This window comes from Micromonospora sp. PTRAS2 (assembly GCF_054052245.1).
On the sequence record NZ_JBSWBU010000016.1, the window covers coordinates 1 to 55,403 of the forward strand.

The 55,403-nt window shown below is 74.0% G+C and carries 54 protein-coding genes and 1 pseudogene; 16 read left to right on the top strand and 39 right to left on the bottom strand.

From position 1 onward, the window contains the following. The coding region (locus ACVMYR_RS29635; protein WP_431897815.1) for a condensation domain-containing protein at positions 1-820 on the top strand (820 nt) is incomplete at its 5' end. On the opposite strand, the gene ACVMYR_RS29640 is transcribed toward ACVMYR_RS29635, so the two are convergent. Then, on the bottom strand, positions 801-1,343 hold the full coding sequence (locus ACVMYR_RS29640; RefSeq protein WP_457123378.1) for a DUF6194 family protein: 543 nt from the start codon (positions 1,341-1,343) through the stop codon (positions 801-803). The genes ACVMYR_RS29635 and ACVMYR_RS29640 overlap by 20 nt on opposite strands. 89 nt (positions 1,344-1,432) lie before the next feature. On the opposite strand from ACVMYR_RS29640, the gene ACVMYR_RS29645 reads away from it, so the two are divergent. Continuing rightward, on the top strand, positions 1,433-2,212 hold the full coding sequence (locus ACVMYR_RS29645) for a MerR family transcriptional regulator (RefSeq protein WP_457123379.1): 780 nt from the start codon (positions 1,433-1,435) through the stop codon (positions 2,210-2,212). A gap of 72 nt (positions 2,213-2,284) precedes the next feature. On the opposite strand, the gene ACVMYR_RS29650 is transcribed toward ACVMYR_RS29645, so the two are convergent. The 7 genes from ACVMYR_RS29650 to ACVMYR_RS29680 all read right to left on the bottom strand — a co-directional run bounded on the left by ACVMYR_RS29650 (position 2,285) and on the right by ACVMYR_RS29680 (position 8,226). Continuing rightward, a complete protein-coding gene (locus tag ACVMYR_RS29650; protein ID WP_256092144.1) occupies positions 2,285-2,959 on the bottom strand; it encodes a RibD family protein in 675 nt (224 codons plus the stop codon). A gap of 68 nt (positions 2,960-3,027) precedes the next feature. Further along, positions 3,028-3,681 carry a GTP cyclohydrolase II gene (locus tag ACVMYR_RS29655; RefSeq protein ID WP_396792681.1) on the bottom strand — a complete coding sequence of 218 codons (654 nt, stop codon included), beginning with the start codon at positions 3,679-3,681 and terminating at the stop codon, positions 3,028-3,030. A gap of 20 nt (positions 3,682-3,701) precedes the next feature. Further along, positions 3,702-4,778 carry a lysylphosphatidylglycerol synthase transmembrane domain-containing protein gene (locus ACVMYR_RS29660; RefSeq protein ID WP_091284580.1) on the bottom strand — a complete coding sequence of 359 codons (1,077 nt, stop codon included), beginning with the start codon at positions 4,776-4,778 and terminating at the stop codon, positions 3,702-3,704. 37 nt (positions 4,779-4,815) lie between these two features. Then, the gene (locus ACVMYR_RS29665) at positions 4,816-5,643 is read right to left on the bottom strand and encodes a class I SAM-dependent methyltransferase (RefSeq protein WP_457123402.1); all 828 of its coding nucleotides are present in this window, start codon (positions 5,641-5,643) and stop codon (positions 4,816-4,818) included. Positions 5,644-5,750: 107 nt separating this feature from the next. Then, complete coding sequence (locus ACVMYR_RS29670; RefSeq protein WP_457123403.1) at positions 5,751-6,776, bottom strand: glycosyltransferase family 4 protein; 1,026 nt, start codon at positions 6,774-6,776, stop codon at positions 5,751-5,753. 68 nt (positions 6,777-6,844) lie between these two features. Continuing rightward, positions 6,845-7,243: a 6-pyruvoyl trahydropterin synthase family protein gene (locus ACVMYR_RS29675; RefSeq protein ID WP_043963320.1), complete on the bottom strand. Its 399-nt coding sequence runs from the start codon at positions 7,241-7,243 to the stop codon at positions 6,845-6,847. Next, complete coding sequence (locus tag ACVMYR_RS29680) at positions 7,231-8,226, bottom strand: zinc-binding alcohol dehydrogenase (RefSeq protein ID WP_396792679.1); 996 nt, start codon at positions 8,224-8,226, stop codon at positions 7,231-7,233. Before ACVMYR_RS29680 ends, ACVMYR_RS29675 begins: the two co-directional genes overlap by 13 nt. Before the next feature lie 131 nt (positions 8,227-8,357). Between ACVMYR_RS29680 and ACVMYR_RS29685 the strand changes: the two are divergent. Together ACVMYR_RS29685 and ACVMYR_RS29690 are read left to right on the top strand one after the other, a co-directional pair. Then, positions 8,358-9,041 (top strand): annotated as a pseudogene (locus ACVMYR_RS29685) (CDP-alcohol phosphatidyltransferase family protein); the annotation flags it as partial. Between the two features lie 86 nt (positions 9,042-9,127). After that, a complete protein-coding gene (locus tag ACVMYR_RS29690) occupies positions 9,128-10,993 on the top strand; it encodes a sulfatase-like hydrolase/transferase (RefSeq protein WP_457123380.1) in 1,866 nt (621 codons plus the stop codon). A 47-nt stretch (positions 10,994-11,040) separates the two neighbouring features. Here the strand turns inward: ACVMYR_RS29690 and ACVMYR_RS29695 are convergent, their stop codons facing one another. After that, positions 11,041-11,346 carry a hypothetical protein gene (locus ACVMYR_RS29695; protein ID WP_396792675.1) on the bottom strand — a complete coding sequence of 102 codons (306 nt, stop codon included), beginning with the start codon at positions 11,344-11,346 and terminating at the stop codon, positions 11,041-11,043. Between the two features lie 356 nt (positions 11,347-11,702). On the opposite strand from ACVMYR_RS29695, the gene ACVMYR_RS29700 reads away from it, so the two are divergent. The 4 genes from ACVMYR_RS29700 to ACVMYR_RS29715 all read left to right on the top strand — a co-directional run bounded on the left by ACVMYR_RS29700 (position 11,703) and on the right by ACVMYR_RS29715 (position 14,873). Then, a complete protein-coding gene (locus ACVMYR_RS29700; protein WP_431897824.1) occupies positions 11,703-12,434 on the top strand; it encodes a class I SAM-dependent methyltransferase in 732 nt (243 codons plus the stop codon). A gap of 134 nt (positions 12,435-12,568) precedes the next feature. After that, positions 12,569-13,291 (top strand): FadR/GntR family transcriptional regulator, encoded by a 723-nt coding sequence (locus ACVMYR_RS29705; RefSeq protein ID WP_077937697.1) that lies wholly within the window; start codon positions 12,569-12,571, stop codon positions 13,289-13,291. Then, the gene (locus tag ACVMYR_RS29710; RefSeq protein WP_043963316.1) at positions 13,288-14,154 is read left to right on the top strand and encodes a sterol desaturase family protein; all 867 of its coding nucleotides are present in this window, start codon (positions 13,288-13,290) and stop codon (positions 14,152-14,154) included. Before ACVMYR_RS29705 ends, ACVMYR_RS29710 begins: the two co-directional genes overlap by 4 nt. After that, positions 14,151-14,873 (top strand): lysoplasmalogenase family protein, encoded by a 723-nt coding sequence (locus ACVMYR_RS29715; RefSeq protein ID WP_457123381.1) that lies wholly within the window; start codon positions 14,151-14,153, stop codon positions 14,871-14,873. The genes ACVMYR_RS29710 and ACVMYR_RS29715 overlap by 4 nt, the downstream gene beginning before the upstream one ends. A gap of 53 nt (positions 14,874-14,926) precedes the next feature. Here the strand turns inward: ACVMYR_RS29715 and ACVMYR_RS29720 are convergent, their stop codons facing one another. The 7 genes from ACVMYR_RS29720 to ACVMYR_RS29750 form a co-directional block, all read right to left on the bottom strand. Continuing rightward, the gene (locus ACVMYR_RS29720) at positions 14,927-15,193 is read right to left on the bottom strand and encodes a GlsB/YeaQ/YmgE family stress response membrane protein (protein WP_077937694.1); all 267 of its coding nucleotides are present in this window, start codon (positions 15,191-15,193) and stop codon (positions 14,927-14,929) included. A 150-nt stretch (positions 15,194-15,343) separates the two neighbouring features. Then, on the bottom strand, positions 15,344-16,924 hold the full coding sequence (locus ACVMYR_RS29725) for a hypothetical protein (protein WP_457123382.1): 1,581 nt from the start codon (positions 16,922-16,924) through the stop codon (positions 15,344-15,346). Next, positions 16,924-17,256: a YciI family protein gene (locus tag ACVMYR_RS29730; protein WP_077937706.1), complete on the bottom strand. Its 333-nt coding sequence runs from the start codon at positions 17,254-17,256 to the stop codon at positions 16,924-16,926. The genes ACVMYR_RS29725 and ACVMYR_RS29730 overlap by 1 nt, the downstream gene beginning before the upstream one ends. Further along, on the bottom strand, positions 17,253-18,575 hold the full coding sequence (locus ACVMYR_RS29735) for a helix-turn-helix domain-containing protein (RefSeq protein WP_077937692.1): 1,323 nt from the start codon (positions 18,573-18,575) through the stop codon (positions 17,253-17,255). The genes ACVMYR_RS29730 and ACVMYR_RS29735 overlap by 4 nt, the downstream gene beginning before the upstream one ends. A 48-nt stretch (positions 18,576-18,623) precedes the next feature. Next, entirely contained in the window at positions 18,624-19,442 is an 819-nt protein-coding gene (locus ACVMYR_RS29740) for an SDR family NAD(P)-dependent oxidoreductase (RefSeq protein WP_457123383.1), read from the bottom strand. After that, positions 19,439-20,419, bottom strand: coding sequence for an alpha-ketoacid dehydrogenase subunit beta (locus ACVMYR_RS29745; protein ID WP_457123384.1), 981 nt, complete (start codon positions 20,417-20,419; stop codon positions 19,439-19,441). The genes ACVMYR_RS29740 and ACVMYR_RS29745 overlap by 4 nt, the downstream gene beginning before the upstream one ends. Continuing rightward, the gene (locus ACVMYR_RS29750; protein ID WP_091284597.1) at positions 20,412-21,347 is read right to left on the bottom strand and encodes a thiamine pyrophosphate-dependent dehydrogenase E1 component subunit alpha; all 936 of its coding nucleotides are present in this window, start codon (positions 21,345-21,347) and stop codon (positions 20,412-20,414) included. The genes ACVMYR_RS29745 and ACVMYR_RS29750 overlap by 8 nt, the downstream gene beginning before the upstream one ends. Positions 21,348-21,477: 130 nt before the next feature. Here ACVMYR_RS29750 and ACVMYR_RS29755 point away from each other — a divergent pair, with 130 nt between their 5' ends. Continuing rightward, on the top strand, positions 21,478-22,608 hold the full coding sequence (locus ACVMYR_RS29755) for a mandelate racemase/muconate lactonizing enzyme family protein (RefSeq protein ID WP_052503792.1): 1,131 nt from the start codon (positions 21,478-21,480) through the stop codon (positions 22,606-22,608). Positions 22,609-22,753: 145 nt separating this feature from the next. On the opposite strand, the gene ACVMYR_RS29760 is transcribed toward ACVMYR_RS29755, so the two are convergent. From ACVMYR_RS29760 to ACVMYR_RS29785, 6 genes are all read right to left on the bottom strand, one after another. Continuing rightward, on the bottom strand, positions 22,754-23,077 hold the full coding sequence (locus ACVMYR_RS29760) for an L-rhamnose mutarotase (protein WP_096761644.1): 324 nt from the start codon (positions 23,075-23,077) through the stop codon (positions 22,754-22,756). Positions 23,078-23,172: 95 nt separating this feature from the next. Next, a complete protein-coding gene (locus ACVMYR_RS29765) occupies positions 23,173-24,006 on the bottom strand; it encodes a carbohydrate ABC transporter permease (RefSeq protein WP_077937686.1) in 834 nt (277 codons plus the stop codon). Further along, the gene (locus tag ACVMYR_RS29770; protein ID WP_091284601.1) at positions 24,003-24,965 is read right to left on the bottom strand and encodes a carbohydrate ABC transporter permease; all 963 of its coding nucleotides are present in this window, start codon (positions 24,963-24,965) and stop codon (positions 24,003-24,005) included. Before ACVMYR_RS29770 ends, ACVMYR_RS29765 begins: the two co-directional genes overlap by 4 nt. A 61-nt stretch (positions 24,966-25,026) precedes the next feature. Further along, positions 25,027-26,328: an ABC transporter substrate-binding protein gene (locus ACVMYR_RS29775; protein WP_363633571.1), complete on the bottom strand. Its 1,302-nt coding sequence runs from the start codon at positions 26,326-26,328 to the stop codon at positions 25,027-25,029. A 13-nt stretch (positions 26,329-26,341) separates the two neighbouring features. Then, positions 26,342-27,343 (bottom strand): Gfo/Idh/MocA family protein, encoded by a 1,002-nt coding sequence (locus ACVMYR_RS29780; protein ID WP_396792657.1) that lies wholly within the window; start codon positions 27,341-27,343, stop codon positions 26,342-26,344. Continuing rightward, positions 27,340-28,593 carry a M20 metallopeptidase family protein gene (locus ACVMYR_RS29785; protein ID WP_457123385.1) on the bottom strand — a complete coding sequence of 418 codons (1,254 nt, stop codon included), beginning with the start codon at positions 28,591-28,593 and terminating at the stop codon, positions 27,340-27,342. The genes ACVMYR_RS29780 and ACVMYR_RS29785 overlap by 4 nt, the downstream gene beginning before the upstream one ends. A gap of 101 nt (positions 28,594-28,694) precedes the next feature. Between ACVMYR_RS29785 and ACVMYR_RS29790 the strand changes: the two genes are divergently transcribed. Further along, positions 28,695-29,522, top strand: a complete 828-nt coding sequence (locus ACVMYR_RS29790) for an amidohydrolase family protein (RefSeq protein WP_431897836.1) — start codon at positions 28,695-28,697, stop codon at positions 29,520-29,522. 75 nt (positions 29,523-29,597) lie between these two features. Here ACVMYR_RS29790 and ACVMYR_RS29795 read toward each other — a convergent pair whose 3' ends face one another. Next, on the bottom strand, positions 29,598-31,226 hold the full coding sequence (locus ACVMYR_RS29795; RefSeq protein WP_077937680.1) for an alkaline phosphatase D family protein: 1,629 nt from the start codon (positions 31,224-31,226) through the stop codon (positions 29,598-29,600). A gap of 145 nt (positions 31,227-31,371) precedes the next feature. Between ACVMYR_RS29795 and ACVMYR_RS29800 the strand changes: the two genes are divergently transcribed. Next, positions 31,372-32,301 (top strand): diacylglycerol/lipid kinase family protein, encoded by a 930-nt coding sequence (locus ACVMYR_RS29800; protein ID WP_353898281.1) that lies wholly within the window; start codon positions 31,372-31,374, stop codon positions 32,299-32,301. A 120-nt stretch (positions 32,302-32,421) separates the two neighbouring features. Here the strand turns inward: ACVMYR_RS29800 and ACVMYR_RS29805 are convergent, their stop codons facing one another. The 3 genes from ACVMYR_RS29805 to ACVMYR_RS29815 all read right to left on the bottom strand — a co-directional run bounded on the left by ACVMYR_RS29805 (position 32,422) and on the right by ACVMYR_RS29815 (position 35,113). Beyond that, complete coding sequence (locus ACVMYR_RS29805) at positions 32,422-33,003, bottom strand: NADPH-dependent FMN reductase (RefSeq protein ID WP_198956559.1); 582 nt, start codon at positions 33,001-33,003, stop codon at positions 32,422-32,424. 152 nt (positions 33,004-33,155) lie between these two features. Continuing rightward, entirely contained in the window at positions 33,156-34,814 is a 1,659-nt protein-coding gene (locus ACVMYR_RS29810; protein ID WP_431896945.1) for an amidase, read from the bottom strand. Then, on the bottom strand, positions 34,814-35,113 hold the full coding sequence (locus ACVMYR_RS29815; protein WP_043963300.1) for a hypothetical protein: 300 nt from the start codon (positions 35,111-35,113) through the stop codon (positions 34,814-34,816). The genes ACVMYR_RS29810 and ACVMYR_RS29815 overlap by 1 nt, the downstream gene beginning before the upstream one ends. Before the next feature lie 321 nt (positions 35,114-35,434). Between ACVMYR_RS29815 and ACVMYR_RS29820 the strand changes: the two genes are divergently transcribed. Continuing rightward, positions 35,435-36,451, top strand: a complete 1,017-nt coding sequence (locus ACVMYR_RS29820) for a DUF1996 domain-containing protein (protein WP_077937676.1) — start codon at positions 35,435-35,437, stop codon at positions 36,449-36,451. A gap of 76 nt (positions 36,452-36,527) precedes the next feature. Here ACVMYR_RS29820 and ACVMYR_RS29825 read toward each other — a convergent pair whose 3' ends face one another. Continuing rightward, the gene (locus ACVMYR_RS29825) at positions 36,528-37,472 is read right to left on the bottom strand and encodes an ion transporter (protein WP_457123386.1); all 945 of its coding nucleotides are present in this window, start codon (positions 37,470-37,472) and stop codon (positions 36,528-36,530) included. Between the two features lie 473 nt (positions 37,473-37,945). Between ACVMYR_RS29825 and ACVMYR_RS29830 the strand changes: the two genes are divergently transcribed. Next, positions 37,946-39,505, top strand: a complete 1,560-nt coding sequence (locus ACVMYR_RS29830; protein ID WP_077937672.1) for a pectate lyase family protein — start codon at positions 37,946-37,948, stop codon at positions 39,503-39,505. On the opposite strand, the gene ACVMYR_RS29835 is transcribed toward ACVMYR_RS29830, so the two are convergent. Next, on the bottom strand, positions 39,502-40,428 hold the full coding sequence (locus ACVMYR_RS29835; protein ID WP_457123387.1) for a DMT family transporter: 927 nt from the start codon (positions 40,426-40,428) through the stop codon (positions 39,502-39,504). The genes ACVMYR_RS29830 and ACVMYR_RS29835 overlap by 4 nt on opposite strands. A 58-nt stretch (positions 40,429-40,486) precedes the next feature. On the opposite strand from ACVMYR_RS29835, the gene ACVMYR_RS29840 reads away from it, so the two are divergent. Further along, complete coding sequence (locus ACVMYR_RS29840; protein ID WP_077937671.1) at positions 40,487-41,893, top strand: aminotransferase-like domain-containing protein; 1,407 nt, start codon at positions 40,487-40,489, stop codon at positions 41,891-41,893. A gap of 1,369 nt (positions 41,894-43,262) precedes the next feature. Then, on the top strand, positions 43,263-43,922 hold the full coding sequence (locus ACVMYR_RS29845) for a response regulator transcription factor (protein ID WP_228987010.1): 660 nt from the start codon (positions 43,263-43,265) through the stop codon (positions 43,920-43,922). A 94-nt stretch (positions 43,923-44,016) separates the two neighbouring features. On the opposite strand, the gene ACVMYR_RS29850 is transcribed toward ACVMYR_RS29845, so the two are convergent. Continuing rightward, positions 44,017-45,225 carry an MFS transporter gene (locus ACVMYR_RS29850; RefSeq protein ID WP_077937669.1) on the bottom strand — a complete coding sequence of 403 codons (1,209 nt, stop codon included), beginning with the start codon at positions 45,223-45,225 and terminating at the stop codon, positions 44,017-44,019. 64 nt (positions 45,226-45,289) lie between these two features. On the opposite strand from ACVMYR_RS29850, the gene ACVMYR_RS29855 reads away from it, so the two are divergent. Beyond that, entirely contained in the window at positions 45,290-45,727 is a 438-nt protein-coding gene (locus ACVMYR_RS29855; RefSeq protein ID WP_077937668.1) for a MerR family transcriptional regulator, read from the top strand. Here the strand turns inward: ACVMYR_RS29855 and ACVMYR_RS29860 are convergent. The 10 genes from ACVMYR_RS29860 to ACVMYR_RS29905 are packed head-to-tail and all read right to left on the bottom strand — an operon-like array spanning position 45,661 to position 55,333. Beyond that, on the bottom strand, positions 45,661-46,596 hold the full coding sequence (locus tag ACVMYR_RS29860) for a hypothetical protein (protein WP_457123388.1): 936 nt from the start codon (positions 46,594-46,596) through the stop codon (positions 45,661-45,663). The two genes, ACVMYR_RS29855 and ACVMYR_RS29860, sit on opposite strands and share 67 nt — an antisense overlap. Before the next feature lie 17 nt (positions 46,597-46,613). After that, positions 46,614-47,900 (bottom strand): pyridoxal phosphate-dependent aminotransferase, encoded by a 1,287-nt coding sequence (locus ACVMYR_RS29865; RefSeq protein ID WP_457123389.1) that lies wholly within the window; start codon positions 47,898-47,900, stop codon positions 46,614-46,616. Further along, the gene (locus ACVMYR_RS29870) at positions 47,897-49,525 is read right to left on the bottom strand and encodes an AMP-binding protein (RefSeq protein ID WP_077937665.1); all 1,629 of its coding nucleotides are present in this window, start codon (positions 49,523-49,525) and stop codon (positions 47,897-47,899) included. The genes ACVMYR_RS29865 and ACVMYR_RS29870 overlap by 4 nt, the downstream gene beginning before the upstream one ends. Continuing rightward, complete coding sequence (locus ACVMYR_RS29875) at positions 49,522-50,643, bottom strand: Glu/Leu/Phe/Val dehydrogenase dimerization domain-containing protein (protein ID WP_077937664.1); 1,122 nt, start codon at positions 50,641-50,643, stop codon at positions 49,522-49,524. The genes ACVMYR_RS29870 and ACVMYR_RS29875 overlap by 4 nt, the downstream gene beginning before the upstream one ends. 39 nt (positions 50,644-50,682) lie before the next feature. Then, positions 50,683-51,246 (bottom strand): type 1 glutamine amidotransferase, encoded by a 564-nt coding sequence (locus tag ACVMYR_RS29880; RefSeq protein ID WP_077937663.1) that lies wholly within the window; start codon positions 51,244-51,246, stop codon positions 50,683-50,685. Positions 51,247-51,258: 12 nt separating this feature from the next. Beyond that, on the bottom strand, positions 51,259-52,056 hold the full coding sequence (locus ACVMYR_RS29885) for an amino acid kinase family protein (RefSeq protein ID WP_343450710.1): 798 nt from the start codon (positions 52,054-52,056) through the stop codon (positions 51,259-51,261). Then, on the bottom strand, positions 52,053-53,108 hold the full coding sequence (gene argC, locus ACVMYR_RS29890) for an N-acetyl-gamma-glutamyl-phosphate reductase (protein WP_343450709.1): 1,056 nt from the start codon (positions 53,106-53,108) through the stop codon (positions 52,053-52,055). Before argC ends, ACVMYR_RS29885 begins: the two co-directional genes overlap by 4 nt. After that, the gene (locus ACVMYR_RS29895; protein ID WP_077937660.1) at positions 53,105-53,956 is read right to left on the bottom strand and encodes an ATP-grasp domain-containing protein; all 852 of its coding nucleotides are present in this window, start codon (positions 53,954-53,956) and stop codon (positions 53,105-53,107) included. Before ACVMYR_RS29895 ends, argC begins: the two co-directional genes overlap by 4 nt. A 1-nt stretch (position 53,957) precedes the next feature. Beyond that, the gene (locus ACVMYR_RS29900) at positions 53,958-54,143 is read right to left on the bottom strand and encodes a lysine biosynthesis protein LysW (protein WP_077937674.1); all 186 of its coding nucleotides are present in this window, start codon (positions 54,141-54,143) and stop codon (positions 53,958-53,960) included. A 47-nt stretch (positions 54,144-54,190) separates the two neighbouring features. After that, complete coding sequence (locus ACVMYR_RS29905) at positions 54,191-55,333, bottom strand: isopropylmalate synthase (RefSeq protein WP_077937659.1); 1,143 nt, start codon at positions 55,331-55,333, stop codon at positions 54,191-54,193. Between the last annotated feature and the right edge of the window lie 70 nt (positions 55,334-55,403).

Consider the following 55,403-nt stretch of genomic DNA (forward strand, 5'->3'; position numbering starts at 1 on the left):
CCTCGCCGGCAAGGCCCCCGAATGGGACCGTCCCGCGCCCACCCTCCGCCAGACCTACGACGAGTACGCCCGGCTCCACGACGCCGCCGACCTGCCCGCCCAACGCGCATACTGGCGCGGCCAACTCCACGGCCTCCCCCGGCAGGGCGACGGCGAGCTGAAGGTGCCGCTGGAGCAGGCCCTCGCCTGGGGCCCGAAGGCCGGGCACATCCTCACCGTCAGCCCGCAGGTTCTGCAGCGCTGGGACCAAGCGGCCCGGGAGCACCGGTTCAGCCGCTCCAGCTACTTCGTCGCCGCCTTCGCCACCGCCCTGCGCGCCGTCCACCAGCAGGACGACATCGGCCTGCTCATGATCGTGGCCAAGCGCGGCAGCCGCGTCCTCGACTCCGCGTTCACCACCCGGATCAACTCCAACTGCGTGCGGGTACGGTTCGCGCCCGGGCAGGACCTGATCCGGCACGTCCAGCAGACCGTCGACGAGCTGATGGCCGCCCAGGACGTGCCGTTCTCGGAGAGCGCCGCGGACCCGGCCGTCGGGCTGCCCAGCGAGGTCGTCGCCGGCCTGCCCGGCTTCGCCTACCAGGACAACGTGGTGCTCCCGCTGGACCTGCCCGGCTGCCGCACCGAGGAGGTCGTCGAACCGTACGCCCGGGAGGTGATGAGCGGCCTCACCGTCGAGGCGATCCCCCGCCACGCCGACGCCCTGCTGCGCATCACGATCCGCACCGACCTGCTGCCGTTCGCCCTCGCCGAGGAGCTGGGCGCCCACATGCTGCGCTTCCTCGAAGCGGGCCCCCAGGTCACCGGCCCGGTGCGCTGAGGGCCCCGCCCCCGTCCGAACCCGGGCGGTCGCCGGCCCGCCGGTGCCGGTCGACCGCCCGGGCGTGCGCGTGGGCGATCAGCCGGTCCACCTCCGGGAGCAGATCGACGCCGGGACACAGGACGCACGCCCAGCCGTGCAGGCCGTACGCGGGGTGGGGCATGATCTCGCCCTGCCGGGTGAAGTCGATGCCGGCCCGGTGGTCGGGAAAGCGCGCGGGCGGGTAGCCGAACCGGCGCTGGAACTCGGCACGGCCCAGCTCGACGTTGAGACGGTGGACGTCGGGCCGGTCGAGGCGCGAGTCCTCGTCGAACCCGGGCGTGTCGTGCGCGACGATCGTGGCGAACGGCCGGCGGCGGTCCGGGCCGACGAAGAAGAACCGCTCGCCCCAACTGGCCGGCGGCGCGCCCGACGCCGCGTCGGCCCGCACCTGCGTGACTGCGGGCAGCGCGAGGATCCGCTGGGCGAGGTCGGCCTCGGTCGGGAGGCCGGCGACGGGGACGCTCGGAGGAGGCTGGGTCATGACCTCTACCGTATCGTTGAACTCCTTTGTGAAGCTGGGGCCGAGAATCAGGCGGCTGAGCCGGTGGTAAGCATCAAACGGGAGGTCAGGTGCGCAGGAGTTCCTACCGGCCGACCGACCTTGCGCGCGAGCACGGCATCTCGACGCAGACGGTCCGCAACTACGAGCGCGACGGGGTGCTGCCCCCGGCCCGGCGCACGCCCAGCGGCTATCGCGCCTACACGGCCGAGCACGTCCGGGCGCTGCGCGCCTACCTGGCGCTGATCCCGGCGCACGGGTACGCCGCCAGCGGCGAGATCATGCGCGCCGTCAACGCCGGTGACCTGGACACCGCCCTGCGGGCGATCGACCGCAGCCACGCCCAGCTGCTGCGCGACCGGGAGACGCTCGACGCCGTCGAGGTTGCCGTGGGCCTGCTCACGCGGCCACCGGCGGCGAGCCGACCCGACCGGCCCCCGACGGCCCGCCCCGACCTGTCACCGGCGGGCGGCCCCCACCAGCCACCGACGGGCCGACCCGAGCGGCCGCTGGCGATCGGTGGTCTCGCCCGCCGGGTCGGCGTGACCCCGGCGGCCCTGCGCAAGTGGGAACGGGCCGGCATCCTCGCGCCGAGCCGGGGTCAGGCCACCGGCTACCGCCTCTACTCGGCCGACGACGTGCGCGACGCCGAGTTGGCCCACCTGCTGCGGCGCGGCGGCTACCGGCTGGACCACATCGCCACGGTCGTGCGGCAGGTCCGCGACGCGGCCGGCACCGAGCCGCTGGCCGAGTCCCTGGAGAACTGGCGGCGGCGGCTCACCGACCGGGGCCGCGCCATGCTCACCGCCGCCGCGCGACTCGCGGAGCACCTGTCCCCGCCGGGCGACTGACCCGCGCGGCGGGCCAACCCCCGCAGCCTGCGCGGGCGACCGCAGCAGGCAGCCGCGCGGCGACCGGGCCGGTCACGCGCCGGGGCAGCGCCCGGACAGGGCGTAGCGCAGCAGGACGACGTCGCCGATCTGGCGGACCTCCGCCAGGCCCGCGCGGCGGCCAGGGTGCCACGGGAACCGGCCCTCGCCGGGGAAGCGCGGCGCGCGGCGGTCGCCGACGAAGAACGGGGCGACCACCAGGTGCAGCTCGTCGGCGAGGCCGGCGCCGAGGAACAGGGCGTGCACGGCCGCGCCGCCCTCCACCATGAGCCGGCGCACCCCCCGGGCGGCCAGGTCGGCCAGCACCCGGCAGGGGTCGACCGGGTCGCCGCCGTCGGCGACGGTGGCCAGGCCGCCGAGCCGGTGCCGGGTCTGCGCCAGCACGGACGTGGCACAGTAGACGACCCGTTCCGCGTCCCCGACGGTGAAGAACCGGGCCGCCGGGTCGAGGTCGCCGCTCGCGGTGACGGTCACCTTCGTCGGCGACGGCGGCAGGCCGCGCGCGGCCCGCTCGGTGCGCCGCCGCGGCGAGCGGATCACCAGGCGAGGATCGTCGGCCCGGACGGTGGCCGCGCCGACGAGGATCGCGTCGCACCCGGCCCGCACGGCGTCGACCCGGTCCAGGTCCGCCTCGTTGGACAGCAGCAGCCGCTGGTCGCTGGCGTCGTCGATGTAGCCGTCGATCGACATGGCGCAGCTGAGCAGCACGTACGGCCGGGGCGTGGCGGGCGCGCCGGCGGCCGGCGCGGCGTCCTGCGGGGTCGGCGCGGCGGCGGTCACCGGACGAACGGGAGGTCGATGGTGTGGGCGGCGCGGTCCACCTTGGCCGCGAGGTAGCCGGCGTTGGCGTCGGACAGGTGCAGCCCAGTGGGCACCCGCTCGGCCACCTCGATGCCGAGTCGGCGCAGCTGGTCGGCCTTGTCCGGGTTGTTGCTGAGCAGGGCCACCCGCTCGGCGCCGAGGGCCGCCAGCATCTGCGCGGCGACCGTGTAGTCCCGTTCGTCCGCGCCCCGCCCCAGGGCCAGGTTCGCCTCGTAGGTGTCGAGCCCGGCGTCCTGCAGGGCGTACGCGTCGAGCTTGGCGTAGAGGCCGATGCCGCGCCCCTCCTGGCGCAGGTAGAGCAGGAGCCCACCGGCGGCGGCGATCCGCTCGACCGCCTCGCGCAACTGCGGCCCGCAGTCGCACCGCTGGCTGCCAAACACGTCCCCGGTCAGGCACTCGCTGTGCGGGCGGACCAGCGGCGGCGACCCGCCGGCGGCGGCCCGGTCCACCGCGACCGACCAGTCACCGAGCCCGAACGCGAGGTGCTCCCGGCCGTCCACGAGGCCGTGGAACGAGAACACCCGGGCGGAGGTGGCGTAGCCGTCGGGGAAGCGCAGCGGGACCGTCACCTGGGTCCGGATGGTCGCGACGGGCAGTGCTTCGGACATCGGTCTCCTTCGTCGGACGGTCAACCGTGCACGCCGGTGCGCGCCGGACGCGACACCCACCGGGCGGCGCGGGCGGTGGCGACGGGGGCCGGGGACACGACGCCGGTCGCCGCGGGCGACGGAAGTCGGCGGGCCAGCAGCACCACGCCCCCGGGCAGGCTCGCCACCAGCGCCAACGCCCCGTACACGGTGGCGGCGGCGACGCCCTGGGCGGCGGTCAGGCCGGCGGCGGCGAACGCCCACGCGGCCACCCCCTCGCGCGGCCCGAACCCGCCCACGTTCAGCGGCAGGATCATCGCGAGCAGCGCGAGCAGCGTCAGCGGCAGCAGCCGGGACAGCGGCGCGTCGACGCCCGCCGTGCGGGCCGCGACGACGAACGTGGCCAGGTGGCCCGCCAGCACCACGGCGGAGGCGACCAGCACGCCGACCCAGGTCCGCCGGCCCAGCACGCCGGAGCGGACGTCGGCCACGGCGGTGCGCAGCGCCCGAGCCCACCGCGACGCCCCCGACCGGGGCGCGACGCGACCCAGCAGCACCGCGCCCAGGCCGGCGGCGACGACCAGCCCCGCCGCCGCCGGCAGGTGCTGCCGCACCGGCGACGGGAACGCGGCCAGCACGCCCACCGCGAGGACCACCGTGACCGCCTGGCCGGCCGTGCGCTCCCAGACCACGGCCCGCACGCCCCGGCCGACGTCCCCGCAGTCGCGGCCGTGACGCACCGCGCGGTCGACGTCGCCGAGCACCCCGCCGGGCAGGGTGGAGTTGAGGAACACGGCCCGGTAGCAGTGCGCCACCGCCTCGCGCAGCGGCAGCCGGACGCCCAGCCCGGCGGCGACCAGGCTCCACCGCCACGCGGCGCAGACGGTGGTGACCAGGCCGATGCCGAGCGCCGCCGCGACGGCCGCGCCGTCGATCAGGCGCAGCCCGGCGACGAACGGGCCGCTGCCCAGCCGCCACAGCAGGGCCGCCAGCACCGCGACCCCGGCGAGGGTGCGCGCCCACCCCCAGAACGACCGGGGCAGCCGGCCGACGCGTGTGGCGGGCGACGCCGCCGGTTCCGTGCTCGCTGGCAAACCCGGACCTCCCTGCACGATCATCTTCCCTCCGGGTTCACGTGTGGCACGCCCGGATGGTTCACCCGCAGCCGGCGAGCAGGTCGGCGTGGTCGACCAGGACGTCGAGCGTACCGGCGTGGGCGGCGGCCCGCCGGGTTCGGCCGTACGCCGTGGTCCGCCCGGTCAGCTCGGGCCGCTGCTCGCGGGCGGCGCCCAGCCAGCCGGTGAACCACTCGGCGGTCAGCTCGGCGCGGTCCGGGCCGAGCCGCCACGGGCTGGGCCGGGTCAGCACGTCGACGCCCCGGCGGGCGAACGCGGCCACGCAGGCGGCGACGGCGTCGGGGCCGAGCAGCGCGCCCCGGCCGGGGGCGACGCGCCGCTGGTGGTCGTCGAACGCGGCGGCGACCTCGGCGTCCAGCGGGTCGGCGGGGGTCAGCCGCACCCGGCCGACCACGGTGAGGGTGAACAGCGTCGGCCTGCCGGCGCAGGCCGCCACGATCCGCTCGACCTCCTCGGCGGTGAGCATGTCCAGCAGCGCCGACGCGGTGACCAGGGACGCGTCGGCGAGGTCGGCGGCGGACAGGCGGGTGATGTCACCCTGCCGGGTCTCCACGGTGACCTCGCCGCCGCCGGAGGCGGCGAGGCCCTCCAGGGCGGCCCGGGCCCGCTCCAGCAGGCCGGGGTCGCGGTCGTGGAGCACCCAGTGCTGCGGGCCGGGCAGCCGGGGGGCCAGCCAGCGCCCCATCGATCCGGTGCCGGCGCCCAGGTCGTGGATCACGACCGGCCGGTCGCCGGCGAGGCGTCGGCGCACCGGTGCCAGCAGGTCCACCGCGCGGGCCGCCGCGTCGGCGGGCTCCCGCAGTCGCAGCCAGCCGGCGAAGGCGGCGGTGTCGTCGCCGTCGCTCATGTGGCCCGCCGCGCCGTCGTGGCCGTCGCGCGTGCGGACCGTCGGATTCCCGGTGCCGTGGCCGTCGCGCGGGTGGGCCGTCGGGCCCCCGCCGCCGTGGGCGTCGCTCATGTCGCCGCTCCCTTCAGGACCGCCGCGAGGATGGTGGAGGTGGTCGACCAGCCGGTCAGGGCCGGCCGGCGGGCGCGGGCGGCGCGGCGCAGCCGCTCCCGCAGGCCGGCGTCGCCCAGCCAGGCGCGCAGCGTGCCGGCCAGCGCCGCCGGGTCGTCGGGCGGCACCAGCAGGCCGGGACGTACGCCGTCGGGGGTGTGGCCCAGCGCCTCGGGCACGCCGCCGACGTCCGTGGCCAGCACCGGGATGCCCCGCGCGAGGGCCTCGGTGACGACCATCCCGTACGTCTCGCCGCGTGAGGCCAGCACCAGCAGGTCGGCGGCGGCGTACGCGGCGGCCAGGGCGGGGCCGGTGCGCGGGCCGAGCAGTTCCACCCGCCCGGTCAGGCCGGACCCGTCGGCCTGCCGGCGCAGCCGCCGCACGTGGGCGGGGTCGCGGGTCAGCGTGCCGACGCAGGCGCACCGCCACGGCAGGTCCGCCACCGCCGCCAGGGCCGCCAGCAGCACGTCGTGCCCCTTGTGCGGGGCGACGGCCGCGACGCAGAGCAGCGCCGTGCCGGCGGCCGTGCCGGCGACCGGTGGCGCGGGGTCGACCCCCGGCACGGCGACGTGGACCCGGTCGGCGGGCAGCCCGTACCGGTCGAGCAGCCGGCGGCGGGTCCACTCGCTGGTGGCGACGACGGCCGTGGCGGCGGCCAGGGCGCGGGCCTCGGCGGCGTCGTCGCGCGGCATGTGGACCAGCACGACGAGCCGCAGCCGGCCGGCCTGCGCCCGCAGCTCCTGCGGGGTGACCGAGGCGACGAGGCCGTCGAGCAGCACCACCGCGCCGTCGGGCAGGGCGGCGAGCCGGGCGGCGAGGTCGGCCCGCGCGGCCGGGCCGGGCGTCGGCCAGTCACCGGGCACCGGATGCTCGTGGACCCGCCAGCCAGCGTCGACCAGCCCGGCGCAGACCCGCCGGTCGTAGTGGTTGCCGCCGCTGGGAGTGGCCGGGTCGTCGATGTCGCCGGGGAGCACCACGTGCACCTCGGGACGGGCGCCGGCGGGAGCCGCCCCGCCGGCCGGGACGCCCCCGCCGGCCGGGGCCGGGGCTGTCACAGGGGCCGCTCGTAGCTGGCCCAGGCGACGTGCGACTCGTGCAGGGTGACGGTGATCCCGGCCAGTCCCCGCGCGCCCGCGCCGAGATCGCCGGCGTGCACCCGGTCGGCGAGCCGGTCGGCGACCGTGCGGGCCAGCACCTCCGTGGTCGTGTTCACCCCGGCGAACGCGGGCTCGTCGTCGAGGTTGCGGTAGGTCAGCTCGCCGAGGACGGCGCGCAGTTGCTCGGTGGCCAGGCCGATGTCGACGACGATGCCGTCGGCGTCCAGGTCGGGGCGGCGGAACGTGGCGTCGACGACGAACGTGGCACCGTGCAGGCGCTGCGCCGGGCCGAAGACGTCACCGCGGAAGCTGTGGGCGATCATCATGTGATCGCGGACGGTCACGCTGAACACGGGTCACTCTCCTGATAGGTGATGAGGTGGCACAGGGCGGGCAGGCTGCCGTCGGTGAGGCCGGCGAGCACGTCGGGCAGTTCCGCGAACGGCGAGCTGCCGGTGATCAGCGCGTCGAACGCGGGGTCGGCGAGCAGTTCCAGGGCGAGGGCGAGCCGGTCGGCGTACGTGCGGCTGCCCCGGCGGGCCGGGGCGACCATGCCCACCTGGCTGCTGCGCACGGTCAACCGGCCGGAGTGGAACGCCCCGCCCAGCGACAGCCGCACCGCGCGGTCGCCATACCAGCTCAGCTCCACCGCCGTACCCTCCGGGGCGAGCAGTTCCAGCGACCGCTGCAGCCCCTCCGAGGTGGCGCTGGCGTGCACGACCAGGTCGCGTCCGCCGGTGGCCCGCTCGGGGGTGGCGAAGTCGACGCCGAGCGCGGCGGCGACGGCGGCCCGGGCGGGGTCGGCGTCGACCAGTTCGACCCGTACCCCGGGGAAGCGGGCGAGCAGCGCGGCGACCCCGCAGCCGACCATGCCCGCGCCGACGACGCTCACCCGGTCGCCGATCAGCGGCGGGGCGTCCCACAGGGCGTTGACGGCGGTCTCCACGGTGCCGGCGAGCACCGCGCGGGCCGCCGGCACCCCGTCGGGCACCGGCACCACGGCCGAGGCGGGCACGACGTACGCGCTCTGGTGCGGGTGCAGGCAGAACACGGTCCGCCCGCGCAGCTCGGCCGGGCCCTGCTCGACGACGCCGACGCTGAGGTAGCCGTACTTCACGGGGGCCGGGAAGTCGCCCTCCTGGAACGGGGCGCGCATCGCGGTGTGCTGGTCGACGGGGACCCGGCCGGCGAAGACGAGGGTCTCGGTGCCGCGGCTGACCCCCGAGTAGCGGGCGCGCACCAGCACCTCGTCGGGGCCGGGGGCGGGCAGCACCGCGGGGCGGATCTCCCCCACCCCGGGCTCACGCAGCCAGAACGCGTACGCCTCGCCGGTCACCGGAGGGTCCTCGTCGTCACGTCGTCCTCCTCGCGTTGCCCGCCGCACCGAACCGTTCGGCCGGATTCTCCGTGTTGTTCGTCGACAGCCCGTCGAACAGCAGTCTCTCGATCATCAAACACGGAGGCACGGTGCGCAGGGTTCAACACGGTCCGCTGGCAGGACTGGTCAGCCTGTTCGTCCTGCTGGCGGGGATCGGCGCGACCGTCGGCCTCGGCCCGGCGGGCTGGCTCGCCGGCACGGCGTACGGGATGGTCCTGTGCGGGCTGCTCGCCCGGGCGCTGCGCGGGGCGGGCGGCTCCGGCCTGGGGCCGGCGGACGTGGTGACGTTGGGCCGGGCGGTGCTGATCGGCGGGGTGACGGCGCTGGTGGCCGACGGGTTCACCCGGGCCGCGCCGGTGCCGTTGCTGGTCGGCCTCGCCGCCGTGGCGCTGCTGCTGGACGCCGTCGACGGGCAGGTGGCGCGGCGCACCGGCACCGAGAGCGACCTCGGGGCCCGGTTCGACATGGAGGTCGACGCGTACCTCATCCTGCTGCTGGGCGTGCACCTCGCGCCCACGGCCGGGGGCTGGGTGCTCGCCCTGGGCGCGATGCGGTACGCCTTCGTGGCGGCCGGCTGGACGTCGCCGTGGCTGCGCGGGACGCTGCCGCCGCGGCAGTGGCGTAAGGTCGTCGCCGCGCTCCAGGGCATCGTCCTGGTCGTCGCCGCGGCCGGGGTCCTGCCGCCGGTCGGGGCGACGGTGCTGCTGGCCGGGGCGTTCGCGCTGCTCGTCGAGTCCTTCGGGCGCGACGTCGGCTGGCTGTGGCGGCACCGCCCGGTCGCCGCGACCGACGGCGCGGTCCTGCGCCGGGACGAGCCGGTCCGGGTACCGGCCCACCTGCCGGCCTGACCGCCCACCGGATGCACGGGAGAGAAGACGACGTGACGAACCACCCGGGCGACCCGACCGACGCGGCCGGCGACGACCCGATCCGCGCCACCGGCGACGGCCCGACCCGCGCCACCGGCGACGATCCGACGGGCGAGGGCCCCACCGACGCCACCGGCGGCGGCACGGGCGGCGACGAGGGTCGGCGCGCGGCGGACGAAGCGGGCCGGCCGGCCGAGGTGCCGGGGCGGGGTCGACGGGTCCGCCGGGCGGTCGGCGGCCCCCTGGCCGCGCTGCTCGTGGCCGCCGCCCTCACCGCTCCGGACCAGTTGCGGGAGCTGAGCCCGGCCGCGTTCCTGCGGCTGCCGGTCGAGGCGCTGATCGTCGCCGCCGCTCTGCTCGCCCTGCCGCCGCGCCCCCGCCGGGTGGTCGCCGCGCTGACCGGGGCCGCGCTGGGGCTGGTCACCGTGGTCAGGCTCACCGACCTGGGCTTCCAGGTCGCCTGGGACCGCCCCTTCGACCTGGTGTCGGACTGGGTGCTGTTCGACGACGCGTACGCGTTCCTCGCCGGCTCGGTCGGCCGGGCCGGTGCGGTCGGCACCGCCGTGGGCGTCGTGCTGCTCGCCGTGGGCCTGCTGGTGGCGCTGGCGCTGGCCGCGCTGCGCCTGGCCGCGCTGCTCGCCCGGCACGACACCGGGGCGAGGAGGGCCGTCGCGGCGCTGACCGTCGGCTGGGTCGCCTGCGCCGCCTTCGGGGTGCGGATCGTCCCCGGGGTGCCGGTGGCCGACAGCGGCGCGACCGCCCTGGTCCGCTACCACGCGGTCCAGGTGCGCGGCGGGCTGTCCGACGGCGACGTGTTCGCCGCCGAGGTCGCCGCCGACCCGTTCCGGGACACGCCGGGTGACCAGCTGCTGACGGCGCTGCGCGGCAAGGACGTCGTCGTCGCGTTCGTCGAGAGCTACGGCCGCGACGCGGTGGAGGAGCCGGAGTTCGCGCAGGTCGGCGCGGTGCTCGACGAGGGCACCCGGCGGCTGCGGGCGGCCGGGATCGGATCCCGCAGCGCATACCTCACGTCCCCGACGGCGGGCGGCGGAAGCTGGCTGGCCCACGCCACGCTGCTGTCCGGGCTGTGGATCGACAGCCAGCAGCGGCACCGCAGCCTGCTCGCCACCGACCGGCTCACCCTCGGCGGGGCGTTCCAGCGGGCGGGCTGGCGGACCGTCGGGGTGATGCCCGGCGCGCTGGCCGACTGGCCGGAGGGGAGGTTCTACGGCTACGACCAGTTCTACCCGGCCCGGGAGCTGGGCTACCAGGGGCCGAAGCTGGGCTACTTCCTCATGCCGGACCAGTACGCCCTGTCGGAGCTGCAGCGCCGCGAGCGGTCGACCCCCGGCCACCCGCCGGTGATGGCCGAGATCCCGCTGACGTCCAGCCACTCACCGTGGACGTCGTTCCCGCGGGTCATCGACTGGGACGACGTCGGCGACGGCTCGGTCTACCACCGCAACTCGGCGGTGGCCGACGTCGGCGGCAAGCCGGTGCGCCGCACCGCCGCTCAGATCCGCGCGGACTACCGGCGCACCGTCGAGTACACGCTCAAGTCGCTGATCTCCTACGTGGAGACCTACGGCGACGACGACCTGGTGCTGGTCTTCCTCGGCGACCACCAGCCGTCCCCGGTCGTCACCGGCGAGGACGCCAGCCGGGACGTGCCGGTCACCATCGTGGCCCGCGACCCGAAGGTGCTCGACCGGATCGACGGCTGGCAGTGGCAGGACGGGCTGCGGCCCGGTCCGGGCGCGCCGGTGTGGCGGATGGACACCTTCCGGGACCGCTTCCTCACGACGTTCGGGTCCCGGCCCGACCCCGGAGCGCCGCCGGTCGCCGCGCCGCGCTGACCGCAGTGCCGTCCGGGCGGGTCAGGCCGCGGTGACGCCAGGCCGCGTCAGGCGGCCTCCCGCCCGGAGCGGGGGTGTTCGGGCCGGGCCGGCGCGGCGGGTCGGGGGCGGGGCGCGGGGGCCTGCGCTCCCGTCGCGGCGTCGCCCCGGGCCAGCCGCATGGCGCGCTCGGCGTTCCGCAGCGGGTCGCACGGGGCCTGCCGGCCGCCGCAGAGCAGGTTCTGGCAGCGGCCCGTGGCGTCGGGCTGGTGGGCCTCGGCGACGTCGTACGCCAGCCGCCACAGCAGCGTGTCCGTCACGTCGCTCGGCGGAGCCGTGTCGTGACTGGACCGGTGGTGCGTTGTGCCGGACACGCGGAAACCCCTCTCGTCGTCGCTACCCGAACAGGTTGACCGGCATTCCGGCCCGCTAAACCCGCCCCGGGCAGGCGGTTGGTCACACCCCGCCGATTGTCGTTCCCCGCCGCAAATGCGGTTGCCGGCGCCGCCCGGCCTCTGCTGTGCTCGTCGTGAGCCGTCCGATCGAAGGGAGCAGCGCCATGACCGACTCGTCGAGGTCCGCCGCCAGCCCGAGGTTCGTCCCCCTTCAGGATGCGAGGCTTCATGAGTACGTCGACCCCGGGGCGCACGCCCCAGGCGAGCACCACTAGTCCCCACCGTTTCGCCGCCGCGCCCGCGCCCCGGCAACGTCACGACGGGGAGGCCGGCTGATGTCGATCTTCGACGATCCCGGCCTGTTCGGCCGGCTCTGGGCGGCCGGCTACGACACCGGCACCAACCCCGACCCGGCCCCGGCCGTGGACTTCCTGGCCGACCTGGCCGACGGCGGCCCCGTGCTGGAGTTGGCGATCGGGACGGGCCGGGTGGCCCTGCCCCTGGCGGCGCGCGGCCTCACCGTCGAGGGCGTCGAGGCGTCGCCGGAGATGGTGGCGCGGATGCGCGCCAAGCCGGGTGGCGACGGCATCCCGGTGGCGATCGGCGACATGGCCGACGTGCCGGTGACGGGGCCCTACCGCCTGGCCTACCTGGTGTTCAACACGCTGTTCAACCTCGTCGACGAGTCCCGACAGCAGGACTGCTTCCGCAACGTGGCCCGGGTGCTGGCGCCCGGCGGCGCGTTCGTCGTCGAGGCGTTCGTCCCCGACCCGGCCGGCTTCGACCGCGACGAGCAGCTTCAGGTGCGCGAGGTGACCGAGGACTCGGTGACCCTGCGGGTGCACCGCTACGACCGGCCCGCGCAGCGGTTCGTCCGGCAGACCATCGTCATCGACGGCCGGGGCGCGCGGCTGGAGCCGTTCGCGATGCGGTACTGCTGGCCGGAGCAGATCGACGAGCTGGCGGAGCGGGCCGGGTTGCGCCTCGCCGCCCGGTACGCCGACTTCGACCGGCGGCCGTTCGACGCCGACAGCCGCTCGCACGTCTCGGTGTACCGCCTGCGGTGACGGGCCCGACGCGCCGGCCGGCACCCGCCCGGCCGGCGCGTCGGGGCCACCCGGCCGGCGCGGGTCCCGCCCACGGCGAACCGAGTGGTCCAACCAGTTGACGGGTTGATGTGGGCGGGGCCACACTGCACCGCATGACCTTCGTCCCTGTCCCCCGGGGTTCCGTCTCCGACCACGTCTTCGCCCAGCTCCGCGACGCCGTCGTCAGCGGCGCGTACCGGCCCGGCGACACCCTGCCCGGCGAGCGGGAGCTGGCCGCCGCGTTCGCGGTGAACCGGCACGCCGTGCGCGAGGCGCTGCGCCGCCTGCAACAGCTCGGCCTGGTCCGGGTCAGCCAGGGCGGCGCGACCCGGGTCCTCGACTGGCGGGTGCACGCGGGGCTCGACCTCGCCCTGTCCCTGGTCCGCTCCGGCGACGTCCTGCCGGTCGACACTCTGGTGCGGGACATGCTGGAGATGCGTGCCTGCATCGGCGTCGACGCCGCCCGGCTCTGCGCCGAACGGGCCGACGCGGCAACGCGGCAGACCGTCACCCGCGCCGTCGAGGAGTACGCCGCGCTCGCGCCCGACCTGCCCCGGATGGCCGAGGCCAACATCACCCTGTGGCGGCACGTCGTGCGCGGCTGCGGCAACACCGCGTACCTGCTGGGCTTCAACAGCCTCGTGGCCGGCGCGCTCGCCGTCGGCGAGGTGCCGCCGCAGCGGCGCGCCGCCGAGCTGCTCGACGTCGCCGGGCACCGGCGGCTCGCCGCCGCGATCGCCGACGGCCGGGGCGACGACGCCGCGCGGCAGGCCCGGTCCCTGCTCACCGCCGCCCTCGCCGCCCCCGCCGCGCCGGGACAGGAGTGCCGCGCATGATCCCCGCCGTGCTCTACGCCGTGCCCGCGTTCCTGCTGCTCATCGTCGTGGAGGCGCTGTCCTACCGGTTCGCCCCCGACGACGACGAACGCGGCTACGAACTGCGCGACACCGCCACGAGCCTCACCATGGGGGCGGGCAGCCAGGTGATCGGCTTCCCGTGGAAGCTGCTCACCATCGGCCTGTACGCCGGGCTGTGGACCGTCGCGCCGGTGCAGCTCTCCCCCACCAGCGTCTGGACCTGGGTGCTGCTGTTCCTCGCCGACGACCTGGCCTACTACTGGTTCCACCGCACCCACCACGAGGTGCGGCTGTTCTGGGCCAGCCACGTGGTGCACCACTCCAGCAGGTTCTACAACCTGTCGACCGCGCTACGGCAGAGCTGGACGCCGATGACGTCGCTGCCGTTCTGGCTGCCGCTGGCCCTGCTCGGCATCCCGCCGTGGATGATCTTCCTTCAGCAGTCGGTCAGCCTGCTGTACCAGTTCTTCCTGCACACCGAGCGGATCCGGGTGCTGCCCCGGCCGATCGAGTGGGTGTTCAACACCCCGTCGCACCACCGCGTCCACCACGGCGTGAACGCCGAGTACCTGGACCGCAACTACGGCGGCATCCTGATCGTCTGGGACCGCCTGTTCGGCACCTTCGAGCCGGAACGCGCCCCCGCCCGGTACGGGCTGACCACGAACATCGGCACCTACAACCCGCTGCGGGTGGCCACCCACGAGTACGCGGCGATCTGGGCCGACGTCCGCGCGGCGGCGTCCTGGCGGCACCGGCTGGGCCACCTGTTCCGCCGGCCCGGCTGGCGGCCGCTGCCAGGTCCGGCGGGAGCGGTCCGGGCCGCCGGGGGCACCCGGTGAGGCGGCTCGCGCCGTTCGGGCTGGTCGCCGCCGTCGAGCTGGTCGGCGTGGCGCTCGACAACCCGGTGCTCCAGTGGCTGGCCAAGCCGCTGCTGGCCCCGCTGCTGCTGCTCTGGCTGCTGTGGCCCGGCCCCGGCGGTCCCGGTGCCGGGCGGGCCCCCGCCGGGGCGGCGCCCACGGGCGGGCGGCGGCGCTTCGACGCGTTCGCGCTCGGGCTGGTCTTCGCCACGGCCGGCGACGTGGCGCTGCTGCTGCCCGGCGAACCCGCGTTCCTGGTCGGCATGGGCTTCTTCCTCGGCACCCAGGTCAGCCTCGTCGTGGCGTTCACCCGGCACCGACGGCCGCCCGTGGCGGCGGTCGCCGGCTACCTGGCCCTGTGGGCGCTGGCCAACGCCGCCCTGTGGGGCCCGCTCGGGGCGCTGCGGCTGCCCGTGCTCGGCTACAGCCTCGCGCTGTGCCTGATGGCCGCCGCGGCGGCCGGCGTCTCGGCGCGCGCGGCGGCGGGCGGGGCGCTCTTCCTCGTGTCCGACCTGCTGATCGGCGTGGACGCGGCCGGCACCGCCCTGCCCGGCCACGGCCTGCTGGTGATGGGCACCTACATCGCCGCGCTGCTGCTGCTCACCACGGCGTGGGCGGCGGCCGGCGGCCCGGGTGCGGCCGACCGGCCGCGCCGGACCGGGGCCGGCCGCGCGGCGCGGCGCGGCCCGGCGGCACCCTGACCCGCCGCCGGCCCGCCCCGGTGCGGGGGCGGGCCGGCGGTCGGCGCGGGCGGTCAGCGGCGGCGGCCGTACGCCCCCGCGACGATCGACACGCCGATCGCGGCGAAGACGACCTGGATGAACAGCTCGATCCAGTCGACGCCCGCCGTCTCGTCGACCCCGAGCACCCCGGCGACGAGGGTGCCGAGGATCGCGGCCACCACGCCGATGAGCAGGGTGAGCCAGATCGGGATGCTCTGCTTGCCGGGCACGACCAGCCGACCCAGCGCGCCGATGATCAGACCGATGATGATGGCGGTGAAGAAACCGGTGACTTCCACTGGGCCGTTCCTCTCGAGGGGTTGTCGCGTGCACCTCCACCGTGCCCCCGGTGGCCGGGGAGGCAAACCCGCCACCACCCGGCCGGCGGATTCTTCACCGGACTGTCACGGTCCCGCGCGGCAACCGTCATGCCACCGGCCGGGGCGCGGTCAGCCGGCCGAGTGGGCGTACCGGGCGGCCCGCTCGGCGAGCCACAGCCAGCGGCGCTGCACCTCCCCGCCGGTCGCCGCGACCATGGCGAGGGCGTCGCCGCGCACGGCGGTCAGGGCCGCCGCGTCGGCCGCCGGGTCGTCGAGCAGGGCCGCGCCGGCACGGAACGCCTCGGCCTCGGCCGACCCGCCGAAGCGGGGGGCGACCTCGTCGCGCCAGAAGTCCGCCCAGGCCAGCTCCGGGTTCCAGGAGAACCGGGCGTACGCCAGATAGCTGATCTCGTTGGTCGGGTGGTAGGCCGCCGCCTCGGCGAAGATGGTCAGCCCGCGCATACCGGCCGCCCCGGAGCGGGTGGCCATGTCGGCGTACATCTCGGGCACCCAGGAGTGGCGCTGCCGGTTCCACTGCGACCCGGCGTGGGTGCGCAGCACGTTCGTGGTGTGCGGCAGCCGGTCGACGTGGGCGGCGGTGAGGCGGTCGCGCTGGTCGTACCAGAAGCCCCGGTTCACGCAGTACTGGTAGGCGACGTCGTCGGGCAGGTCGGCGAGGGGCTGCTGCGCGTCGAGGTCGAAGATGTTGTCCCAGTAGACCTCGACGAGGTGGCGCAGCGGCACCCCGGCCGGGCCGGGGCGGCGGGCGGTCTCCAGCAGGGTCGGGTAGACCGCGCGCATCGCCTCGTACGACCAGGAGGTGCGCTCGCCGCCGGTGCGCCGGGCGCAGCGGGCGCAGGCGCAGCTGCCGTAGTCGCCGGTCTCGAAGTTGATCCCGCCGACGGGCAGGGTGTCCAGCAGCCAGTCGATGGCGTCGCGGTGCCAGGCCAGGTTGTCCGGCTGCGACGGGCAGGCGGCCATCATGTACTCGCTGGCCGGGAAGTGCAGGTCGCCGAACTCGTCGATGTCGAAGCCGACCTTCTTCGGCAGCTCCGCGGCCAGGTCGGGGCGCTGCCGCAGCCAGGTGGCCAGGTTGTAGCGGTGCCGGCCGTCGAAGTAGATGCCGCCGTAGGCGTTGATGCCGACCCCGGCGATGATCCGCACGCCCCGGGCATTGGCGTACTCGCACAGGTCACGGGCCGCCTCGACGCCGCCGTGGGCGTCGCGCAGCAGCCCGTACACGACGATGCCGCCGATCCGCTCGCGGCTGCAGAAGTCGACGAGCCGCCGGTAGTCGGCGCCGAACGCGTCGGCGGACTTGGCGTACGGGTTGAGCGCGCCGATCTCCTGCTGGCCGAGCTGCCGGGTGTCCCAGTTGGTCGAGTGGTCCCAGGTCCACAGGGTGCGCAGCGGCAGCCCGGGTGCGGCGGCGGACGCGCCAACGGGCAGGCCGGCTCCGGTGGCCCGGTCGACGAGGTCGCGGGCGGCGTACACCAGGCCGGCGAACGGGTCGCCGGTGAGCCGGATCTCGCCGGCCTCCGGCACGTCGACGTGGTGGCCGCCCTCGGGCAGCGCCGGGTCGACGGCGAGGCGCACCGGCACGGCGTCGGGGCCGCCGTCGCCCCACGCCTCACGCAGCAGCCCGGCGGCGTACGGCGCGTGCTCGGCCCCGAGCACCCGCACGCCGGCAACCTGGCGGTACGACGACATCATGTCCTCCCGAGGGTGTGGCTGGTGGCGGCGAGGTAGTCGGCCACGTCGAGCGTGGTCCACACCCCGTGCCGCCAGTAGGGGTCCTGTTCGACGAAGGCGCGGGCGGCGGTCGCGTCGGCGGCCCGCAGCACCAGCACGGAGGCGGTCAGGTCGGCGCGCGCCCCGGCGACCAGGGCGGTGCCGTCGGCGAGCAGGGCGCGCACGTGCGCCAGGTGCGCGGCCCGGTGGGGTTCGCGCCGGGCGGCGGCGTCGGCGGCGAAGGCGGCGGTGACGAGGTACGTCGGCTCGAACCGCAGCGGCGCGCCCGCGTCGGGGGTCGGCCCGGTCACGCCTCGGCCCCGATCGCGCCGAGCAGCCGCCGCATGGCGACCCGGTAGACGGCCTGCGGGCGGCCCGCGCCGGTGCTCACGTGCACGCCGACCTCCTCGGCGAAGCCGGCCGCCCGCAGGGCCTTGAGCAGGCGGCGGGCCGAGCGCGCCTCCACCCCGTACGCGTCGGCCAGCCCACGGGCGGTGACCTGGTCGGGGTCCATCTGGTGCAGGGCCTCCAGCAGCCGGCGCGTCGACAGCGGCCCGATGCGCAGCTGCTCGGAGACGCGCAGCACGCCCGGGGCGGTCTCCCGCAGCCGGGGGCGCACGGTGGTCTCCCGGCTGGAGTAGACCTCGCCGTCGGGGAAGACCACGTGGGTGTCGCCGCTGTGCCGGCCCAGCGCGAGGGCCTTGCGGGCGTTGTCCTCGGCGGCGGCGATGGTGGTGCCCGCGCCGAAGCCGACGGCGTGTTCGACGTCGACCCCGCGCAGGGTGAGCAGGGAGGCGTGCCCGTCGCGGTGCCGGGCGATGGCGCTCTCCACGGTGCCCCGGGTGGTGGTGATCACCATGGTCCGGTCGTCGACGGTGGCGAGCCGGCCGCGCATCCGCTCCGCGTGCTCCAGCAGCGCCTCCCGCACCCGCAGCCGCTGCCGCTCGGCCTGGTACGGGTCCTGCGCCCGGTGCGTCGACGCGCCGAGGTCGACCATCATCACGGCGATCTGGGTGGCCCGGGACTGGCGCACCTCGGCGGCGAGCCAGGCCCGGCGCAGCGCGTCGCGCACCGAGGCGCGGGTGTGCTCGACGCGCCACACCGGCACCCCGCTGTCGGCCAGGTCGCGGTGCACCGCGCCGAGGCAGGTCAGGCACGCCTCGACCGCGCCGGAGGCGTAGCGCTCGCGGTGGTAGGCGGTGATCTCGTCGAGCCCGGAGAAGAGCAGCCCGGAGGAGTCGGCGATCGGCAGGATCTCGGTCGGCGGGGCCACCTCGATGTCGTGGTACGTCTCGCGGACGATCTCGGCCTCGATGGTGTCCACGCTGACCCGGGGCAGCTTCCCGCCACTGGCCAGCAACATCCGCGACAGGGTCCGGTAGAGGTCGATGCCGGCGTGCGGGACGTAGTCGATCTCCGCCCGCAGGTCGCCGGCCGCGCTGGCGAACGCGTACGGGATGCGGCCGGTGAACAGCAGCACCTGGCACACCTCGTCCAGCTCGCGGGCGAGGTCGGGGGCCTGTTCGGGCCGGGTGTAGGCGCGCGCGGTGACGGTGTCCGCGCGGCCCTCCCCGGCCGCCACCTCCTGCACGAGCCGGATCGAGTCCTCCGGGCCGATGATCCCGATCACGATGCTGCCTCCATGTGGTGCGCCGCTGGCCTGGGGTGGGTGGGCTGATCAGCCGGCGCAGACCGTACCGACGAGGCCGGCACTGACCGGCGACGCCAGCAGGACCAGCACCGAGGCGACGTCCTCGGGGCGACCCAGCGCGGCCTCGACCGCGGCGATCCGCCCGCCGTCGGTGCCGTTGGCCCGCGCCTCGTCCAGCGACCGTCGCATCAGCGGCGTGTCGATGTCCCCCGGGCAGAGCGCGTGCACGCGGATCCCCTGTGGACCGAGCTGGCGGGCCAGCGTGAGCGCCAGACCGTGCAACCCTCCCTTACTCGCGCCGTAGGGTACCGAGCCGGAGCCGGTCTGCACGCCCGCCTTCGACCCGACCAGCACGAGCACGCCGTCGCCCCTGCTCAGGTGCCGGGCGGCGTGCTTGGCGACCAGGAACGGGCCGGTGAGGTTGACGGCGATGACCCGCGACCACAGCTCGACCGGCACGTCGCGCACGTCCAGGCCCTGGCCGCGCATCACGCCCGCGACGTGCAGCACGGCGTCGACCCCGCCCAGGTCGGCTGCCACGGCGTCGAACGCGGCGGCCACCTCGTCCTCGACGGTGACGTCCACGCCGCGGGAGCAGGCCGTCGCCCCGGCCGCGCGGGCCCGCGCGGCGGCGCGGTCCGCGCCGGCGGAGTCGGCGTCGAGCACGGCGACGGCCGCACCGGCGTCGGCGGCGGCGACCACGGTGGCCAGGCCGATGCCGGACGCGCCGCCGACGACGACCACCCGCCGGCCGGCGAGCAGGCCGGCGGCGGCCCCGCCGCCGGTGCCCGCACCGGACGGCGGGACCCGGTCGCCGGCACCGGACGGCGGGCCCCCGTCGCTCACGCCCGCACCGTCCGGCGTACCGCGTCGGCCACGGTCGCGGCCTCGGGCACCACGACGGCCTGCAGGGCGGGCGCGGCGGGCATCGGCACGTCCGGGGCGGCCACCCGGGCGATCGGCGCGCGCAGGTCGGCGAAGCACTCGGCGGCGGCCCGGGCGGCGATCTCCGCGCCGAACCCGCCGGTGAGGTTGGCCTCGTGCGCGACGACCAGCCGGCCGGTGCGGGCCACCGACGCGGCGACCGTGTCGAAGTCGAGGGGGTTGAGCCAGCGCAGGTCGACCACCTCGGCGTCGATGCCCTCCCCGGCCAGGGTGGTGGCGGCGTCGAGGGCCGCCGACACCATCCGGGACCAGGCGACGACGGTGACGTCGGTGCCGGACCGGACGACCCGGGCCCCACCGACCGGTTCCACCGGGGCGTCGGTGCGCACCGGGCCCCGGGTCGGGTAGAGCATCCGGGCCTCGGCGACGACCACCGGGTCGTCGCTGACGACGGCGGTGCGCAGCATCTGGTACGCGTCGTCGGGGGTGGCCGGCAGCGCGACCCGTAGGCCGGGGGTGTGCGCGAAGTACGCCTCCGGCGAGTGCGAGTGCTGGGCGCACGCCCCGGGCGAGTAGCCCTGCTGCATCCGGATCACCAGCGGGGCCTTCCAGCGCCCGGCGCTGGAGTAGCGGATGGTGGCGATCTGGTTGACGATCTGGTCCATCGCCACGAACGAGAAGTCGGCGTACATGATCTCGGCGATCGGCCGCAGGCCGGTCATGGCCGCGCCGAGGGCCATGCCGAGGAAGCCGGTCTCGGAGATCGGGGTGTCGAAGATCCGGTTTGAGCCGAACCTCTTGTGCAGCCCCTTCGTGGCGCCGAACGGCCCGCCGGGCAGGGCCACGTCCTCGCCGAAGTAGACGGTGTCGGTCCGGCTGTCCAGGGCCCAGGTGAGGGCCGCGTTGACGGCCTGGATGTAGCGCAGCGACTCAGACATAGACGTGCTCCCTCGCGGTCGCCGGGTCCGGGTGGGGCACGGCGCGGGCGGCGGTGACGGCGGCCTCGATCTCGGCGTCGACCTCGGCGTCGATCGCGTCGAGCCGGGCGGTCAGGTCGGCGTCGGCGGCGGTCCGGATGCGGGCCAACGGCTCGCGTTGCCGGGCGGCGGTGATCTCGCCGGCCGGGCGGTAGTGCTGCGCGTCGCCGCTGTAGTGGCCGACGAGGCGCTCGGTCATGGCCTCCACGATGGACGGACCGGAGCCCTCGCGGGCCCGGTCCACGGCCTCGGCGACCGCGTCGTACACGGCGTCGGGGTCGTTGCCGTCGACCACCCGGCCGGGCAGGCCGTAGCCGGCGGCCCGCTCGGCGAGCTGCTTGACCCGCACCATGTCCGAGATGCGCGACATCTCGGAGTAAACGTTGTTCTCCACCACCAGCACCAGGGGCAGGTCGAGCACGGCGGCGAGGTTGAGCGCCTCGTGCACGTTGCCCTGGTTCATCGCGCCGTCGCCGATGCTGACCACCGACACCGCGCCGCTGCCGGTGCGCTGCGCGGTGAGCGCCGCACCCGTCGCGATCGGCACCCCGGCGCCCACGATGGAGTTCTCGCCGACGAACCAGCGGCCCGGGTCCGACAGGTACGGCGAGGCGGCGCGCCCGCCGCACAGCGCCGAGTCGCGGCCCATCATCTCGGCGAACAGGCCCGTGAGGTCGACGCCCCGGGCGATCGCCCAGCCGTGCCCCCGGTAGGTCGCGGTGACGTGGTCCCCGTCGCGCAGCGCCCGGCAGGCACCGACCGGGATGGCCTCCTGGCCGTTGCACAGGTGGATCGAGCCCGGGATCTCGCCGGCGTCCTTGAGGGCGGTCAGCCGCTCCTCGAACCGGCGGATCCGGGCCATGAGCCGATAGTCGTCCGGCAGCCCCATCACACCCCCCAGAGATAATTGAGCCTTATTCCGGCTCGTTGGTTGTGGAGCCTAGACCAGCAGTCCAAGGCTATGGAAGAGTGCTGAAGCAAGTTTGTGGCCGTTATTGGTCTCTAATTTGGGAGCGGGCATGGAGATCGTCGAGGTCGAGTCGGCGGTGCGCGGCGACGCGCACTTCGTCCAGGTGCACACGGCGGACGGGCTGACCGGGGTCGGCCAGTCCGCCTGCTGGGGCTACCCGACGGCGGTGCACGCCGTGGTGGAGGCGTTCCGGCCCTACCTGATCGGGGCGGACGCCGGCCGGATCGAACACCACTGGCACCACCTCTACCGGATGGGCCCGTTCCGCGGCTCGGTGCTCACCGCCGCCGTCTCCGCCGTCGACCTGGCCCTGTGGGACCTGCTCGGCAAGCGGCTCGGCGTGCCGGTGTGGCAGCTGCTGGGCGGCCGGGTGCGCGAGAGGATCCGGCTGCACCTGCTGCTGGGCGGCACCGGCGCACAGGCCCTCGCCGCCGAGGCCGCCGCCGCCGTCGCCGACGGCTTCACCGCCGTGAAGTTCGACCCGCTGCCGGCGAACTACGGCGACCTGTCGCAGGCCCGCCTCGTGGCCGAGACCGAGGCCACCACGGCGGCGGTGCGCGACACCGTCGGCGCGGACGTCGACCTGCTGATCGAGCTGCACCGCAAGCTCACCCCGTTGCAGGCCGAGGCGGTCGTGCCGGCGCTGGCCCGGCACCACCCGCTGATGGTGGAGGACGCGATCCAGATCGACAGCGTGAGCAGCCAGGCCGGGGTGCTCCGGCGGGCGCCGGGCGTGCCGATGGCCAACGGGGAGCGGCTGCACACCATCTGGGAGTTCAAGGAGCTGCTCGCCCAGGGCGGCGCGCAGTACGTCCGGCCCGACGTCGGGCTCGCCGGCGGCCTCAGCCACGCCCGCAAGATCGCCGCGCTGGCCGAGGCGCACCACGCGGCCGTGGTCACCCACAACTGCCTCGGCCCGCTGCTGACCATGGCCTCCGTGCACCTGGACACGGTCATCCCGAACTTCGTCACCCAGGAGTACTCGCCGCTGGACGACGCGCTCGCCGACGGCCCGGCGCGGGCCTGCGTGCGCCGCGAGGGCGGGTTCCTGCCCGTGCCGCAGGACCCCGGGCTGGGCGTCACCCTCGACCTGTCCGACCCGACGCCGCTGGACCTGACCGGCCGGCCGCTGACCCGCATCCCGCTGCGCGCCGACGGCTCCGTCGCGTACGCGGTGTAAGGAAGGGCCCCCTGTTAACGCCTGCGGTAGAGAAGGGAACCCTTCTCACCGCAGGCGCAGGCGGCGCGGGGGCGCGGGGGGCGCGGGCGGCGCGGGGGGCGCGGTGGGCGACGCGGGTGCGGTGGGGGCGACGCGCACCGCCCCGCTAGTCCTGGGGCGGGTGGCCGGGGTGGTGGAACACCCGGTGCGCCCACAGCGGCTCGCCGTCGGCGTCGGCGATCTCGGCGAACAGGTGCGCCAGCGACGCCGTCCACCGGGCCTGCACCGGCGAGGCGCCGGTGACCGCGTCGGCGTGGGCGAAGCCCGAGCGGGTCCGCAGCACGCAGATCAGCAGCAGGTCGCGCCGGTAGATGGCGTACTCGTAGATCCCCGCCTCGTCGAGCAGCGCGGACAGTTCCGGCCACACCTCGGCGTGCCGGCGCTCGTACTCGGCCTCGGCGCCGGGGCGCAGCCGGTACAGGTGGCACACCTGCTCCCCCGGCCCGGCCGTCGCGCCCGCCGCGCGCCCCGCCGGGCCGGCGCCGCCAGCCGGCGGACGAGCGGGGCCGGCACCCGCCGGGGCGGTCACTTGCCCGAGCCGGCCAGCGCGCCGGAGACGAGCTGCCGCTGGAAGACCAGGTAGATGACCAGCACCGGCAGCAGCGCGACGATCAGGCCGGCGCTGACCAGCGGCACCGACACGTCGTACTGGCCGCTGAGCAGGGAGACGCCGACCATCAGCGTCTTGCTGTCCGAGCCGCCCATGATGACCAGGGGCAGCAGCAGGTCGTTCCACATCCAGACGAAGTTGAAGATGGCCAGCGCCGCGAGGGCCGGGGTGGCGATGGGGGCGAGCAGCCGGAACAGGATGGTCAGGTGCCCCGCGCCGTCGACGCGGGCCGCCTCGATCAGCTCGTCGGGCACCTGCTGGAAGTAGCCGGCGAGCTGATACGTGCCCAGCGGCAGCCCGAACGCCGCGTACGCCAGGATCAGGCCCTGGTATTCGCCGGACATGCCCAGGTCGAGCACGGTCTGGTAGAGCGGGTAGATGATCGCCTGGCTGGGGATGGTCAGGGTCACGATGATCAGCAGGAAGACAATCTTGCGACCGCGGAAGCGCAGCTTCGTCACCGCGTACGCGACCAGCAGCGCGGCGAGCACCGACAGCACCAGCCCGCCGACGGTGGTGATCAGCGAGTTGAGCAGCAGCCGGGGCATGTTCATCCGGCGGAACGCCTCGAGGTAGTTGTCCAGGGTGATCCCGGCGGGCAGGCCCAGCGGGTCCTCGGCGAAGCCGGCCTGCGTCTTCAGCGAGCTGACCACGGTGAACAGCAGCGGGTAGATCGCCGCGACGGCGACGACGACCAACGCGAACGTCAGCAGGTAGCGCCCGATGCGGGCGGAGTGGCGCGCGTTCATCGCGGCTTACGGGTCCCCTCTGTGAACATGTGCCGCACGCTGAAGATCGACAGCACGGCGACGAAGACGAACAGGGCGATGCCGATGGCCGAGCCGTAGCCGCGGTCGAGGAACTGGAAGGTGGTGAGGAAGACCAGGTACTCGGGGAGCATGGTGGCGTCGCCCGGCCCGCCCTGGGTCAGCGCGTAGATCAGCGGGAACAGCCAGATCAGCACGCCGGAGGCGCAGAGCACGCTCCAGTACGCCACGGTCGGGCGCAGCATCGGCACGACCACCGAGAACAGCCGCCGCCAGAAGCCCGCCCCGTCGAGGTACGCCGCCTCCAGCGTCTCCTCGGGGATGGTGGCCAGGCCGGCGAGGTAGGTCATCACGCCGAGGCCGAAGAAGCTCCACAGGGCGACCGCGACCAGCGAGAACAGCGCGCTGTGCCGGCCGTTGAGCCACTCGATCGCCAGCGGCTGCAGGCCGACGCCGCGCAGCAGGGCGTTGAGCGGCCCGTCGGGGGCGAGGATCTGCCGGAACATGATGCCGACGACGATGGGCGCGATGGTGTACGGCACGAAGTAGACGGCGCGGAAGAACTTCCAGCCCGGCGAGCGCTGGTGGATGAGCAGCGCCAGCACCAGCGGGACCACGATCCACACCGGCAGGGTGGCCACCACCAGCAGGGCGTTGCGGAAGCTGGTGAGCACCATCGGGTCGTCGAACATCCGGGTGTAGTTGTCGGCCCCGGCGAACTCGCTGCCGCCGAACCCGCTGGACGACTCGAAGCTGGTGAGCACGCCCCGCGCGAGGGGCACCAGCTTGAACAGCACGGCCAGGGCGAGCGCGGGCAGCACCAGCGCGGCGCCGAGCCACCATTCCCGGGCCTGTCCCGGCCGGTGGGCCCGGCGGCGGCCGGGCGCGGGCGGGGCGTCGGCGGCCACCGGCTCCGACGCGGGCGCCGTGGAGATCGTCATCAGGGTTCCTCCCCCGGGGCTGGCCGGGCGGGGCGACGAGGGGTCGCCCCGCCCGGGGTGGCTACTTGGTCTGCTTCTTCGTGGGGCTGCGCTCCAGCGCCTGCTGCATCTGCTCGGCCCACTTGTCGACGGTGAGCTGGCCGAGGGTGACCTGCTGCCAGCCGCGGGCCAGGGCGTCGGCCTCGGGGCCGGAGAGCATCACCCCGGCGTGCAGGGTCGGCTGGGCCACCAGCTCCTGGATCTTCAGGAAGGCCGGCGACGAGGGCAGCAGCGCCTTGTCGACGTTCTTGTTCAGCGGCTGGCCCTTGCCGTACTTGACCCACAGCTCGCCGTTCTCCTTGCCGGCGAGCCAGGTGATGAACTCCAGGCCGGCCTGCTTCTTCTGGCTCCACTGGGTGACGCCGTAGACGGCGCCCTCGATGCCGGAGAACTTCTGGGCCAGCGGGGCCGCCGGGTCGATCGCCGGCCACCGGGTGACGCCGAGCTTGTCGTCGCCGAGGGCCTTGCCGAACGCCTCCCAGTTCACCGCGTCGGAGATGATGGTGCCGGCGAACGCGGCGTCACCGCGCTGGAAGATGTCCGCGCCGTCGGGGAGCATGGTGATCGACGGGGCGTTCTTGTTCGCCCAGCCCTTGGTGGTGATCTCCGCGAGCTTCTCCAGCACCGCGACGAGCTTCGGGTCCTTCCAGGACAGCTTGCCGGCGAGCAGGGCCCGGATGTCGTCCTCGGTGAGATAGTTGCGGGCGATCTCCGGGAAGTCCCAGTACGCCGGGAAGGTGCCGGAGAGGCCGAGCGCGAGGCAGGTCTTGCCGGCCTTCTTCACCGCGTCGCAGGCCGCGCCGAACTCGTCCCAGGTCGCCGGGGGCTTCTCCGGGTCCAGGCCGGCGGCGGTCAGGACGGCCTTGTTGTAGTAGAGGACGTTGCCCTGGTAGGAGAACGGCACGCCGTAGCAGGTCTTGCCGGTGTCGAAGCCCTCGCAGGCGCCGCTGTAGGTGACCAGGTCCTTGGTGATCTCGGCGGCCTTGTCGCCCAGCGGCACGTACGCGCCGCGCCGGTCGAACAGCTCCAGGCCGGCGTTGTTGGCCATCACGTCCGGCCCGGACTGCGAGGTGATGTACGGGCCCTGCACCTCGGGGTACTTGTCGAAGGGGACGGACTGCATCTCCAGCTTGATGTTCGGGTGGCCGGCCTCGAAGGTGCTCTTGACCTGCTTCCAGTACTCGGTGCCGCCGGGCTCCCAGGTCAGCACCTTCAGGGTGACCGGGCCGTCGCTGGCGTCGTCACCGCCGCCGCCGCATCCGGTCAGCAGCGCGGCGGCCGCCATGCCGGCGGCGAGGGCACCGGCCAAACTCCGTCGAAACATCGGGTAGCTCCTGTCACAAGTGGGGGCTCTGAGGGACGCGGCGGGCCGACCCGCCGGCGGAGGCGCTGTCGACCACGGCCTCGGCGACCCGGACGACGTGCAGGCCGTCGGCGAGCGGGACGACCGCCGTCGGCTCGGTGCCGTCGATCCGGCCGAGGAAGTGCCGCAGCTCGGCGGCGAGCGCTCCGCCGCCGTCGACCGGGGAGAGGAGCCAGTCCGGCGCCTCGGTCGGCTCGCCCTGGACGAGCAGCGTGGGGTGGCCGAGGTCGACGTGCGCGACCCCGTCGGTGCCGTACACCTCGACCAGGTCCGAGGTGTGGTTCGGGGTGTGTTCGGGCAGCAGGTAGCTGTTGCGGATCGACGACACGACGTCGTTGGCGTGCCGCAGCTCCGCCCACACCAGGACCGGGGTGGCCGATCCGGGTCGGGTCCGGGCCGCCGCGCGCACCTCGACCACGGGCGCTCCGGCGTACCAGAGGGCGAGGTCGATGTCGTGCACGGCGGTGAGCAGCGCGGGGTGTTCGCGCGGGAAGAGCCGGCTGAGGGTGCGGGGCCGGTCGCGGCGCGACGACACGGCGAGCACGTCGCCGATCCGGCCGGCGCGGACCGCGTCGTGCAGGGCCCGGTGGGGGGCGCTGTGCCGCAGGATGTGCCCCGGCTGGCAGAGCACGCCGGAGCGTTCGGCGGCGGCCACGATGGCGGCGGCGTCGGCGGCGGTCGCGGCGAGCGGCTTCTCCACCAGCACGGGCACCCCGGCGGCGAGCAGCTCCACTGCGACCGCGCGGTGCGCCGGGCCGGGGACGCACACCGACGCGGCGTCCGGCCCGGCGGCGGCCAGCAACTCGGCCACGGTGGCGTACGTCCGCGGCACGTCGTGCTCCGCGGCCACCCGCGCCCGGGTCGCGGCGTCCGGCTCGACCAGGGCGTGCACGGGCACGCCGAGCGACCGGTACGCGGCCAGGTGCCGTACGCCGAACGCCCCCGCGCCGACCACGGCCACGGACGGGCGGCTCATGCCCCGACCGCCTCGGAGGTGGCGGCGGGGGCGGCACCGGCGGCCCGCGCGCCGGGGACGTCGGCGGTCTCCGCCTCGGCGAGGCGGCCGGCGAGGACGGCCCGGGTGAGGCGGTCCAGGGCGGCCACGCCCGCCCCGATGCACCGCTCGTCGACGTCGAAGGCGCCGGAGTGCAGCGGCGCGCCGCCGCGCTCGCCGGTCACCCCGAGTTTGACGTACAGGCTGGGGCCGAGCGCGCCCAGCAGGGCGAAGTCGTCGGTGGTCAGCGGCGGCGCGGTCAGGTCCGCGACGGTGACCACGGCGGGCAGCTCGGCGTGGGCGAGGGCCACCAGCGGCGCGGCGTTGCGCACCGGCGGCATCTCGTTGGCCCAGGTGAACCGCAGGCCCAGGTCGAGCGCGGCGGCCTGCTGCCGGGCGATGCGCTCGATCACCTCCTTGAGCCGCGCGCGGGTGGCCTCGTCGTGGGTGCGCAGGGTGCCGGTCGCCTCCGCCCGCTCGGCGACCTGGCTCTGGCTGGCCCCGCCCGCGATGGTGCCGATGTTGAAGGCGACCAGCTCGTGCGGGTTGCGGGAGCGGGCGACCCCGGCGTGCAGGAGGTTGACGATGCCGGCCAGGCCGAGGATGGCGTCCCGGCCCAGGGCGGGGGTGGCGGCGTGCGCGGCGCGGCCGAGCACCTCGACCCGGAAGGCGTCCTTGGCCGCCATCGCGGTCTCCCGGTCGACGCCGACCGCGCCGACGGGCAGGTCGGGCCAGCAGTGCAGGCCGAGGACGGCGTCGAAGCGCCGGCCGCGCAGGGCGGCGTCGGCGAGCACGGCGGCGGCGCCGGAGTCCTCGCCGAAGGGGATCTCCTCGGCCGGCTGGAACAGCACGGTCACCGCGCCCCGAGCGGGCGGGTCGGCCGCGAGCCGGGCCGCGACGCCGGCGACGACGCTCATGTGCACGTCGTGCCCGCAGGCGTGGCAGACCCCGGGGTTGCCCGACGCCCAGGGCACCTCCTTGGCGTCCTGGACCGGATAGGCGTCCATATCGGCCCGAAGCAAGACCGAGGGGCCCGGCGCACGCCCTTCGATCTCGGCGACGAGACCGGTGCCGGCGACACCGGAGCGAACCCGGGCGATCGGGGCGAGCCGGTCGGCGAGGACCGCCGCCGTCTGCTTTTCGGTGAACCGCAGCTCAGGGTGCTGGTGAAGCTGCCTTCGCAGCCGCACCAGATCATCAACGCCCTCGTACGCCTGCACCACGCGGATCACCCCTCGCCTGCGTCCGATAATCCGGACCTAATTGAGACAAGAACCTAAGCGAGGGGTCCTCCCACGTCAATGGGCAGCTCGGAATCGGTTAGGGTCCGGCCATGGAACGCGCCGACGCACACCTGCACCTCTTCGCCGACGGGTATCCGGGCCGCTACGGAAGGTCCCCGGCCGGGGGCGACGAACTCGCCGTCTACCGGACTTTGCGCCACGAACACGGCATCGGCCGGGCGCTCGTCGTCGGCTACGAGGGCGCGCCGGAGTTCGCCGGCAACAACGGGCACCTCGCCGCGCTCGCGGCCAGCCACGACTGGATCGCGCCGGTGGCGTACGTTCCGGTCACCGGCACCGACCGGGCCGGCCTGGACCGCCTCTGGGCGGCAGGGTTCGCGGGCGTCGCCGCGTACCTGCCCGACCCGGATGCGGCCGACGCGTTCGCCGGCTGGGCCCGGACCGTCGCCGGGCCGCTCAACGACGCCCGCGCGGTGGTCAGCCTCAACGCCACGCCCGAGGCGACCGGCCGGCTCAGGCGGGCACTGGCCGCGCTCGACGGCTGCCCGGTGCTGTTCAGCCACCTCGGCCTGCCCGGCCGGCAGCGCGCCGTGCCGGCCGACCGGGCCGCCGCCGACCGGCTCGCCCCGCTGACCGACCTGGCCCACCTGCCGCACGTCGGGGTCAAGGTCTCCGGCCTGTACGCCGTGAGCGACCCCGCCGAGGCGTACCCGCACGACGCCGCCCGGCCCTTCGTCGACCTGCTGCTGCACCGGTTCGGCGCGCGGCGGCTCTACTGGGGTTCGGACTTCTCCCCCAGCCTGGACCACGTGTCGTTCGCCCAGACCCTGCGCCCGGTCGGGCTCGACGGGCTCTCCGCCGCCGAGGCGGCCGACGTGTTCGGCGGCAACCTCCACCGCGCCCTGCGCGGGCGCTGACGCCGGGGCGGGACGGGCGGTGACGCCGCAGCGGGGCGGGACGGACCGCTTCCCGCCCGCCCCGCCGCAGCCGGGTCACGCCTGCGGCGCGGCCTCCCGGCGCAGCGTCGACGACCCGGCGGCCACCGACCAGCCGGCCACCCACCGGCTGGCGCTGCCCGGTCGGGTCCGGTCCGCCAGGTGGTACCAGTCCATCCGGCACTGCTGCCGGGTCACCTCCAGCACGCCGTAGCCGTGGCCGTCCAGCTCCGTCCAGCGCACGTGCGTGTTGGTCGCCCGGAGCAGGTCCGCGCCGAGGACGCTGAGCGCGTTGCCCTCCCGCAGGCCGAGGAAGTCGTTGACGTTGTCGCTGGTCACCGAGGGCACCACGAACTCGACGGCGGCCGGGGTGGCGGTGCCGGTGGCCCGGGTGGTGACCTCGTTGGCCCACGAGGTGTGGATGTCGCCGGTCAGGAAGACGACGTCGCGGGTGCCGGTGGCGCGCAGGTGGTCGACCAGTTCGTTGCGGTCGGCGTTGTAGCCGTCCCACTGGTCGGGGTTGAGCACCACGCCGTTCTCGGGGACGCCCAGCAGCCGGCCGATCGGGCCGAGCAGCCAGGCGGGCAGCGTGGCGAGGTCGACCCGGGCGATCATCACGGGGTTGCCGACGAGCTTCCACCGGGCGGTGGAGGCGGCCAGGCCGTTCTTGAGCCAGGACATCTGCGCGTCGCCCGTGATCGTCCGGGCCGGGTCGTCGACGGCCGAGCCCGACGCCTGCTGCGACCGGTAGCTGCGCAGGTCCAGCATGGACAGCTCGGCCAGCCGCCCGAACCGCAGCCGGCGGTAGATCGCCCCGTCCGCGCCCGTGCGCACCGGCATCCACTCGGCGTACGCCTGCCGGGCGGCGGCGACCCGGTCGGCGAAGGCGCCCTCGGTGGCCGGGGTGTGGTTCTCCGCGCCGCCGGACCACTGGTCGTTGGCCACCTCGTGGTCGTCCCAGGTGATCACCCACGGCACGGAGGCGTGCAGCGCCTGCAGGTCCGGGTCGGTCTTGTACAGCGCGTGCCGGATCCGGTAGTCGGCCAGCGTCAGCACCTCGTGCGCCGGGAGCACCGGCCGCACCACCGACCCGCCGGCGTCGAACTCGCCGGTGCCGTACTCGTAGAGATAGTCGCCGAGGTGCACGACGAGGTTGACCTCGCCCCGGTCGGCCAGGTTCCGGTACGCCGAGAAGTAGCCCGCCTCCCAGTTGGCGCAGGAGACCACGCCGAGGCGGAGCCGGTCGATGTCGGCGTCGGCGGGCGGCGCGGTCATGGTGCGCCCGGTCGCCGACCACGCCCCCGCGTAGCCGAACCTGTACCACCAGGTGGTGGCCGGGGCCAGGCCGGTGACCGCCACCTTGACGGTGTGGTCGCGGGCGGGGCCGGTGGTCAGGGCGCCCTGGGCCGTCACGGTCGCGAAGTCGGGGTCTGCGGCGACCTGCCAGGTCACCTCCGCCTCCGGGCCGACGCCGGAGCCGGGCTGCGCCTCGTCGGTGGGGGTGAGCCGGGTCCAGAGCAGGACCCCGTCGGGCAGCGGGTCGCCGGAGGCCACGCCGTGCCGGAACGCGCCGCCGGCCGCGCCGGCGGGGGCCGCGCCGGTCAGGGTGGCGCCGGCGAGCACGGCCGTGCCGGCGGATGCGCCGGCCAACCGCAGGAGGGTACGACGGTCGATGGTGTTCGTCATGCCTCACGTATCTACCGTCTTCACCGTCTCGCCCGCTGCCCCGCGCGCCACTGTTCGCCGATCCTTCACCGGCTGTCGGCCGTTCCCGCGCCACCCGGCAGCCGGCCGCCGGAACCCCCGGCCGGCGGAGATAGGGTCGGCAGCCATGCGGACGAAGCAGGAGTTGGGCGCGGCCATCCGGCGCGACCGGCGGGCGGCGCTGGTGGTCAACGCCCGCTCGCGCCGGGGTCGCCGCCTCTACGAGCACGCCCGGGCCCTGCTGACCCGCGCGGGCTTCGAGCTGCTCGGGGCGTACCCGGCCGACCGCCCCGGCGAGCTGGAGCGCAGCCTCGACGACGCCCTGGCGCTCGGGCCCGACCTGCTCGTCGCGGGCGGCGGCGACGGCACGCAGAGCGCCGCGGCCCGGCTGCTCGCGCACCGCGACGTGGCGCTGGGCCTGCTGCCGCTGGGCACCACCAACAACTTCGCCCGCACCCTCGGCCTCCCGCTGGACCTGGCCTCCGCGGTGGCGGTCCTCGCCGACGGCAAGGTGATCGACGTCGACCTGGGGCTGGCCGGGGACGTGCCGTTCGCCAACCACGTCGGGGTGGGGATGTCGGCCGACATCATGCTGCGCACGCCGCCCGCGCTCAAGCGGGTCACCGGCCGCCTCGCGTACCCGGCGACCGCGCTGGCGCTGCTGGCCCGGCACCGGGCACTGCGGGCCACCGTGCGGGCCGGGGACGCGACGCACGAGTTCCACACCCACCAGTTGTACGTGGCCAACGGCGGGTTCCACGCCGGCCGGCCGATCACCGCCGACACCGACGCCGACGACCGGCTCCTGGTGGCGTACCCGGTCGGCGGGCCGACCCGGCGCGGCCTGCTGCGGGACACCGCCCGCAACGCCGCCACGGGGGCCCGGCGCACCCTCGCCGAGACGTCGTTCCTCGCCGTCGGCGAGCTGTGGCTGGAGACCGACCGACCGGCGCGGGTCGAGGTGGACGGCGAGCTGTGCGGCCAGACCCCGATCCGGATCGGGCTGGCCGCCAACGCGCTGCGGGTGATGGCCCCCGCCGACGCCCTCGACCGCTGACGGTGCAAGGAAGGGCCCCCTGTTAACGCAGACGGTAGAGAAGGGTTCCCTTCTCACGGCCGGGGGACCCGCGGGCAGCCGGCCGGCGGCGCGCCGGACGGGGCGCGCCACCGACCGGGGTCAGGACCCGTACGGTCGGGCCGCCCGAGCCGCGCGCAGCGCCTCGGCCCACCAGCCGAGCTGGTCGAGCATGGCGGTGGCGGCGCGGTTGACCGGGCCGGCGTCGACCGGCTCACCGGCCGCGTCGAAGCAGGCGTGGGCGCCGGCGAAGCTGACCGTCTCGCGGATGGTGACGGTGTGCAGTTCGGCGAAGACCACCCGCAGGGGTTCCACCGCCCGCAGGCCGCCGGAGATGCCGCCGTACGAGACGAAGCCGACGGGCTTGGCGTGCCACTGCGCGCCCACCGAGTCGATCGCGGCCTTCAGCGGCCCCGGGTAGCTGTGGTTGTATTCCGGCGTCACCACCACGACGGCGTCGGCCGCCGCGATCCGCTCCGCGAAGGGCGCCCGCGGTTCGTCGGGGGCGGCGGCACCCGGCGCGCCGCCGAGCGCCGCCGGGACGTGGGCGAGGTCGATCAGGTCGACGACGAGGTCGGCGCGCTGGCTCGCCTGGCGGCAGAACCAGTTCGCCACGACGGGGCCGAAGCGGCCGTCGCGGACGCTCCCGACGATGACGGCCAGCCGGTACGGGGACTCGGACAACGCATCCTCCAGATGGGACGATGGGCCGTCCCATCGACGGCCACCCGCCGACCGTATGACTTCAACCAGGGTTGAGGTCAATTCGGACGCCAGGGGGTCGCCTGCCGTCGTCGCCGGCCCGCCCGGAGGCGGCGGGCCGGCGACGACGGGGTTCACTGGGCCAGCTCGGCGACCTCCTCGGCGGTCAGCCGCAGGGCGGCGGGGGCCACGGGCGACGCCAGGCCGCGCGCCGCGGCGGCCGGGGCCGCCGGCGGGTCGGCGGGACGCCGCCGGTGCCAGTCGGTGACCGCCTGGTACGCCGCCGCCACCGACAACAGCCGGTCCTCGCCGTACGGCAGGCCGCCGAGGATGGTGCCGATCGGCACGCCCGCGGCGGTGAACCCGATCGGGAAGGCGATCTCCGGCAGGCCGAGGATGTCGAACGGCACCGGGCTGGTCTGCACCACCACGTCGCAGGAGGCGAAGAGCTGGTCGAGCACCCGCTCCATGAGCAGCAGCTTGGCCCGCTGGCCGGTGATGAACTCGTCGGCGCCCAGCAGCGCGCCCTGCAGCCAGCCCGTCACCGACACGCCGAAACCGCGCAGGTCGGTGCGCAGGTACGGCATGAACGGCTCGCTGCGCTCGGGCAGCCGGACGTTGTTGAACGCGCCGCCGGTGAGCAGGTCCCACTCGTCGGGCAGCGGCACGTCCACCACGGTCGCGCCGGGGATCGCGGCGAGCTTCGCCAGGTACGCGGCCCGCGCCGCCGCCGTCTCGGTGGTGCCGGCGGTGAAGCCCGGCAGCACGCCGATGCGGGTCTTCCAGCGCAGCTTCAGCTTGCCGCCGGAGTACGCCGGGGTGGCCGCGTCGATCAGCTTCGGCACCCCGGGCAGGCCCTGCGTTCGCGGGTCGGCGGGGTCCTCGCCGGCCATCGCGGTGAGCATGATGGCCGCGTCCTTGGCGTCGCGGGCCAGCGGGCCGGGGTGGTCGCGGGTGTAGCTGAGCGGGATGATGCCGTGCAGCGAGACCCGGCCCATCGTCGGCTTGAGGCCGGTGAGGTTCTGCGCGTTGGACGGCGCGGTGATCGAGCCGCCGGTCTGGGTGCCGGTGCCGGAGGCGGCGAGCCGCCCGGCGACGGCGGTGGCGGTGCCGGTGGACGAGCCGCCGGGGTCGGTGCGACTGTCGGTCGGGGTCCACGCGTTGACGGTGGTGACCACCCCGCTAGGGGTGGTGGCCCGGGTGGTGGCCAGCGGCCCCATCTGGGTCTTGCCGAGCACGATCGCCCCGCCGGCGAGCAGCCGGGACACGGCCGTGGCGTCGTACGGCGGCCGGAAGTCGGCGAACAGGTAGGAGTTGGCGGTGGTGGGCACCCCGGCGGTGTAGTAGTTGTCCTTGATCGCCAAGGGGATGCCGTGCAGGGCGCCGCGCCGGGGCTTCTTCGCCAGGGCGGCCGCCGCCTTGGCCGCCGCCTCGGCGAGCACCAGGTTGAACGCCTGGTACGTGCCGTCGTACGTGGAGATGCGGGCCAGGTACGCCTCGACCAGCTTGGCGGGGGTCAGCTTGCCGGCGCGGATCAGCCAGGCCGCCTCGGCGACGGTGAGTTCGGTGGGGTCGGCCACGGCCTCCGGGCGGGGCTTGACGTAGGCGTTGGGCACGTCCAGCGCCGGGTTCCACTTCGCGGCCGTGAGCAGGGGTGTTCGGGCCGGACCGGCCGCCGAGGCCACGGCGGGCAGCCCGACGGCGCCGCCGACCGCCGACGCGGCGGCCAGGGCGGCGGTGCGGGCGAGGAAGGCTCGGCGGTCGACGCCACGGTCGACGGGGGCTGCGGTCATCACTTCCGCCATTCCGTGCTGATCGAGGGGTAGAGCATCGGCGCGGGCTGCTGGGACAGCGCCATGGCGACGACGGGGTCGGTGCCGGCCGGGGCGGGCAGCTGGTACGCGGCGAGCGTGCCGACGGTGCCACGGACGAAGGACCGCAGGGACGCCAGCACGGTGTCGCGGCCGGGGGAACCGGTCTGGGGGTCGGCGGTGGTGCCGGGCGGGAGCTGGTCGAGGTCGATGCCGAGGGACGCGAGCCGGGCGCGGATGAGGACGTCCAGTTCGGCGTCGGTCGGTGGGGTTGGCGCCAAGGGGTGCTCCTCCTGGGGTGGGAGATGATGCGCCCACTGTCGGACCGGGCCGTGTCGCCGGCGTGTCGAGTTGATCTCGACGCGGTGAACCCACGCGGGTCTATGCCCTCTGACCTGCGCGGTCGCCGGCCGTCCCGCCCCGCCCGCCCGCCGGGCCGCCCCGGGGCCGGACCGTCCGGAGTGGACCTGCCGCGTCGTCACTCAGATTGACAGGCATTACTGCGTTCGGTTATCAATGACGCAGAGAGCGCTCTCCCATCCGTCCCGTCTACGGCCCGGCGATCCCGGGCCGGTGCCCGGTGCGCCGGGCGAGGAGGAAGCATGCGGTTCATCCGAGGGCGCCGAGACGCCGGCCCGATCCCCCGCCCGCCCCTGCGCCGCGTCGGCGCGCTGACCGTGGCGCTGCTGACCCTGGTCGCGGGCGGGGTACTGGCCGACCGGGACGCCGTCGACGCGCGGGCGGCGACCGGCGGTCCGGCCGCCGCCGGCAGCCACGCCGGTCACGCGTACGCGCTCAGCCCCGAGCAGGAGGCCGCCGCCCTGGAACTCCAGCTCGCGCCGGTGCGCGGCTCCGAGTTCCGGGCCGACTGCCCGAGCAAGGGCCGGGCCAACGACGACCCGATCGTCATGTGGGGCCGCCCGGGCGCCTCGCACACGCACGAGTTCTTCGGCAACACCACGACCAACGCGTACACCGACCTGGCCTCGCTGCGGGCCGGCGGGACGACCTGCAACCCGGTGGCCGACAAGTCCGCGTACTGGGTGCCGACGCTCTACCAGAACGGCGTGGCGCAGAAGCCGCAGAGCGTCCGGATCTACTACCAGGGCCTCACCGACCGGGCGAACGTCAAGCCCCACCCCCAGGGCCTGCGGATCGTGGTGGGCAACCCGCTTGCCACCAGCGCGGGCGAGAACCCCGCCGCCCGGTGGAACTGCGTCGGCATCCCGGCCGCCAGCGGCGACTTCCCGGTCTGCCCGGCCGGGTCCAAGCTGGAGACGTACCTGGACTTCCCGACCTGCTGGGACGGGAAGAACCTGGACAGCCCCGACCACAAGAGCCACATGGCGTTCGGCCTGGGCGGCGTGGGCGGCACCTGCCCGGCCAGCCACCCGGTGCCCGTGCCCCGGCTGGAGTTCCTCATCACGTACGACGTGCGGGGCACCGGGCTCAGCCTGGCCGGCATCCGCAACGGAGCCAACGTGACCACCGCCCCCGGCTACACGTTCCACGGCGACTTCTTCAACGCCTGGGACGAGGCGGAGCTCGCCCGGCGGGTGAAGACCTGCATCGTCGACGGCTACATCTGCGGCAACGACGGGCAGCCGATCCAGCAGTGACGCTCCCGGCGGCGGCGCGCGTCGACCCACCGGCCGGCGCGCGCCGCCGCGTCGTCGCCCGCCGGCCCCACAGGTCCTACGCCCTGTCGTCGCGGTCGATGCGCAGCTCCCGCTCCAGTTCGGCGATGACGGCCCGCAGGTCGTCGAGCCGCTGGGTGAGCGCGATCCGGTCCACCTCGTCGGGCACGCCGTCGCCGTCGGCGTCGTAGTCCGGGGCCAGCCGCTCGGTCATCTCCAGCCGGCGGGCCTCCTCCATGGAGTTGACGATGACCGCGATCAGGATGTTGAGCAGCAGGTTGACGGTGATCATCACGTAGCTGACGTAGTAGACCAGCGTCCACGGCGACAGGGCCATGCCCTGCGCCACGAGGTCGGGCAGGGTCTCCAGCGACAGCAGCACGAACAGGGTCAGCAGCGACCGTCCGATGTCGCCGTACTCCTCCGGCTGGGAACGGCCGAAGATCAGCCAGCCGGCCATGCCGTACACGTAGAGCGTCACGCCGGCGAGCGCGAGGAAGCCGGCGACGCCCGGCAGGCTGCGCCACAACGCCGCCACGATCGTGCGCAGGCCCGGCGAGAAGCGCACCAGCCGCAGCATGCGGGCGACCCGGACGACGCGCAGCAACGCGGAGTCACCGTGCAGGCCGGGCACGAAGATCGCAGCGGTCACCAGGAAGTCGAAGACGTTCCAGCCGTGGCGGAAGAAGTCCTGCGGCCGACGGCCGTAGGCCAGCACCCGCACGCCGATCTCGGCGACGAAGGCGAGCCGGAAGGCCCACTCCAGGCCGCGCAGCACCGGCCGCGCCGACCCCAGGTGCGGGTACGTCTCGACGCCGAGCACCGCCCCGTTGGCCAGGATGAGCACGACGATGGCGATCTCGAAGGGCCGGGACCGGGTGACCCGTGCGCACCGCCCGGCCAACCCCGCCGCGCCCCGTCCCGCCGCCGGACGCCCGCCGGACGCGCCGCCCCCTCTGGACGACGACCCCCCGCCGGCCACCGGCGGAGGCGCATCGAGCATCCCCCCACCCTACCGGGCCGACCCCGACGCGATCTTGGCCGATCGTGGTCGCCCGGTGACACGACGTGTCCACGTTCGACGATAGGCGTTGTGGTGGCGGCGCGCACCGAGGGCTTTACCGCACAAAGCGGACACGTCCTTGCCATACCCATTCACCGATCCCTATTCTCGGTGTCGGAAAGCGCTTTCCAGGCGACGCGGGTCCGGTCGGTCGGCGGCGATCATCGCCGCGGTCCGGTGCGATCTCCTGCGCATGTTGCCACCTCCACCGGTCCGTCGCGGGCGGGTCCCGTACCGGACGCCGACGCACCGGAACGAGGGTGGACGCCATGACGAAGACGCAGCACGCCGCCCGTCGACATGTCGACGGCGACGGGCTCCCGTAGACCACGTCCCAGGGCGGGGGCCTCCTCGTCGCCTCCGGCAGTCGCCGGGCGTACCACCTCCAGGAACACATCGAAGGCGAGGCAAGGATGAGACGACCAGTCCCACTGCGACTCCACGCGGCGGTGGCCGCGACGGTCATCGGGGCCGCGATCTGCGTGGCACTGCCGACGCCCCAGGCGTCGGCGGCGACCGGCGGCGTGACCGGCTACGCGACCCAGAACGGCGGGACCACCGGCGGCGCGGGCGGGCAGACGGTGCGCGCCACCACCGGGACCGCGATCCACACGGCGCTGTGCACCCGGGCCAGCAGCAGCACCCCGATCATCATCCAGGTCGAGGGGACCATCAACCACGGCAACACCGCCAAGGTGTCGGGCAACAGCTGCAACACCAACGCCGGCCTGATCGAGCTCAAGCAGATCAGCAACGTCACGATCGTCGGCGTCGGCAGCGGGGCGGTCTTCGACCAGCTCGGCATCCACATCCGCGACTCCAGCAACATCATCATCCAGAACGTGACCGTCCGGAACGTCAAGAAGTCGGGCTCGCCCACCTCCAACGGTGGCGACGCCATCGGCATGGAGAGCACCGTCCGCAACGTCTGGGTCGACCACGTCACCCTGGAGGCCTCCGGCGGTGAGGCGGAGGGCTTCGACGGCCTGTTCGACATGAAGGACAACGTGCAGTACGTGACGCTGTCCTACAGCATCCTGCGCAACTCGGGCCGGGGCGGCCTGGTCGGCTCCAGCGAGAGCGACCTGGGGAACAACTACATCACGTTCCACCACAACCTGTACGAGAACCTCGACTCACGCGCGCCGCTGCTGCGCGGCGCCACGGCACACATGTACAACAACTCCTACGTGAACCTGCGCGAGTCCGGCATCAACTCGCGGGCCGGCGCCAAGGCCAAGGTGGAGAACAACTACTTCAAGGACTCCAAGGACGTCCTGGGCACCTTCTACACCAACGAACGCGGCACCTGGCAGGTCGCCGGCAACATCTTCGACAACGTGACCTGGTCCAGCCCCGGCAACGAGAACTACCCGGCGGGGCCGAACCCGACCTCCACCACCACCGTCAGCATCCCCTACTCCTACCGCCTCGACGGGGCCAGCTGCGTGCCCAACCTGGTGCGCCAGACGGCCGGCGCCAACAAGGGCCTGCAGGTGTCCGACGGCAGCTGCACGCCGCAGACCCCGGCACCGACCACGCCCGCGCCGACCAACCCGACCCCCGGGCCGACCACCCCGACGCCGGGCCCGACCAACCCGGGCGGCACGAACCTCAGCCTCGGGGCCGGCGCCGACGGCTCCAGCAAGGCCGACGGCAGCAGCTACGGCAACGTGCTGGACGGCAACCTGAGCACCTTCTGGTCGCCCTCCGGCTCCACCGGCCGGATCTCGGTCAAGTGGGACGCCGCCGTCCGGGTCGGCTCGGTGAACATCCGCGAGGCCTCCGGCGCCACCGGCGTCATCCGCTCCTGGCGACTGGTCAACAACGACACCGGCGCCGTGCTCGCCTCGGGGAGCAACGGGGTGGGCGTCGCGTCCTTCAGCCCGACCTCGCTCAAGAAGATCAACCTGGAGATCACCGGCGCGAACGGCACGCCGCGGGTCGCCGAGTTCGAGACGTACGCCGGCTAGCGCTGCGCCGCTGATCGGCGGGGATCGGGGCCGGGGGCCGTCGGCACGTGCGACGGCCCCCGGTTCTCGCCCGCGAGGGGAACGACCCGCGCGGCGCGGATGCGCTGGGTGAGGGCGACGCAGAGCAGGACCAGCAGCGCGGCGGCGACGGCGGCGGGCGTGACGCCCTCGCCGAGCAGGAGGGCCGACCAGCCCAGGGTGAGCAGGGGCTGGGCGAGCTGGAGCTGGCCGACCCGGGCGACGCCGCCCCGGGCCAGGCCCGCGTACCAGGCGAAGAAGCCGAGGAACATCGACACGGCGGTGAGGTAGGCGAACCCGAGCCACGCGACGGGCCCCGCGTGCGGCGGGGTACGCACGGCGGCGACGGCGGTGATGGCGACCGTGGCGGGCGCCGACAGCACGAGCGCCCAGCAGATGGTGTTCGCCCCGCCGAGCTCCCGCGCCAGCGCGCCGCCCTCCGCGTAGCCGAGCGCGCAGAGGACGACGGCCGCGAGCAGGAACAGGTCCGCGATCGCCGGGGCGGCGGACGCGCCCGAGCCGACCGTCGTGAAGATCAGCACCGCGACGACGCCCGCACCGCTGGCGACCCAGAACAACGTCGGGGGGCGTTCCCGGGCGCGCAGCACGGCGAAGACCGCCGTGAGGCCCGGCAGGACCGCGATCACCACCGCGCCGTGGACGGCCGTGCTGGCGGTCAGCGCCAGCGAGGTGAACAGGGGGAAGCCCACCACGACCCCGGCGGCGACGACCAGCAGCCTTCGGCACTGCCCGGCGGACGGCCAGGGCACCCGCCGGGCCCACAGGTAGAGCGCGGCCAGGCCGGCGGCGCCGACGGCGCGCCCGAAGGCCACCACCCACGGGTCGAGGTCGCCGACGGCGACGCGGGTGGCGGGCAGGGACATGCTGAAGGCCAGCACGCCCACCGCGCCCAGCGCGCTACCCGTTATCGCACCACGGCGGGAAGTGTTACTCTCATCTCTCATGAACGACGATAACGCTGTCGATCGCGTTATCCAAGATCTGCGTCGGGTGATCGCCGCCGGCGCGGGCACCCGGCTGCCGTCCGTGCGGGAGCTGACCGCCCGGCACCGCGCGTCACCGGCGACCGTCGCGCGGGCGACCCGCCGACTGGTGGCCGAGGGGCTGGTGGAGGCCGTCCCCGGCCGCGGCGTCTTCGTCGTCGACCCGCCCGGCGGCCCGCCGGTCGCACCGGACCTGTCCTGGCAGGCCGTCGCGCTCGGGGCCCGGCCGGCGGGCGAGGAGGCGATGCAGGCGTTGCTCGCCGTCCCGCCGCCCGGGGCGGTCCCGCTGTCGGGCGGATATCTCGACCCCGCGCTGCAACCCATCGCGGCGCTGGGCGCGGCCCTCAACCGGGCCGCGCGCCGCCCCGAGGCGTGGCACCGGGGGCCCGTGGCCGGCAGCGCGGAGCTGCGGGCCTGGTTCGCGCGGGAGTGCGGCGGGGTGTGGCACGCCGACGACATGACCGTCTGCCCGGGCGGGCAGGCCGCGCTCTCCACCGCGATCCGGGCGCTCACCGCCCCGGGTGAGGCCGTGCTGGTGGAGTCCCCGACCTATCTCGGCGTGCTCGCGGCGGCCCGGGCGGCCGGGCGGCAGGTGGTGCCCGTCCCGGCCGACGCCGACGGCGTACGGCCGGACCTGCTGGCCACGGCCCTGCGGCGCACCGGCGCGCGGCTGTTCTACTGCCAGCCGCTGTACGCCAACCCGCACGGCGGCGTCCTGCGCTCCGACCGGCGCGCCGCCGTGCTGGCCGCCGTGCGGGACGCGGGCGCGTTCCTGCTCGAGGACGACTACGCCCGGGACCTGGGCATCGACGGCGATCCGCCGCCGCCGCTGGCGACGGACGACGTCGACGGCCACGTCGTGTACCTGCGCTCGCTGACCAAGTCGGTCGCGCCGGGGCTGCGGGTGGCCGCGCTCGGCGCCCGTGGACCGGCCGGGGCGCGGCTGCGCTCCGCCCGCCTCCTCGACGACTTCTTCGTCGCCGGCCCCCTGCAACACGCCGCCCTGGAGTTCGTCACCTCGCCGGCCTGGGCCCGGCACCGCCGCGCCGTGCGGTCCGCCCTGCGGGAGCGCCGCGACGCGCTGCTGTCGGCGCTGCGCCGGCACGCGCCCGACCTGCGGCCCGATGCCGTGCCGCGCGGCGGCCTGCACCTGTGGGTCCGGCTGCCCGACCACGTCGGCGAGGCCGACCTGGTCGCCGCCGCGGCCGCCGAACAGGTCGTCGTCTTCCCCGGGCAGCCCTGGCACGCCGCCGAGCCGCCGGCCGCGTTCCTGCGCCTGACCTACGCCGCCGCCGGCGCGGCGCAGCTCGACGAGGGCGTACGCCGGCTGGCCCGGGCCCTGGCGGGCCTCGGTCGCCACCGGTAGCACGCGCGCCGAAGGCCACCTCCCGTCCCGGAGGGCGGTGGCCGTCGGCGGCGGATCACCCGCCGGCCTCGGCCTGACGGATCTGGCACCGCAGCGCCGCGAAACGCGCCTATTTACTCGCCAGCCCACTTCTCCGATGCCGCGGCGGAGGCTTCCTCACCTTGGCCGGCAAACCATGATCAGGAAGCTTCGTGAGAATACGATGAGAACGCCGTGCGCCCAATCTCTTTCGACCCTCTCCACGCGACCGTCAACAACCCTTACAACTCCCTGTAGCCACGAATGCTCGACCGGTATCCAATAGGTCCGCCGCCGGCGACAGTGGCTTTCCCATTGATGGAAATACATGCTCTGCGGGTCAGGTGACGTAGGGTGTCGATAGCGTCGTCAGGTCGAGGAACGCGCCGTCCGACATCCTTTCGCGTCCCCGCCCGTTCCAGAGTCGGTCGACCGCGTCGTGCCAGGCGTTCACGCGCTCGACATCATCGTCGACCCGCCCGGACGGGCGGACTGACACCTCACCGCCGACCCTTCAACTGCCGCCCAATGGCTACCGTCCGCAGTCGAATGGCAGCGTCCGCACATATAACGCACAACAACTTCTCGGCGCCAAGCCAGTTGGGAACCTGCGACCAGCGACGACCCCGGCAGATACGACGAGCCGAACCACGCCGCCCGGGCGGCAGCGGCCGACTACATATTGTCGCCACCCACTGGGCAGACTCGCCCGCCGACCCCCGCAACCCACCGCGGAACAGTCACGGCTCCACGATTGCCCACGCCCGCCTACGGACCCTCTAGAGGTCACCAGAAGGCCGCAAAAAACCCGAATTTGCTTCGCCTAGACGGACAAAAACCCCGAGCTACCCCGGCGCCCCACCTCAACCGGCCCGCCGACGCCACCGACACAGAGGCTGATCGACGCCGCCCGCCCCACCAGAGGATGTCACGTTGCGTAGCACGATCCGACAGGGAGGACCCTCCACCACCGAGCTCCACGCCACCGGTCCGCGCCACCTCCGGCCATTTTGACGATCATTGACGTCTATGTCGCACTTGCCTCTCGACCAGCCGCACCTGACCCATTAGCGCGACCTATCGCGGATCGCCTTTCCGAGTCGCAACCACCGACGAACAGGCATATCGACCCCTTTGGACTTATCTGCGCGCCATCGCCACGATACCGACCCGGATGACAATAGCGGCGAACCCAACGCCGGAGCCGAAAGCCCTCGAACAGCTTCCACTGTCCACTCACGACAGTCGTTGACCGGCAGAATGATCGCCACTATCATTCTATTGCTTTGGCGATCACTTGTGATGATCAGTTACGACGGGTATAGAGAGGGGTGTCGTGACACGGGGAACAGTGCGCGTTCTGGTCGTCGAAGGGCGGGCGGTCCAAGCCGAGGCGCGGCGACAGGATCTGCGCCGGCAGGGATATGTGGTCAGCAGTGTCGACTCCGGCGCCAAAGCCATGCAGGCGCATCGAATATCGGATTTCGTCCTGCTGGACCTCGACCTGCCGGATATCGACGGGATCGAGGTCTGCCGGTCGATCAGGGCCACCGGCAGCAAACCCATCATCACGGTGTCGTCGGGTGACACCGAGACCGACCGGATTCTGGCCCTCAACGCCGGCGCCGACGACTGCCTGGACGCCGACTGCGGCCCGCGGGAGATGCTGGCCCGGATCGAGGCAGTCCTGCGTCGCTCGCTGCCGTGTCGCCAGTGCGACCGCGTCATCAGCCTGGGCTCGCTCAGTCTCGACGGACAGAGCCACGAGGCCCGGTTGCGGGGCCAGCCGGTGAAGCTCACCGGCAGAGAGTTCGAACTGCTGCACAAGCTGGCCTCCCATCCGGACGAGGTGTTGTCCCGCAAGCAACTGATGGCGAGTGTCTGGGGAACGAGTTGGGCCGATGCCAGCCGCACGATCGACACCCATGTCCGGAGCCTGCGTGCCAAGCTCGGGGCCCGGTCCTGGATCATCACGGTGCGGGGCGTCGGCTACCGCATCGGTCGTGGCTGAGCACGGCTGTTCGCCCAGCTGACCGGGCACGGTCCTGCCGCGCGGGGACTCCAGCGCGTCCACAGCCCGTGCCCGGCCATGGCTGCCGATCGCCTCAGTGCAGGTTCGGGCGTTGAGCCGGGAAGGCATGCCGCCGGGCCACGACGACGACCAGCAACACCGGAATCATCAGAGCCAGCACGCCGAAGGGGAACGAGGTCGGCCCCAGGACGGCGAGCAGGATGCCACCGACAGCGCCGCCACCGGCCATGAACGAGTTCCAGGTGGTCACCAGCAGTGCCTGACCCCGATCACCGCCGGCATCCGTGACGGCGGTCTGCAACAGGGTGGTCACGCCACCCCAGCCCAGGCCCCACAGGATCATCGACGCGAAGACCACGAGGTCGCTGCGGGCGGCGACCGCCAACAGCACCGCGGCGATGACGAACAGCGCCGCGGAGCCGATGGTGAGCGTGCGCAGCTTGCGGTCGACCAGGGCGCCGGTGACCAGGATGCTCACCACGGACGCGATGCCGAACACCAGCAGGACGACGTCACGCCGCCCGCCCATGTCGTACTCGTCGAGGAAGGTGGAGATGTAGGTGTAGAGGACGTTGTGGGCCAGCACGTAGGCGGCGACGGTGAACAGCACCGCCACCACACCGGGCAGCCTCAGCGCCTGCAGGATCGGTTCCCGCTGCCCGGCCTTCTGACCGGGCGCGGCGGGGACCGAGAGCCCGATCCAGAACAACAGCAGGCCGGAGATCGCGGCCACCAGCCCGAAGGTGAGGCGCCAGCCGAAGAGCCCGCCGAGGAACGTGCCTACTGGAATGCCCAGCGCCAGGGCCAGCGGCACGCCGGCCATGGTGACGGAGATGGCCCTGCCCTGCAGGTGCGCCGGCGCCAGCCGGCGCGCGTATCCCACCAGCTCGGCCCAGACCGCCGCTGCGGCGATGCCGGCCAGCAGGCGGAACGCCATGATCAGGGTGTAGCTGGAGGACGTTGCGGTGACGACGTTGGCGATCGCGAAGGTGGCGACGGCCACCAGCAGCAGCTGCTTGCGTCCCCACGCCGAGGTCGCCGCGATCAGCGGGATCGCCGAGACCCCGGTCGCGATGGCGTAGATGGTCAGCATCTGACCGGCCGCCGACTCGCTGACGGACAGGTCGCGGGCCATCTCCGGCAGCACGCCCGCAGGCAGCGCCTCGGTGAGGATGCCCATGAAGGCTGCGGTGCTCAGGGCCAGAAGAGGCGACCAGGGCAGTTTGTTCCCGGCCGCTGGGGCGGCTATAGGTTTCGAGGTGACAGTCCGGGAAGTCGTCATGCCGATATGCTCAAACCTTCTCATAGATGTGATGGTCAAGGGCGATTGAAGTGAGGTGCGCCATATGCGGATCGGGTCTCTGGCAGACCGCACCGGGACCTCCCGGCGGCTGCTGCGGTACTACGAGGAGCAGGGCCTGATCGGCTCCACCCGCTGCGCCAACGGCTACCGGGACTATGCGGAGTCCTGCGTGGACAAGGTGATCCAGATCCGGGGGCTGCTGGACGCCGGGCTGCCGGTCCGGGTGATCCGGGAGGTCCTGCCGTGCACGGACACTCCCCGGACCATCCGGATCTCGGCGGCCACCAGCGACACCATCGCGCTGTTGGAGAGAGAGCGGGACCGGATGACCGAGCGCATCCGTTGCCTGGAGCGCAACCGGGACGCCATCTCCAACTATCTCGAAGCGATCCGTCTCGAGACGGTCCAGGTGACTCAGCAGGCCGGCTGCTCCCAGCCGGCGAAGCCGGCCGAGGCCGTCGTGTCGGGCACGGGAGCGTAACGGACCTCGTTCGACAGCACCACGCCGTGGCTGGTCAGGTCGAAGGTGATCCGGTCGCCGTCGGCGATGCGGAAGCCCGCGTGGTAGCTGGCCTTGTCCGAGCCCAGCAGCAGGTAGTTCACCAGCCCCGGACGGCGGAGTCCGGGGAAGGCGAACAGGTGGTCCACCATGTCCGTGACGCGCTGGAAGATGGCATCCGCACCGCAGGTGAAGTCGCCCTTCCAGGCCGCGACGCCGTCGCGTTCGATGATGATCTGCCCGGCGACCGCCTGCGGCGGTGCGCCGAGGAACAGCCACGGTGTCATCGAGGTGTCGCACAGCTTGGCGTACGGCGTCCAACCCCAGGGATTCTGCAGGTGCAGCCCGATGTCGTTGAGGTCGTTGGCGAAGGTGTAACCGGCATAGTGCGGAGTGCCGTCCTGGCCGTTGACGAAGACGAGGGCGACCTCGGGTTCCTCCAGCAGCGCCACCGCCGAGGCCGGCACCGTCAGCGGACGGCCGTTGGTCTCCAGCCACGATCCGTTGCCCTTGATCAGCCAGTTCGGTGCCCGGAACTCCTCGTCCGGCGCCGGCGGTTCGGGGAACTTGGACCGGTGGGTTCCCATGAACCCGGTGATCAGCGAGTCGCCGGAGGTGCCCGGCAGCAGCGGCGGCAGGTAGTGCAGCTCCGGATCGTCGGCGGGGACGGTGATCGTGGCGGCGCTGGAGGTCACCGACCGCAGCAGCGCCTGCGGGCCACCGTCGGCCAGGACGGCCTCACGCAACTGCGCGTTGGACACCGGGTGCAGCGGGATCGGCACGCCGGGCGCCGGCAGGCCGACTCCCGCGTAGCGCTGCCCCCGGTACTCACACTCGAACAGAATGGACATGCAGAGCCTCCTTGAGCTCAACGGGCGGAACGGATCGGTGCGGTCAGATCGGTGAGGACCTCCGTGGCGCGATCGACGGCCGCTTTGATCCAGGGCAGTGCGAGGGGATCCCGGGCGGCCAGCGCGGCCGAGCGTTCGGCATCGGATTCGCCATACAGCCGGCTGGTCGCCGCCCGGATCCGCAACGACCGGCCGCCCTCGCCGAAGGCGGTCCCGGGTAACAGCGCCACGCCGTACCGCGTGCTGAGCAACCTGGCCAGGTCGTCAGCACCGTTGACGCCGTGGACGCGCGACAGCCCGTGCCGCAACGGTTCGAAGTCGGGGTAGAGATAGCAGGTGGCCTGCACCGGGGCCAGTTCGGCACCGGCTGCGACGAACACTTCGGCCACCTTGCGGGCCACCCGTTCGTGCAGCCGGCGCGAGGCGGCCACCCGGTCGAGCACCTCCGGCGGCTCGGCCAACGCGTAGGCGGCCGCGGCCTGCACCGGCGCCGCCGAGCTCGACCAGATCTGGCTGGCGATGCTCACCAGCCGGGCACGCAGGGCGCTGCCCGCGGCGCCGGCCGGCAGCCGGGCAACGCCCAGCCGCCAGCCGCCCACCGCCAGGTTCTTGGTGAGCCCGGTGGTCACCACCGTGCGCTCCGGCGCGAACCACGCCGGGGAGACCGCCCGGTGGCCCGCGGTGAACACGAGATCGCCGTAGATCTCGTCGGAGATCACCACCAGGTCGAGCTCTCTGGCCACCTGTGCCAGCTCGCGGACGGTTTCCGGACCGGCGATCGTCCCCGTCGGATTGTCCGGCAGGGTCACGATCACGGCCCGGGGGTTGCGGCCGTGGGCCCGGGCCTCGAGCACCTGTGCGCGTAGTCCTGCCGGATCCGGCACGCCGCCCTGCCCGGGCCGGATCGGCACCGGGATGGGCCGCAACCCCGCCAGCCGCGCGTGCGCGGCGTAGCTCACCCAGCTCGGCACGGGCACGACCACGTCCCCGCCGACTGCCATGAGCAGCGCGAACAGCAGCGGCTTGCTGCCCGGCCCGCAGACCACGTCCGCCGCGTCGGTGGCCAGACCCCGCCGGCCCCAGTACCCCGCGGCCGCCTCCCGCAGCTGCGCGGTGCCGGCCACCGGACCGTACGCGTTGCGGTGAGCCGCCCGGGCCAGTTGTTCGCCCAGCTCCGGCAGCACCGGCAGGCCGATCTCCCCGGTCGCCAGGAACAGCACGCGCTCACCGGCCAGCCGACGGCGGGCGAACTCCTCGTCGGCGGCCAGGGTCGCCGACATGGCCACCGGCACGGGCGCGGTCATGACGTTCCCGCGTACAGTTTTCGCAGCTCGGCCTTGCGCACCTTCCCGGTCAGCGTCTTGGGCAGGGCGTCCACCACCTCCAGCCGTTCCGGCTGAAACCGGGGATCCTGGCCCGCCGCGCGCAGGTGCGCCTGGATGTCCCGCAGCGCCGGCCGGGCACCGCCGCGCGGCACGACGACCGCGAGAATCGGATCGTCCGACTGGCCGGTCGGACCGACAAGAGCCGCCTCGGTGACCCTGGGATGCAACGAGATGACCGCCTCGAGCTCGGCCATCGGCACCACGTCCCCGTCGCGCAGGATCACGTCCGCGGCCCGCCCGAGGATCCGGATGCCGCCGCGCCCGTCCTCCCGGGCCACGTCTCCGGTGTCGAACCAGCCGTCCGAGGTCAGCTGCGAGTCGAACGCGTCCTGCTGCCCCAGGTAACCGAGCGCCCGGGAGGCGCCGCGTACGCGCAGCCGGCCCACCGCAGCCCGCTCGGCCGGGTCGTGGCACTGGTCGATGCGGATCTGCATGGCGTCGATCGGCCGGCCGTGGCTGTGTGCCGCCCAGTTCTCGTCGTAGTCGAGGCGGCTGATCGTGATCGGACCGAACTCCGACATGCCCCACACCGAGTAGGTGCGCGAGCCGAACGTGTCCCGCATCTCGTCCACCAACTCCTGCAGCACCGGTGCCGCGCCGGTGACCGTGTGCTGCAGGCTCGAGACGTCGTGGGGATCGGTCCGCTGGGCCCGCGCCACCCCGGTCAGGGTGGGCGGGGGGCCGTACAGCAGGGTGGCCCGGTACCGCTCCACCAGGTCCAGCAGGCCGTCGCGGTCCGGGCCATCCTGGAACACCGCGGTCGCGCCCAGCATCACCGAGGCGAGCACCCCCTGGCCGAGGCCCGAGTAGTGCACCAGCGGCGTGGTGACCACAGCCACCAGGTCGTCGCGCAGGTGGAAGGCGTCCACATACCCGCGGACACCCGAGTGGACCGTGTTCTGGCTGTGCACCACGCCCTTGGAGAAGCCGGTCGTCCCGCTGGTGAACAGCACGACGAAGGGCTCGTCCGGCCGCAGCTGGCGGCCCGGCAGCTCGGCGGCCCGGCGCTCCTCCCAGTGCGTCCGCACGAAGTGGTCGTGGAAGTCGAGGCAGCCCTGCGGAGCTGGGCCGCCGACCACCACGAGGTGTTCCAGCGGCAGCCCGTCCCGCATGGAGTGGATCGCCGCGGCCAGGGGCCGGCCCGCCCACTCCGGGACGGTCACGCAGACCCTGGCTCCGGTCAGCGACAGCCGGTGGTGCAGTTCCTCCCCCTGGCACTCCGGGGCGATGGGACAGATCACCGCGCCGACCGCCATGCAGGCGTACATCAGCGGCACGATCTCCCACCGGTTGGGCAGTTGCACGGCGATCGTCTCGCCGCGTCGTACGCCCAGCTCCAGCAGCGCGCCGGCGAACCGGTCGGTCAGCCTGGCGAGTTCCGCGTAGTCCAGGGTGTCGGTGCGGGCGTCACCGAGGCGGCGTCCGGCGACCGCGAGCTTGCGGGGCCGTTCCCGGGCCTGCCGGCGCAGATCGTCGAGGAAGGTGCCGTCCCGCCACCACCCGCGCCGCCGGTACTCCGCGCGGTCGACGGTCGGGCCGGTCACCGCCGGCGCTCCGCGCTACGGACGGCGAGCAGCTCGGGCAGCGGATCGCCGGCACCGGCCGCGGCGATCTCCAGCAGCGCGCGGGTGTTGAGCTGGACCCGGTCGCCGACCCAGTCGAAGACCCAGGCCTTGCGCGCCTCGGCGGGCAGGTCGAAGGGCACGACCCGGGTGACGGCCAGGGCAGCCGAGGCCGCCCCGCCGATGTTGGCGATCACGCCCGGCACCAGGGTGGCGCCCGCCGCCCGCGCCTTCTCCTTGGCCTCGGCGGTGGAGCTCAGGTTGCCGCCCTCGACCACCAGCGCCGCCCGCAGTCGATGCACGTTGTCGGCGTTGAGCGCGTGCTTCTGCGCGGCCAGGATCAGCAGGTCGGCGTCGACGTCCAGCCAGGCGTCCGGGCCGTTGGACACCGTGATCCCGGCCGGCAACCGACTCCGGTCGATGCGCCCGAACTCGTCGGTGATGGCGATCAGGGCGTCCACCGGCAACTGGTCCGCGCTGACCGTGCCGTCGATGTCGGCGACCCCGACGACGAGGTGTCCGCGGGCTTCGAGGAACTGGGCCACCGCACGGCCCACCGCACCGAAGCCCTGTACGACGACCCGGGCCGCCTGCACGCGTCCGCTGGCCTGCAGTGCGGTCACCGCGGCCACCCCGACGCCGTGCCCGGTGCAGTCGATCAGCGGTTCGTAGTACGTACGCCAGTCGATCGGCATGTCCGGGGCACCGAGCCGGAACCTCGGGTCGTAGCCGGCCTCGTCGAAGAAGACGGCCCGGTCGGCCGGGGTCACGCCCATGTCGATGCCCAGGTGGATGCCGCCGTGCAGCAGCGGCTTGACCGTGCGGCCGAAGGTGCGGAAGGTCGTGTCGCGGTCGCTGCCGTCGGCGACGATGCCGGCCTTCGCGCCACCGATCGGCAGACCGGCGAGGGTGAACTTCTGGGTCATGTCGCGGGCCAGCCCCGCGACCTCGGCCTCGGTGACGCCCGGCGTCATCCGCGTGCCGCCCATCGCCAGGCCGTCGTAGAGGGAGTCGACGACCACCCAGCCCTTGATCCTGCCGCCGCAGCCGTTGAGGTGAACGGTGAAGGCGGGGTCGGTCGGGTTCTCACGATCGCTCATCGGCGTTGTCCTTTCGCAGTCGTGCCGATTCGGGGCGGTTCACTGGTAGAGCTGGACGAAGCCACGCAGGATCTCCCGTCCGTCGTCGCGGAACTCCAGGTGCGCCTGGGACCCGAAGATCCGGCCGTCGTCGGAGCGCAGGAACTCCACCGGCGCGTGCTCGGAGCGGCCGATCGACCGGAAACGCGGCGGAGCCTGCTGCAGGTAGAGGGTGTGCCGGTGGAAGACCGTGACGGTCGGCTTCACGAACGTGAAGAGGGGCTCGTCCTTGTCGACCTCGGCCTGGTGGCCGCCGACGCGCTGCGGTCCCTCGGCCAGCTCGCCGCCCTGCGAGACGGCGATGATCTGCATCCCGCCGCAGATCCCGAAGACCGGGACATCGGCGGTCATCACCAGCTCGATCAGCGGACGGTAGTAGTTCGTGTCGTAGGCGCGGACCTTGGTCCCGCTCAGCACGATCGCCTGGTGGCGGCCGTCCAGCTTCGCCGGCACCGAGGCGGCGGTGACCACGTCGGTCGCTGATCCGAGTTCCTCGAACCGGCGGCGGAGTTGGTGCAGTGACAGTGTGCCGTTGTTGACGACAAGTACACGGGGTTGCGCCACGTCGCTTGCTCCTCAGCCTCGGGTGATGGTGGTGCCGGTACGGCCGGACAGCAGCTCGGAGACCGGGCCGCTGCCGAGAACGACCTCGCGTACGCCCTGTTCCAGGGCCTCGCAGGCGGCGCGGAGCTTCTTGCGCATGCCGCCCGTGGCGCCTCGGTCCCGGAAGGCCGCAGCCGCCTCGGCGTCGATCCGGGTCACCGGCCGGCCCTCGATGAGCAGGTGCGCCACATCGGTGACCAGCACCAGGCTGGTGGCCGCGAGCGCGCCGGCGATGGCCGCGGCGGCACGGTCGGCATCGGTGTTGACCTCGCGGTCCGCGCCGTCGCGGGCGAGCGGAGTCACCAGGTGGGCGTAGCCGGGCCGGAGGGTGCCCAGCCGGGCCGGGTCCACCTTGGTGATCGGCCCGACCAGGTTCTCCAACTCCACCAGTTGTTTGCCCTGCCACCACCAGGTCTCGCCCGGTCCCGCCTGCACCAGGCCGTCGCTGCCCAGCAGCCGCTCGACCGGGATGCCGCGCGCCGCCAGCCGGGCGGTCACGTCGTCCGCCAGCTCCGCGCTGACGGTCTTGATGTCGTCGATCACCTCGGGTGTAGTCCACCGGCTCCGGTTGCCGTAGCGGTCCCGTAGGAACGCCGAGGGATCCCGGTAGCGCTCGCTGAACCTCGACAGCGGCTTGGACCATCCGTGCACCAGCACCAGGGGGTGCTGCGCCGCGTGCCCGGCCAGGTCGTCCCACCACGCTCCGGCCAGGTCGTCCAGACAGCTGCCGCCCAGCTTGACCACGATGGGCACCGGCACGTCGCGGCTCATGCGGGCATCACCGGCTGCATCGTCAGGCCGGTCTCCTCCGGCAGCGAGAACCTCAGGTTCGCGGCCTGGACGGCCTGCCCGGCGGCGCCCTTGATCAGGTTGTCGAGGGCGGCGAGGACGACGATCCGGCTGTTCTCCTCGTCGTACAGGACGGTCACGTCGCAGTAGTTGGAGCCCAGCACGGCCTGCGGGTCCGGCACCGGGATCAGGGTCTCGTCGTGCCGGCGGACCCGGACGAAGTGCTTGCCCCGGTAGAAGCGGACGTAGGCCCGGTGCAGATCGCGCTGGCTGGTCTTCTCGTCGGTGAACACGTAGCTGCTGGTCATCAGGCCGCGTACGTGCGAGACGCCGTACGCCGACATCGACAGCGAGCCGACCGCTCCGGGCTTGCTGCGCTCGAAGAAGTCCCGGACCTCGCCGGCGTGCCGGTGCCCGGTCGGCGAGTAGGGCGCGATGGCCCCGTTGCGCAGCGGGTGCAGGTCCGTGGTGCGAAGCGACAGGCCTCCGCCGCTGGAGCCACTCTTGCCGTCCACTACCACGGTCTTCAGGTCGAGTCCCAGCCCCATCGTCAGCGGCGCCAGCGCCAGGGTCATGGACGTGGCGTAGCAGCCCGGGAGCGAGATCAGGGCGGCGTCGGCCAGTTGGTCGGCGACCAGCTCCGGCACCCCGTACACGAACCGGTCGGCCAGCTCGGTCCGCCGGCGGACCTTCGGGTACCAGCGCGCGTGCAGGTCCGGGGTGCGGATCCGGAACGCGCCACTGAGGTCGATCACGGCCGGCACCCGGTCGGCCATCAGCTCGGCCAGCTCCGCCGAGACCGGCGCGGGCGTGGCCAGGAACAGGACGTCGACCTGCTCGGCGACCTCCGCGGTCACCGGTTGCACGGTCAGCCCCAGGTCGCGGCGCAGCCCCGGGTGCAGCTCCGCCGGGCGTCGCCCGATGTTCGAGGAGCCACCCAGGAAGGTGAGCTCCAGTTCGGGGTGCTGGACGATCAGCCTGATCAGTTCGCCGCCGGCCAGTCCGGAGGCACCCACCACGCCGGCCCGGATCACGACAGCACCTCCCGCAGGTGGCGGCCGATCGCGGCCGCGACGTCCACGCCGGTGGCCTCGGCCACGGCCCGGAAGCCGGGAGCGTGGTTCACCTCGTTGACGATGAATCCGTCGGGGGTGTGGAACAGGTCGATCCCGTAGATCCCGGGGCCGAGCACGTCCAGCACACCATCGACGACCTTGGTCACCTCCTGGACGTCTGCGGCGGGACGGGTGGTGTTGCCCAGCGCCGCGTTGTTGCGCCAGTCGTCCCCACCGCTGGTGAACTCGGCCGCGCCCACCAGTTCGTCGCCGACCACCAGGCAGCGCGTCGAGGCGCCGCCGGCCAGGAACGGCTCCACCAGGCACGCCTGCTCGAAGGCGTGTCCGAGATCCTCGACGTAGTCGTAGACCGAGTGCGCGGCGTCGGCGTCGCGGATCAGCGCGACCCGCTTGCCCATCCCGCCGTAGACCGGCTTGAGCACCACGGGCACCGTGAAGTCCGCGAGCGCCCTGGCGAAGTCGGCACGGGACAGCACCAGCCGGAACTCCGGAACCGGGACCCCGGCGGCGCGCAGCGCCGTCCGGAGCACCGCCTTGTTCTCACACAGGTTGATCGCCCGGGCCGTGTTGATCGTCCTGCAGCCGGACTCCTCGGCCAGGGTGGCGATCAGGCCGCCGCGGGTGTAGCTGCGGCTGCGCAGCAGCAGCGCGTCGTATCCGGCCAGCGCGGGTGCGCCCGGATGCCCCAGGCACAACGATTCGTCGTTGATCCATTCCATCGTCAGACCCAGGCCCGGCGCGGCTTCGACGAGTCGCCGTTCCTCCCAGGCGATGCGGTCCGCGATGATCGCGACGGTGGTGGCCATCTCACTGGCCCCAGTCGCGTAGCTGCACCTCGACCATCGACAGCTGCAGGCGGTCGGCCACGATGGCCTCGACACGCAGCGTCAACATGCACTCCGGGCAGGAGAAGGTCTCGCCCTGCACGACGGACGGCACGGTCAGCTCGGTCTCACACTCGGGGCAGGTGCCGGAAAGAGTGGCGGTGGACATCGGATCGCTCCCTTGATAGGTGACGTCGAAGTGTTGTTCCGACGTATTCACAGTGACTGGAAATCGACGGCGGCTTTACGGACTCCGTCCCGGTCGAGCAACGGACTGCCATTCTCTTCCTGCCGATGGATCAGCCAGGAGGTGAACGCGTCGACGTCCACGGTGATGCCGGAGTCCAGCAGCGCCCATCTGGTCAGTGCCGGCGTGAGCCGGGTCCGCACCAAGAGGCCACGGGCATTTCCGACGAGTTCGGCGGGCAGCGTTTCGTATGCCTCGGGATTGGTGAGCTGGCCGGGCAGCTCATAGGCGAAGGCCTGCGGCGAGGTCGGCCCGGACTGGAATGCCTTCCCCAATCTGGCGCCGCGCAGCGCCACCCGGGAGAGCTCGGTCAGGTGGGTCAGGTCGAAGCGGGTGTCGCCGTGCACCACCCGCAGGGCCATCAGAAGCTCGGCCAGCGGAGCGTTGCCGCCGCGCTCGCCGATGCCGCCGACCGTCGCGGAGATCCACCGGGCGCCGGCCCGGACCGCGGCGAGCGAGTTGGCCACCGCCATGCCCAGCATGTTGTGGGAATGGATCTCGATCTCCGAACCGTCGATCGCGGTCAGGTCGCCGATCACCGACTCCATCTGCCACGGCGACAGGTAGGCAACGGTCTCGGCGAGCCGGAACCGGTCGGCACCGGCGGCGAATCCCGAGGTCACGTAGGGCACCAGCCGCTTCTTCGGGGTGCGGGCGCCGTCCTCGCCGCTGAAGGTGACGTGGAAGCCGCGCTCCTTGGCCTGGCTGATCGCGGACCGCGCCAGCGCCTCGACGAACCGCGGGCTGGGCGAGCCGAGCTTGAGCTGAGCGTGCTCCTCGGAGGTGGGGATCGAGTACATGATGTGCCGGACGCCGAGCCGCTGCGCCTCGTCCAGTGCGGCCGTGACCTGCTGGCGGTCGCGGACCACCACCAGCGTCATGCTGCGGTCCGGGCCGATCGCCTCGTGCGTGGCCAGGATCAGGTCCGCGTCCTTGCTGTTCGGTCCGGAGACCATGCCGACCTCGACCAGTTCGATCCCGGTCCGCACCAGCAGCTCGGCGATGGTCGCCGCGTCCTGCGGGCCGAATTCGACGCCGGCCATGTGCGCGGAATCCCGCAACGTGGCATCGGACAGCCGGGGCGCGGGTCCCGGACTCTCGCCGGGATTCATCGCTCTTTCCATTGCAATTGGCTCCCTCGGTATCGGGCGGTCTTTCAGCGCCGGGATCAACCTTGGGGTG

Excerpts from the sequence above, each read along its gene's own strand:
- ACVMYR_RS29640 (WP_457123378.1), bottom strand. The coding sequence starts at position 1,343 with ATGACCCAGCCTCCTCCGAGCGTCCCCGTCGCCGGCCTCCCGACCGAG.
- ACVMYR_RS29655 (WP_396792681.1), bottom strand. The coding sequence starts at position 3,681 with ATGTCCGAAGCACTGCCCGTCGCGACCATCCGGACCCAGGTGACGGTC.
- ACVMYR_RS29660 (WP_091284580.1), bottom strand. The coding sequence starts at position 4,778 with ATGATCGTGCAGGGAGGTCCGGGTTTGCCAGCGAGCACGGAACCGGCG.
- ACVMYR_RS29665 (WP_457123402.1), bottom strand. The coding sequence starts at position 5,643 with ATGAGCGACGGCGACGACACCGCCGCCTTCGCCGGCTGGCTGCGACTG.
- ACVMYR_RS29690 (WP_457123380.1), top strand. The coding sequence starts at position 9,128 with ATGCACGGGAGAGAAGACGACGTGACGAACCACCCGGGCGACCCGACC.
- ACVMYR_RS29700 (WP_431897824.1), top strand. The coding sequence starts at position 11,703 with ATGTCGATCTTCGACGATCCCGGCCTGTTCGGCCGGCTCTGGGCGGCC.
- ACVMYR_RS29705 (WP_077937697.1), top strand. The coding sequence starts at position 12,569 with ATGACCTTCGTCCCTGTCCCCCGGGGTTCCGTCTCCGACCACGTCTTC.
- ACVMYR_RS29710 (WP_043963316.1), top strand. The coding sequence starts at position 13,288 with ATGATCCCCGCCGTGCTCTACGCCGTGCCCGCGTTCCTGCTGCTCATC.
- ACVMYR_RS29725 (WP_457123382.1), bottom strand. The coding sequence starts at position 16,924 with ATGTCGTCGTACCGCCAGGTTGCCGGCGTGCGGGTGCTCGGGGCCGAG.
- ACVMYR_RS29745 (WP_457123384.1), bottom strand. The coding sequence starts at position 20,419 with ATGTCTGAGTCGCTGCGCTACATCCAGGCCGTCAACGCGGCCCTCACC.
- ACVMYR_RS29750 (WP_091284597.1), bottom strand. The coding sequence starts at position 21,347 with ATGGGGCTGCCGGACGACTATCGGCTCATGGCCCGGATCCGCCGGTTC.
- ACVMYR_RS29755 (WP_052503792.1), top strand. The coding sequence starts at position 21,478 with ATGGAGATCGTCGAGGTCGAGTCGGCGGTGCGCGGCGACGCGCACTTC.
- ACVMYR_RS29765 (WP_077937686.1), bottom strand. The coding sequence starts at position 24,006 with ATGAACGCGCGCCACTCCGCCCGCATCGGGCGCTACCTGCTGACGTTC.
- ACVMYR_RS29770 (WP_091284601.1), bottom strand. The coding sequence starts at position 24,965 with ATGACGATCTCCACGGCGCCCGCGTCGGAGCCGGTGGCCGCCGACGCC.
- ACVMYR_RS29775 (WP_363633571.1), bottom strand. The coding sequence starts at position 26,328 with ATGTTTCGACGGAGTTTGGCCGGTGCCCTCGCCGCCGGCATGGCGGCC.
- ACVMYR_RS29780 (WP_396792657.1), bottom strand. The coding sequence starts at position 27,343 with ATGAGCCGCCCGTCCGTGGCCGTGGTCGGCGCGGGGGCGTTCGGCGTA.
- ACVMYR_RS29790 (WP_431897836.1), top strand. The coding sequence starts at position 28,695 with ATGGAACGCGCCGACGCACACCTGCACCTCTTCGCCGACGGGTATCCG.
- ACVMYR_RS29795 (WP_077937680.1), bottom strand. The coding sequence starts at position 31,226 with ATGACGAACACCATCGACCGTCGTACCCTCCTGCGGTTGGCCGGCGCA.
- ACVMYR_RS29800 (WP_353898281.1), top strand. The coding sequence starts at position 31,372 with ATGCGGACGAAGCAGGAGTTGGGCGCGGCCATCCGGCGCGACCGGCGG.
- ACVMYR_RS29810 (WP_431896945.1), bottom strand. The coding sequence starts at position 34,814 with ATGACCGCAGCCCCCGTCGACCGTGGCGTCGACCGCCGAGCCTTCCTC.
- ACVMYR_RS29820 (WP_077937676.1), top strand. The coding sequence starts at position 35,435 with ATGCGGTTCATCCGAGGGCGCCGAGACGCCGGCCCGATCCCCCGCCCG.
- ACVMYR_RS29825 (WP_457123386.1), bottom strand. The coding sequence starts at position 37,472 with ATGCTCGATGCGCCTCCGCCGGTGGCCGGCGGGGGGTCGTCGTCCAGA.
- ACVMYR_RS29830 (WP_077937672.1), top strand. The coding sequence starts at position 37,946 with ATGAGACGACCAGTCCCACTGCGACTCCACGCGGCGGTGGCCGCGACG.
- ACVMYR_RS29840 (WP_077937671.1), top strand. The coding sequence starts at position 40,487 with ATGAACGACGATAACGCTGTCGATCGCGTTATCCAAGATCTGCGTCGG.
- ACVMYR_RS29850 (WP_077937669.1), bottom strand. The coding sequence starts at position 45,225 with ATGACGACTTCCCGGACTGTCACCTCGAAACCTATAGCCGCCCCAGCG.
- ACVMYR_RS29855 (WP_077937668.1), top strand. The coding sequence starts at position 45,290 with ATGCGGATCGGGTCTCTGGCAGACCGCACCGGGACCTCCCGGCGGCTG.
- ACVMYR_RS29860 (WP_457123388.1), bottom strand. The coding sequence starts at position 46,596 with ATGTCCATTCTGTTCGAGTGTGAGTACCGGGGGCAGCGCTACGCGGGA.
- ACVMYR_RS29865 (WP_457123389.1), bottom strand. The coding sequence starts at position 47,900 with ATGACCGCGCCCGTGCCGGTGGCCATGTCGGCGACCCTGGCCGCCGAC.
- ACVMYR_RS29875 (WP_077937664.1), bottom strand. The coding sequence starts at position 50,643 with ATGAGCGATCGTGAGAACCCGACCGACCCCGCCTTCACCGTTCACCTC.
- ACVMYR_RS29885 (WP_343450710.1), bottom strand. The coding sequence starts at position 52,056 with ATGAGCCGCGACGTGCCGGTGCCCATCGTGGTCAAGCTGGGCGGCAGC.
- ACVMYR_RS29895 (WP_077937660.1), bottom strand. The coding sequence starts at position 53,956 with ATGGCCACCACCGTCGCGATCATCGCGGACCGCATCGCCTGGGAGGAA.
- ACVMYR_RS29900 (WP_077937674.1), bottom strand. The coding sequence starts at position 54,143 with ATGTCCACCGCCACTCTTTCCGGCACCTGCCCCGAGTGTGAGACCGAG.
- ACVMYR_RS29905 (WP_077937659.1), bottom strand. The coding sequence starts at position 55,333 with ATGAATCCCGGCGAGAGTCCGGGACCCGCGCCCCGGCTGTCCGATGCC.